The sequence below is a fragment of the Paenibacillus taichungensis genome (genome assembly GCF_050994985.1).
Taxonomy (GTDB): Bacteria; Bacillota; Bacilli; order Paenibacillales; family Paenibacillaceae; genus Paenibacillus; species Paenibacillus taichungensis.
Genome location: NZ_CP194720.1, coordinates 2,825,369 through 2,883,039, shown reverse-complemented (window position 1 = coordinate 2,883,039; position 57,671 = coordinate 2,825,369). Strand labels below are relative to the sequence as shown.

The window sequence follows — 57,671 nt, the reverse complement described above, 5'->3', positions numbered from 1 at the left end:
AGCTGCTTTCATCGACGGGGCAAATGCATTGCAGGTCCTGTTCAAAGTGTATGTGCCCGTGTCAATTCCTGCACTGGCGACCGTATCCCTGTTCAGTATCGTGGGCACGTGGAATGATTTCTTTAGTGGATTGATCTATATGACCAAAGTGAGCAATTATCCGCTGATGACCTATATTCAGTCGCTGAATGTGAATATCGCCGAGCTTCTTCAATCCGGCACAAACTCGGCACAGCTCAGCAATCTGACTGAGATTTCGAACAAAAATCTGAATGCAGCCAAAATCGTCGTGGCTGTCATTCCGCTGCTGCTGATCTACCCGCTGCTGCAAAAATACTTTGTAACCGGAATTGTGGTGGGGTCGGTAAAAGAATAATGGTGGATGGAACGGAGTTCGGATGAGCAGAATCCGGTTCAAGAGAAGGGTGATGCGTTATGGAAAATAAAAATTGGTGGAAAGAAATGGTCGTATATCAAATTTATCCACGCAGCTTTCAAGACAGCAACGGTGATGGCATCGGGGATCTGAAAGGCATATTATCCCGACTCGATTATTTGAAGGATCTTGGCATCGGTGCGATCTGGCTGTCACCGGTGTGCAAGTCTCCGCAAGACGACAACGGGTATGACATTTCGGATTACCAGGATATTGATCCGATGTTTGGTTCGCTTGAAGATATGGAATTGCTGATTCAGGAGGCAGGCAAGCGGGACATCCGAATTATCATGGATCTGGTGCTTAACCACTCATCCGACGAGCACCCCTGGTTCAAGGAAGCGCGGAAAAGCAAGGATAATCCGTACCACGATTATTATGTGTGGAGAGATGGTGTGGAGGGAACGTCGCCCAACGATTTAGGTTCAACGTTTGGTGGATCAGCCTGGGAATGGGTTCCCGAGCTGGGACAGTATTATTTGCATCTTTTCTCTGTGAAACAACCGGATCTGAACTGGGAGAACCCCAAGGTACGGCAGGAGATATACGATATGATTCAATGGTGGATGGATAAAGGCGTAGGTGGTTTCCGTCTGGATGTTATCGATCTGATTGGCAAGCAGCCTGACCTCAAAATTACAGGCAATGGGCCGAAACTGCACCAATATATGCGTGAACTCAGTAAAGAGACATTCCAAAAGGGTGACCTGCTAACCGTCGGAGAAACCTGGGGAGCAACGCCTGAGAGTGCCAAGCTTTACAGCAACCCGGATGGCAGTGAGCTGTCCATGGTCTTCCAATTTGAACATATTAGTCTGGATGAGCAGGAGGGGAAAGGCAAGTGGGATCTCCAGCCGCTGGATCTGCTTCAATTAAAGAAAGTGTTGTCCAAATGGCAGACCGAGCTGAAGGGCGAAGCCTGGAACAGTTTGTTCTGGAATAACCATGATCTTCCGCGGATCGTGTCCCGTTGGGGAAATGACGGGGAATATCGTGTGCAGTCTGCCAAAATGCTGGCTACTCTTCTCCATGGCATGCAAGGTACACCGTATGTGTACCAGGGGGAAGAGTTGGGCATGACGAATGTACGTTACCCTATTGAGGAATACCGTGATATTGAGCTGCTGAATCTGTATAAGGAACGGGTCGAGAATGGGTATCCTGAGGTAGAAGTGATGGAATCCATTTATGCCAAAGGTCGTGATAACGCACGTACACCGATGCAATGGGATGCTTCCGAAAATGCGGGTTTTACAGATGGAAAACCATGGATTTTGGTGAATCCGAACTACACGGAGATTAATGCGGAAGAATCTATCAATGATCCGCATTCCATTTACCATTACTATAAAACTCTGATTCAGCTGCGAAAAGAGCATGAAGTGATCATCTATGGGGATTATGAACTGTTGTATCCGGAAGACACCAACCTCTTCGCTTACACACGAACACTTGGTGATACCAAATTGTTAGTCCTGTGCAACTTCTATGGCAATACAGTTACGTTTGATATTCCTGAGCAGTTTAGAGAGGATAAAACATTATTAATTAGTAACTATGCGGACGTCCACTCAGAGAATGAACTGAGGCCTTATGAAGCAAGAATGTATCTGCTTGTGTAGTTGGAAAGAGGGTTGAAGGCAAATAGCCTTCAACCCTCTTTTTTGACGAAAAGAAGCTTTTGCAAGAAAACGTCAAGCGCCATGGAATGTGAATGCTCGATGAGACGAATGATGGAGAAGCTGCGTTCCAGATGCAGTTGTCTGATTCGCAGTTCTTCAACTTCCCCGATTGCCAGCTCCTTATGAACAATCCATCTGGATACCATTGCAATTCCGAGTCCCGCAGCAACAGCTTCCTTCACACCCTGACTGCTAGTGAAGACATAAGACCGCTTAGGGCGAATCGTAGTCTGTTCCATAAAATGATCACTAAACGCGCGTGTTCCCGAACCCAACTCACGAAGAACCCAGACCTGATCCTGAAGCAAGTTCTGCTCTACCACGACGGAACCGGAAAGGGGGTGACCGGAAGGAGCTACTACGATCATCTCATCCTTCATGTAAGGGATAACGTCAAGGTCTGCCGAGGCTTGCGCTTCACCCTCCACAAATCCGATATCCAGCTGATTTCCCCTAACCGCAGACAGAATCTCCTGGGTATTGCCAATCGTAACCTGAATGTTGACCTGAGGATACTGTGATGCGAATTCTGCCAGCTTCTTAGGCAAAATATATTCACCGATGGTGAAGCTTGCCCCGATCTGAATGCTTCCAGTCACTTCATCCCGCAGCATCTGAATCTCCTGCCGCGCTTCATCGTAGCGGGACTGAATGACTTTGGCATGTCTGTAGAGGATTGCCCCCGCTTCAGTCAGGGACACTTGCTTTGGAGAACGATGCAGCAGCTTGGCTCCCAGCTCATTCTCCAAATTTTTGATATGCAGGCTCACCCCCGGTTGGGACAGGTTCAGCAGTTCTGCAGCCTTGGAGAAATGGCTTTGTTCTACAACGGTAACGAAGACTTTTAAGGCATCAGTTATCATTAGAATTCCTCATTTGAATAGTGTTTTTTTATAGTTATAAGCCTATTGAGCTCATTTTAGCATAAGATACCTAACTAATCATAAGTTTTTATAATGATTAGGATCGCAGATTCATATTTCACTTCCTTCCTGTCTGCTTCTATAGTGAGGATATACTTTATCCCATAAGGAAGTGTAGAGCTATGATTTTACAGACACAATTGAGATTCGTTAAAAACATAAAAGGTGTTAGGAACAGGGGATTTCTGCAGGGGATCGGACTGACTTTACTGCTCTCGTTTATCGCCAAGCTGCTGGGTTATCTGCCGCTTTTAAATATCATGGGTCAACTCGTTATTGCAATTCTGCTTGGCATCTTGTACCGGGCGGTGCGTGGCGTTCCGCTGACCGCGCAATCAGGGATATCCTTTTCGGGAAAACGATTGCTGCGGTTTGGCATCATCCTGCTGGGCTTGAAGCTGAACCTTATGGATATTGTCCATGCAGGATACAAAGTCGTTGCGCTAGCGGCAATCAATGTTGTTGTCACGATTTTTGTTGTCTACGGACTGAGCAAGTGGTTAAAGATCGACAAACGAATAGGGCTGCTGACTGCTTGTGGAACAGCCATCTGCGGTGCAGCGGCAGTGGTCGCGATTGCGCCACAGATCAAGGCCAAAGATGAAGAAACGGCAGTAGGTGCGGCCACAGTGGCGATACTCGGCACAATTTTCACTTTAGCCTATACATTGCTATACCCGGTGTTGGGTTTAAGTGTGAATGGATATGGCCTATTCACAGGCGCTACACTGCATGAAGTGGCACACGTCATCGCTGGGGCTGCACCTGGAGGGCAAACAGCACTGGATATGGCAGTCATCGTGAAGCTAACTAGGGTCGCTATGTTGGTGCCCATTGCCCTGATCATTGGCTTGTGGAGTGGACGACAAGCGCGCGGGGGAGAGCAAAAATCATCTAAAGGAATCCGGTGGCGTGAATTGCCAGTACCCTGGTTCATTTTCGGTTTTCTGGCTATGAGTGGGTTAAACACGTTGGGTATTATTCCGCAAGAGATGATCTCGGGACTTCTGGTTCTGTCCTATATGCTGCTCGCGATGGCGATGGCTGGATTGGGGTTGGGTGTGGATATTGCAACCTTCCGTCGTCTGGGCAAGAAACCTTTTTTGGCAGGATTGCTGGGCTCTATTGTGTTGTCCATTCTAGGCTTTATGCTCGTTTGTGGCTTTGGCCTGAACTAGGTCGTGTGTCCAAAATTAAGTATTCCACTGCATGAATTTAATAAAAAGCAAGCATTGACCCTAAGTGGATCAATCCGTGCTTTTTGTTGTTTGAAAGAAGCTGGTCATCAGATCCAGAACAAACACGAAAGGATTAGTATAAATCCATCTCTTGAAAAAATATAAATATTTCCCTCTTTTGGTTCAAAAGTCCGAAATGCACATATGAAAGTCTGGATAACGATGTATTTTCTGTTCGCAAGCCTTAAGGCTGCTCGTAAACATCCAAAAAGGAACATCAGAAGTCCGAATACCGTCTCTAGGGGTCCGATAAGGAGAATTGGAAGCGGTTTATACTTAATCTGTTCCAGAGATGACAAATCCAAGCAGAAAATCAAATCAGTTTATCCAAGAAACTCCTCAAGTTAAGTAGCGACCACGCAATACTGTCGTGTAACATGTTGTTGTATGAGTTTTCTATTTTTTTGTTTTGTACTTTGATAAGGGGGTGATGATCGGCGCAGCGAAAGAATTAGGCAGATCAACCGTCCATTTTCTTTGAAAATCCATTTTGCTAATAACCTGAGGAGGAATTGAATTTGCGCAACAAGTACATTGTGTGGTCACTCGTATTAACGATGCTGATCTCGAACGTATTCCTGACTGTCGGATTTCCATCTCCTGTATCAGCAGCCGAAAGACCGGATCTGGCACAGGGCAAACAGGTTACCGCGAGCGGGTACAACCAAACATACAGCCCGACCAATGTGATTGACAATAACCAAGCAACTTATTGGGAAAGTACCAATAGTGAGTTCCCCCAATGGATTCAAGTGGATCTTGACGCCAACACCAACATTGACCAAATTGTATTGAAGATTCCGACATTGTGGGAAAAGAGAACCCAAACGATAACCGTGCAAGGCAGCACGAACGGTTCATCGTTCACAGATATCGTAGGTTCTGCGGATTATGTATTTAATCCATCAGTTGGGGAGAACTCGGTGACCATCGATTTTCCTGCTGTCGAGACAAGGTTCGTTCGCTTAAGCGTAACGGGCAATTCCGAGTGGCCGGCAGCTCAACTGTCGACATTTGAAATTTACGGCCCAGGCAGTGAGGGACCAACGCTACCTGGCCCCGATCCTGTGGATCCCCCAATCATCCCTACAGAGGGAAGCAACATCGCCATCGGCAAGTCGATTACTGCATCGTCCAGCACTTTATCCTTTGTAGCTGCAAATGCTAACGATAACAATATCAATTCGTACTGGGAAGGAGGCAGCAATCCAAGCTCACTGACGTTGGATCTCGGCTCCAATCATAAGATTACATCCATTGTACTTAAACTGAACCCGGATCCGGTCTGGAGCACCCGAACACAGACCATTCAAGTACTTGGACATAACCAGGATACAACCACCTTCAGCAATCTGGTTTCCGCCCAATCATATACATTCAACCCGGCTTCCGGTAACACGGTGACCATTCCCGTTACAGCAACGGTTAAACGTCTGCAACTGAACATTACCACGAACTCGGGCGCTCCTGCCGGGCAAATTGCTGAATTTCAGGTATTCGGTACACCTGCACCCAATCCTGATCTGACGATTACAGGTATGTCCTGGTCTCCATCGTCTCCAGTGGAGAACAATGCCATCACCCTTAATGCCATCGTCAAAAACATTGGTTCTGCCGCTTCTCCAGCTTCTAGCGTCAACTTCTATCTTAACAATGAACTGGCGGGTTCCTCACCAGTAGCTGCTTTGCAAGCAGGGGCTTCGACTACGGTCTCGCTTAATGCTGGCAATAAAGCAGCTGCATCATATACGCTCAGTGCCAAGGTAGATGAGAATAACCAGATTATCGAAGAGAATGAAGGAAACAACAGTTACACACACTCCTCTTCTTTGGTGGTTGCACCGATTACAAGTTCTGATCTGGTAGGCACGGTCTCTTGGAGTCCTGGAACCCCTACAGCAAACAGTACAGTAACATTTACAGTTAATCTGAAAAATCAAGGCAACATGGCCTCCGCAGGTGGTGCACACGGAGTTACAGTGGTTCTCAAGAACGCTGCCGGAGCAACGCTTCAGACGTATAGTGGTTCCTATACCGGTACATTAGCACCTGGAGCTTCGGTCAATGTCAATGTAGGTACCTGGACTGCTGCAACTGGTAACTACAATGTGACAACTACCGTAGCAGTGGACAATAATGAAGCTCCGGTCAAACAAACGAATAACGTCGTTACAACAGGTTTGAACGTATATTCAGCCCGTGGTGCAAGCATGCCTTATACCCGGTATGATACGGATGATGCTACGCGGGGTGGCAGTGCCACACTGAAATCCGCACCGACCTTTGATCAGGCTCTGACGGCTTCGGAAGCCTCTGGACAGCGCTATATCGCTCTTCCTTCCAACGGTTCCTATGCACAATGGACGGTTAGACAAGGGGAGGGAGGCGCAGGTGTAACCATGCGATTCACGATGCCGGATTCCACAGATGGCATGGGTCTTAACGGCGCACTTGACGTCTATGTTAACGGGACCAAGGCCAAAACGGTTCCTTTGACCTCCTACTACAATTGGCAGTACTTCTCCAGTGATCATCCGGGGGATACACCAAGTGCAGGACGTCCGTTGTTCCGTTTTGATGAAGTGCACTGGAAACTAGATACACCTCTAAAAGCTGGAGACACCATTCGTATTCAGAAAAACAATGGAGATAACCTGGAATACGGTGTGGATTTCCTCGAAATCGAACCCGTTCAAGCGGTAATCCCGCGCCCGGCTAACTCCGTCTCTGTAACCGATTTCGGTGCGATTGCAAATGATGGAAAAGATGACCTTGCCGCATTCGAAGCGGCGGTCCAATCCGCGGTATCTACAGGCAAGACTCTATATATCCCTGAGGGCACATTCCATCTGGGCAATATGTGGAAAATTGGTACGCCGACGAATATGATTAACAACCTCACCATTGTAGGTGCAGGCATCTGGCATACGAACATTCAGTTTACGAACCCTAATGCAGCCTCAGGCGGGATTTCTTTCCGTGTGCAGGGCAAGCTGGATTTCAGCAATATTTATATGAATTCCATGCTGCGTTCACGCTATAACGAGAATGCAGTGTACAAAGGATTTATGGACAATTTCGGTAAAAATTCAAAGGTTAGCAACGTATGGGTTGAGCACTTTGAATGTGGTTTCTGGGTAGGGGATTACGCCCACACACCTGCAATCATTGCCGATGGCCTAGTGATCGAGAACAGTCGTATTCGGAATAACCTTGCTGACGGTGTCAACTTTGCCCAAGGCACGAGCAATTCGACTGTACGGAACAGCAGTGTCCGCAACAATGGTGATGATGGTCTTGCCGTATGGACCAGCAACGTGAATGGTGCTCCTGCTGGTGTGAACAATACATTCTCGTTCAACACGATTGAGAATAACTGGCGCGCAGCAGGCATTGCATTTTTTGGTGGCAGCGGACATAAGGCAACCAACAACCTGATTGTTGATACGGTTGGTGGTTCGGCGATCCGGATGAACACGGTTTTCCCTGGATACCATTTCCAAAATAACACAGGTATTCTGTTCTCCGATACAACGATCATTAACAGTGGCACAAGTAAAGATCTGTACAATGGTGAACGCGGAGCTATTGATCTGGAAGCTTCCAATGATTCCATCAAGAACGTAACGTTTACCAATATTGACATCCTCAATACGCAGCGCAGTGCTGTTCAATTCGGGTACGGCGGCGGTTTCCAGAACATTGTATTTAATAACATCAACATTAATGGTACTGGTCTGGACGGCATTGAGACATCTAGGTTCACAACCCCGCATAAAGGTGCAGCAATTTACACCTATACGGGTAACGGTTCTGCCACCTTCAATAATCTGACAACAAGCAACATTGCCAACCCTAATGTGAATCAGATTCAAAATGGCTTTAATTTGATCATTCAATAAAATTTATATCAAACAAAAGCAGGGAGCTCAACGAGCTTCCTGCTTTTTTGTGTGAAGTAGGAGTAGGTAAGGGTGAACATTGATCCGGATCTGAAATATCGAAAAATAGCCGCGCAAGTAAGTTTTTAACATGCCCCATATTTGCTTCTGTAGTGACTTAATGTGACAAGAGGCCAAATATATGTATAGCTGTGATAATGGGAATAAAAATTCCCGGGCAGACCAGCTCCTGTTGGATAAGTGGTTCTCCAATCGTTCTCATGTATTGATGCAATAAGCCTTAGAATGCCTTTATTTATTTCGGGTGTGGGTTTGGGTTGGACTGCAATTAGTGCGTCAAGTGCCCAAGCGGTCTGAGAAGGGGTGCTTTCCCCTAATGGCACATAGTGCAGGAGTCGGTCACTCTGGCAGGATTCTCCCCAGCCACCGTCAGAGTTCTGGATGCTTAAGAGCCATTTGGCTCCTTTTTGCACGGTATCATGGCTTGCAGGTAGCCCAACTGCCGTAAGACCGGTTAATGCTGCCCAGGTACCATAGATATAACATACGCCCCATCTTCCGTACCATGAGCCATCTTTCTCCTGGTTTCGAATGAGCCATTTCGTTCCACGATTGATCCATTCATGCTTGGTGTCAAGCCCGGCAAAGTTACCGAGGTACTCCAAGGTACGTCCCGTCAGGTCAGCTTCGGAAGGGTCTGTAGCCGCAGATTTGGCACCGTCGATGGCAAGCCAGGTGAGCATCTCCTTGTTTGTATTTTTTTCGAATGCCGGCCAGCCGCCATCTTTATTTTGCATGGACAGAACCCAATTCAGTCCGCGATTCCAGGATTCCTGAAACGTTGGAAGAGTAGTGGACAAGCTTCGGATAGCCCGTAAAGCTGCTGTTGTATCATCCACGTCTGGATTGATTGTATTCGACTCCGAAAATCCCCATCCTCCAGGGGCTGTATTCGGATTATGGATGCTCCAGTCGGCTGTTTTATCTTGCTGACGGGAGAGCAAATAGGAGGCCGCGAGCTGAATAGACTTATGGTCATCGGTGACAGAAGCCTCCTGCAATACGTAGGTGATTAATGCCGTATCCCATACGGTAGATGGGGAGTTTTGAATCGTTGTTTTACCTCCTGAAGAACGGCACTGCATTGCCGTGAGTCCGGTTATGGCTTTTGTAATCAGAGGGTGCTGCTTATCGTATTTTAGGGCCAATAGGGCAAAGATCATGAGAATTGTACTACTGGCGTAGCTGTATAATGTGCCATCAGATTCAACCCGCTCTATCATGAACTGTTCCGCCTTCATTCGTGCAGTGTCGTGGATGTGGCGTGGGTTACCGAGCAGTCGGCTTCTCCCGCTTAGAATGTCGTCCTGCATTTCCTGATATCCCTGAGCAGTTGGCTCATTTTCCACATTTCGTAAGTCGGTCAGATCAGACAGATCGGGGGCATGGGGGGCTGTAAGAGCGAAACGTAAGTCTGCCATAATGAGCATGGGAGTGAGGTGAACTCTGGAATATCCGGAAAATTCAAAATAGTTGATGGGAAAATAGGTAGGGAACATCAGTATCTCCAGGGGGATCATAGAGATGGATAAAGGCCATTTCATTTGTCCAGTAGCGGCAAGTATCGCTTTGGTCAAAATGCTGGTAACTTTCCCGATACCTCCTTTGGACTGAATATACTGTTTGGCCCGCTGGATTGGCTCGTCCGTACTCTGGCTGTACCCGGAGTATAGCAGGGCGTAGTAGGCTTCAACTGATGCGGATAAATTTCCACCCTCTTCATCGGCGTACAATCTCCAGCATCCATCGTGTTGCTGTTCGTTAAGGATACGGTCATGTAACTCCCGGATCAGCAATTCATTTGGGACTTCCAATATCCGAAAGAGAATGATGACATAAGCATCAATTACCGTCCCGTTCTCAAAACAGAAATGCCAGGAACCGTCTTGTCGCTGCTGTTGAAGCAAGGAAGTCGTCATCCGACTTATTTCATCATCAATCGTGTTCAGTACATGGCTCATTCCGCGGATACCTCCAGAGTACGTCATTTATGTATTATATGATGGCAGACTGGGGGAAATGAGGAGCAGAATGAGCGTAGAATCCAGTCCATTTCAGGGTTTTCTAAAATTTTAAATAAAAAAATAAAATTTAGTGTTGAAATTTTTTCCAATAAAGTGTATAAATATCTTTGTTAACGCTTACAAGATTTTGATCTATATCTTTCTCCGATACCCTTCAAAAAGGAGGTGTAAGTACTACGACATGCAATAACTGAAAAACAGACTTTATGCTTTTGAAAATGAAATCGATTTCATTTTGTAGTATTCAATATTTGGCAGTCCAAATTATAATAAATCAAAGGAGATATGTTGATGAAGATATGGAAAAAGAGTGCGTTAGTGTTGCTGTCCACTTTCCTGGTAACGGTAGGTTCATATGGTTCATATATGCCCAAGACTGCGCATGCCGCGGGTGAACAGGTGGAGGTATGGATTTCAACTTCAGACCCCAATTCCGAACCTGCAGTGGGACTTAGAACAGATGCGAGACTCACCAAGATTGCATCCAAAAACTTCAGCAGCAACTCAGGCAATGCCGATGTTACCATTACGGTAAATGAGAACAAAACGTATCAGCAAATGGATGGTTTTGGAGTGTCGTTAACGGATGCTTCCGCATGGCTCATGAACTACAAGCTGGATAACAATAAGCGCGCGGAAGTGATGGAGAAGTTGTTTGGCACCACAGGTATTGGGCTTAGTTTATTGAGACAGCCGATTGGAAGTTCTGATTTTGCCTGGGCCGCCTACACTTATGCCGATACGCCAAATGATACTTCACTCAACCAATTTACGATCGACCGGGACAAGGCTTACATACTGCCCATGGTCAAAGCGGCAATCGCTAAGAATCCTAATATCAAAGTAATGGGTTCCCCATGGAGTGCGCCTGCCTGGATGAAATATTCCAACAATCTGAATGGCGGCAAACTGAAAGCAGAACATTACGGAACATATGCGAACTATTTCAAAAAATACATTGAAGCCTACCAGGCTGAAGGTGTACCCATCTATGCTGTTACGTTGCAAAATGAGCCAATGTACGAGCCATCCCATTATCCTTCCATGGGTATGAATGTACAGGATCAGACGGGCTTTATCGGCGATTATCTTGGACCAACACTCCGCAATGCCGGAATTAACACCAAGATTATTGCATTCGACCATAACTTTTTGGACTGGAACTTCCCGAACCAAGTCATTACGAATCTGAAGAACGCAGGTAAGGGCAGCTACGTTTCCGGCAGCGCATTCCACCATTATGACAGTGGGGACGGATCGACCATGACCTCCATGAATAACAGTCATCCGGACAAGGAAGTTTGGTTCACAGAGGGTGGTTTCGGCAACTGGAATGATCCGCAGAATGGTACCTCTTCAGGTTTCGATAATATGATGAACGAGTTCATTAATATTACGAGAAACTGGTCCAAATCGATCATTCTCTGGAACGCTGCCCTGGATCAAAAAGACGGTCCAGCATTGCTTTCACCGAACAACACGAACAAAGGCATGATTACAATCCGTAACTCGGACAACCGTAATGATGCTCCTGAGAATAATGTCACATATCACAAACAATATTATTTGCTGGGTCACTTTAGTAAATTTGTAGTACCCAATGCATACCGCATTGACAGCAACACCGGATCTGAAGTCAAAAATGTGGCTTTCCGCAATCCGGACGGTTCCAAAGTGGTAGTTGCCTACAACTCTTCCAGCTCGTCGAAAAATGTGAAGATCCAATGGGGCAGCCAAAGCTTCGTTGTCACCATTCCAGGCAAGTCCGCCATGACGTATAAATGGAATGGAAATGTTTCTTAAGGGGTAGGGGGAATTCAGATTCCCGCATTCAGCAAGCTAAGGGCCGCGATCAGTCGCGGCTCTTTTATTTGCTTTTATTTAAAGATCATCCACGGTATACATTTGTTGTGATTTTTACGTATTCAAGGATTTTACAATTTTAATATTATGATTTTTTAGTTTAACTGTCCTCTTACATTGGGTTGATATACTAGCCTGAGCTTTTATATGGGAGAGGGGTTAGACAACTTGAAAGACATCAATCAACGCTGGGTAGCGACGATTCTTGTGGCAGTAATGGTTATCCAATCATTCTGGACATTTGCAGGAATCGGACAGGCTGCAGCATCAGAAAACCTTAATACCAGCAATTTAGCAAAAAACGTGGTGATCAGCCATTTTTATGGAGGCAAAAAAGACGACGTACTCGACGTGTACGGCAACGACTTTGTAGAACTATATAATCCGACAGCAGAACCTGTTTCGCTGAACGACTGGTCCATACAATTTGCGGATACCCAAAAAAATAATTGGAAAGCAGCTCAGCTAGGTATAACGACTGCCCAGATTCCGGCATTTGGTTATTATCTGATTGCGCTTGGCAGCAATGGTAATGTCGGGGAGCAGCTTCCACAGCCAGATGCGACTGAAGCTTCATTCAAATTAGGCAACAACAGCGGAAAGCTGGTTTTGTTAAATACGACACAACTGTTGACTGCTAATGATCCAACGGCAGATGTTTTACAGGAACATGTAATTGATTTTGTTGGATATAGTGCTGACGCTTATTGGGGAAGTCCGGCGCCGGAAGCGGGCAAGCAGAGCACCATGCAGCGTTTGGTATATGATCCGCTGAATCCAGAGAATAGCACGACTGCAGCTGCGTTTCCGAATCGTGGAAACAACTGGGACACTCGGAATAACGGAAATGACTTTGAGAAGGTAAAAGGGGCGAAGGCTCGCAATTCAAGCACAGCTTCCGCCTATGTCATTCTGGAAAGTAATCAAAGGTTAGAGATGCAATCGGCTTCGAGCGTAGATCCTGTACATAACAAGATTACGTTAAATGCATTTGGAGGCTTGGTTAAGCAGGGACCATGGTCATCCGATGACTTCAGTGTACTAGGCCTCCCGGCAGGATTCACTGCTGAAGCCAATGCGAACGGTGATCAGATCGAAGTGACCATATCTGGAGACGGTACTGGGAATGTAGCTTCAGACAGCATTCTGACATTTGAGATTCATCCTGGTGCGTGGGATCAAGCACACAGACCAGTCTCATCCTCAACGGTGTATCAAGGAAGCAATACCGTAACTTTGGCTCAATTCACGCCATCCAATAAGATTGTAGCAACATTGGACTCCTCATCGTCCAACATCCGTATGAACAGTGCGAAGGACTTGAATACCATGATCCAACTCAATCTTAGCGCTGGCGTTCCCGTGAATGGAGTATTGGACTCGAATGCTTACAGTGTGACAGGCCTTCCTGAGGGAGACTGGAGCATCAAGGCTGAGGGCCGAAGCAGTGATCGTACAATTACGCTATCCATTTCCGGTACATCCACTTCTGCTGTCATGAACTCCGTCATGCTGAATGTGACGTTAATGGCTAAGGCTGTGCAGGATCGGGATTGGCTGGCTTCGGAAGTGATCAGCGTCCCGCTGATTCGGTACAGTCAACCACTTCTTGCTGATGAGAATCGCAAACGTGTCGTTGAAGACAGCATCATAGCGGACAATACAGGTTTTAATGACCCTGCCACCAAAGAATATAAATATGGAAGTGATGCCATGGGAGCGAACGAATATACCTTCCTGCGCGGCACACATTCCTTATTCAAAGCTGATCTGGCAGCGGGTATTATTCCTTCTCCGAGTTTGGTCATTCCAGGCTGGAATGAGAAGGACGTCCTTACTTACACGCAAGGCGACGCCCATATTCAGAATGTGGGGACTTTTAACGATAGTACTAATCAAATGGTGTTCAGCTTAAACGATGTGGATTCTTCCGGCATCGGCAGCTTTTATGACGACCTGATTCGCTTTGTTACAAGTATTTATGTAGTCAAATACGAAAAAGACAGCTCTGCGATTACCACTCTGCAGGACGCCGATTTCCGGGATGTATCTCGTACCTTTCTAAATACCTATAAGGATACTCTGATAGAGATTAATAGCGAGATAAACCCAAAAAACACCAAGTTGACCAAAAGCAATGTAACGGCTTATACGAAAGAGGTCATGGACAAAGTCTCCAAAGTGTCTTATGAGGAGGCATTGCAAAAATTGCTCGGCAAGCGGGCACTTGATGGAAAATTAAACATTGCCGGCAACTCCGATAAGTTTGAATCCGCGACAGATGCAGAGAAATCTTCCCTGCAAGCCGCTTGGGAAGCATACAAATTACAAGTCAGAAGCAATTACCCGAACCTGAGTGATGATGAATTCGATGCCTATTTTAAGATAAAGGATATTGTACGCCGTATTCATCAGGGAATTGGCAGCATTGGGGTTGAACGCTACAATGTGTTAATCGAAGGAGCAAGTGAGGCCAATACGGATGATATTCTGCTCGACGTGAAAGAGCAGACTCGGGACGCCAATGTATCGAAAGATGCTTATCTTAAAACTTCAGTCGATCCCGATTCTTATCTGGGTGTACTTGAAGCAATGAATCGCTCGTATCTGATTAAGGAAGTATCACCTTTTAAAGGGGATTACACAGATAAGCCATTCAAGAACAAGGAAGAGCTGGAGCAGTATTTGGTCGATGCGGCCAAGGCTTACGCTTATGCAAGCTCGCGCTTGGACAAGGTATCCGATGAGTTGAACTATCGTTTTGAGGAACGTTTTGTATCGAATATCGTACCCATCTGGGATGATTTGCAGAACTTTATTCTTAATGCAGCGGAGGATTACTCCCACCAGGTCGCAGCGGATTTTGCGCTTGTAAAGGAAGATATGCGAACCGGGAAGCTGATTGACGTTTCCACATTGGATGATTTATCTGTTGATAAAGGCTCTTTAACTCCAGCATTCAATCCTACAATCACGGCGTATACTCTGAATGTTGAACAAGCAACAGACTCCATCGGCGTTACGGCGAAGGCTACGGATAGCCGGGCTACCTTGTCTGCTAAAGGTGAACCTTATGCAAACGGAATAAATCAATCTTTCGGTTTGTCTGTTGGAAAAAATGTAATTACAATTACGGTACAAGCACGTAATGGATCAAGCAAGACTTACAGTATAACTGTCGTCAGAGCCGGAGAATCCACCTCCGTTTCACCAACGCCTTCGAATCCTTCAAATCCTTCAACTTCAACTGGAGGAACGAATGGGGATCAAACGGGTACCACTGCCAACAGTGGAACGATTACTGTGAATGGTGGATTGTTGAGCCTGGGCGGGGTCAAAATCAATGTGCCAGCTGGAGCGACGGATAGCAGCATCGTCATTTCCGTAAATAAAGTAAGCCAAACGGCGAATCTGTTCACCGATTCCACATTGAAACTGCTCGGGGATGTCTATGAGATTACTGCAAACAAGAGCGGGAATTTCAGCAAACCGGTAACTGTTACCTTGCCATTCGACAAGAACAAGGTGGACTTTGACAAATCAATAGTGGGATTGTATTGGTTCAACGAGCAAGCCCAAAAGTGGGTTTTACTCGATAATTTGAAAGTGGATCAAATGAATAGAACGGTATCGGGAACCATTCATCATTTTACTAAGCTTGCTGTTCTGGTATCCGATAAGACCGTAACGCCAACTCCAGAAGGAACCAAGAAGTTCACGGATCTCGTAGGGCATTGGGCTTCCGGCAGTATTATGGATTTGGTTGAACTTGGTGTGATTCAGGGTTACCCGGACAACAGCTTCAGACCGGATAAAAAAATTACCAGAGCCGAATTTGTTACTCTTATCATTAAGTCTTTACATCTGCAAGGCTCTGCTGACAAAGGATTTGCGGATACTACGACGCATTGGGCGCAAGACGCAATTTCCACTGCGGCAGGTCTGGGCATTGTGAATGGATATAGTGATAACACTTTTGGTCCAGACGAATTGGTGACCCGCGAGCAAATTGCGACAATGGTCGTTCGTGCAGCGCAGATCGCAGATTCAGATAGTAATATCAACTTCTCCGATGGCGATGAAATATCTGGTTGGGCACGTTCAGCACTTGCTGCGGCCATTACTAATGGGCTCGTTAACGGCTATCCAGACGGAACATTGAAACCAAAAGGGAATACAACTCGCGCAGAAGCTGCTACACTCATTGAAAGAACTATTCAATTCACAAAATAATTCACAAAATAAATTCAAAATTACAGAAAGGCTGCTCTCCAGCAAGTTTAACTTGTTGGGAAGCAGCCTTTCTGTATTCTTTGTACCTTTTTGTATCTGGTTCATTCGTTTTATTACAACGATATCCCATTTTCGATAATGACACGATTGAGTTTGGTATTTACCGGATTGGAAATCGTATCACCCACAGGACATTTACTTTCTAGAAATTGTACAAATGATTCAACTTTTTCTTCAGATGAGCTGGTTTTAATATAGAAGGTGTAGCGAATATCGGAATAACCAGGACGTACATCAGATCGGTTAAAAAATCCGTCAAGATCAAGATCACCTTCAACTTCAACTCTGAAATCATCAAGGACTACATCGAATTTGGAAGCATAGACCCGGGCCACAATGGATTGACATGCGCCAAGGGAGGCAAGTAAAGCTTCTACAGGATTCATTCCCGTGTCCGTACCACCGAGATTTGTTGGCTCATCGATGATCAGTTCGAATTGTCTTGCTTTGGTGATCACTTTAACCCCATCTTGTAGATGGGCAGTAGCTTTGAAAGTCTGAACATTAGCCATCCGATATCTCTCCTTTATAAAACATTGTATGTAACTTGGTTTAGTAAGGATTATAGTTCCATATATCACAAGCTGTCAATATAAGGATGGGAATAGATTTAGATATTCATTCTTTAAATTAAGAAATGGATAGCTTATTGGCTATCCATTTCTCTAACATTTCAATTTCTCAGCCGATGTACTTATTCACTCATAACATGATCATATTTTTCCTTCAAACGTTTGATATCTGCCCTCGGCGGTGCGCCGAACATACGGGAGTACTCCCGGCTGAATTGGGACGCACTCTCGTAACCAACCCGGAAGGCTACATCCGCAGCATCAGCTGACTCAGCCATGAGGAGTCGACGTGCTTCCTGAAGCCTAAGCTGCTTCTGAAACTGAAGTGGGCTCATGGCGGTAATTTCTTTGAAATGTCGATGGAATGAGGACACACTCATGTTGGCTGTCTCTGCAAGATCTTCGATTCGAAATGGTTGCTCCCAATGTCGAATAATATGCTCAATGGCTTCCCGAATCCGGTAGCTGCTGCTGCCTTCCACTGCAATCTGGGCGAGTTCAGTTCCATAAGGTCCCTGCAAAAGCCGATACAGTATTTCTCGCGTATAGAGTGGGGCAAGGAACGGGATTTCTCCCGGCGTATCCAGTAGCCGAATCAATCGAAGTACAGCATCTTGAATGGAGGGCTCCATCTGTCCAACAAACAGCGCACGTCTGGCGTTTTCTTTAGAGGTGACCTTAATATTACAATCATTCAGTACTTCAAGAATCTGGTTCTGTGTAAACTCAAGCTTCAGACTTAAGTATGGCGTATCAGTGGATGCTTTTATAATCTGACCAATCACTGGAAGGTTCATGGAAGCAATTAGATAATCGGATGGTCCGTATTCGAATCTTTCCTGTGCCAGCAAGATTTCTTTCAAGCCTTGAACGATCACACAAAAGGAAGGCTTGTAAACCCGGTAAGCAGGCTCACTTATGCTGGAATGCTGATAGACATACAGGGAAGGGATTGCCGTTTCCTTAGAGCTGTTATGAATGGAGTGACGTTTGATTAGTTCGGTGAGTTCCTGTTTCTGCTGCACTGTGTTATCGGACATACATATCCTCCTTGCGAGTTGTTCTTGCTTCATTATAAGGCTTAACGACTTTAGACAAAAGTGGGCCTGAGAGAATCAGGCAATCAATTAAGACAAATGATATACCGCTTCGCTCCTTCAGTTCGGCATAATAATATTAGGCTCGCAGAATTAAGCAAGGGGACGCAATAAGGAAATCAGACAGCATAGCTGAAGTACCTCTACAAAAATAGCAACTATATCCTGAACAAAAGGAGGTATGGGAATGAGTCATGTATTAGTTTTGGGTGCAAACGGTCAAATCGCCCGTGAAGCGATAGACTTGTTTCTCAAAGAAACCGATGTCAGGCTAACACTCTATTTGCGAAAATCCAGCAGGCTTGGAAATATCGATTCGAATCGTGCACGTGTGATCGACGGTGACGTGATGGATCAAGTCAAATTGAAAGATGCCATGAACGGCGTGGATGTTGTCTATGTCAACCTTGCAGGTGACCTGGAACAGTATGCCAGAACTATCGTGGAAACGATGAAATCTGTAGGAGTGAAACGTCTGATTTTTATCAGTTCCATGGGGATCTACGATGAAGTACCCGGACAGAAGTACAGCAGTATATTGGACCCTTATCGTAAAGCAGCTTCCATCGTTGAAGCTTCAGATCTAGACTATACAATCTTACGGCCAGCGTGGTTTACCAGATCAAACGAGATTGATTATGAAATAACCCAGAAAGGCGAGCCATTCAAAGGAAGGGAAGTATCCTGCAAAAGCGTGGCCGCTCTGGTGGTTAAGCTGGCAGAGTCACCAGAACTGGAAATACGTCGCAGTCTTGGTGTGAGTAAACCCCATTAATTCAGTGTACTCCTAAATGGAGATAATAAATTCATGTACGTTAGTTCACATTCACATCATTTGAATGAAGAAAGGAAGTTATATGATGCAAAAACGGACACTGGGAAATAGCGGCTTGGAAGTTTCGGCAATTGGGCTTGGCTGTATGGGAATGAGTTACGGGTATGGTCCAGCTTCGGATAAAACGGAGATGATCGCGGTCATACGGGAAGCTGTTGAGCGCGATGTAACTTTCTTTGATACCGCTGAAGTCTATGGTCCATATATCAATGAAGAACTCGTCGGCGAAGCACTTTCCCCTGTACGCGATCAGGTTGTCATAGCGACAAAGTTCGGATTTGACATTCAAGGTGGCAAACAGAGCGGGATGAATAGCCGTCCTGAGCAGATCAGGAAAGTTGCCGAAGAGTCTCTTAAACGACTTAAGATCGATGCAATTGATTTGTTTTATCAGCACCGTGTTGATCCGGATGTACCGATTGAAGAGGTTGCCGGAGCCGTGCAGGATCTGATTCGCGAAGGTAAAGTGAAGCATTGGGGGCTGTCGGAAGCCGGCGTGAACACGATTCGACGTGCGCATGCCGTTCAGCCGGTCGCTGCTGTTCAGAGCGAATATTCCTTATGGTGGAGACGTCCGGAAGAAGAACTGATTCCAGCGCTTGAGGAGCTAGGTATTGGTTTTGTCCCTTTTAGTCCTTTGGGTAAAGGATATCTCACGGGAAGTTTTAATGCGAAAACAACGTTTGATCAGGGGGATTTGCGTAATATTCTGCCACGCTTTACGCCACAGGCGCTCGAGGCCAATCAAGTGTTGGTTGATCTGTTGAAAGAGAAGGCGGAGAAGATCCAAGCCACCCCTGCACAGATCGCTCTTGCTTGGCTGCTGGCCCAAAAACCGTGGATTGTACCGATCCCGGGAACACGCAAGTCAAGTCGTCTCAAAGAAAATATGGATGCGGCGGACATTAAACTTACAAACGAAGATGTACAGAGCATTAATGATGCAGCTGCAAAAATCACCCTGATGGGTTCTAGATATACGGAAGAATTGGAGAGAAGAACAGGTCTGTGATCCATTTTAGTATGCCAGAGAGATGGGTGGAAAGGTTGAGTAAACGTTTATCGAACCAAGTGAAGCAAATTGTAATCGAGAGATTGGAGTCCCAGATCAAATGGGAAGAGAATCCGATTTTCAAAGAATTGTATCTCAGTTATTGGATAAAATTAACTTCATAAAGGAGGGTTTGATTATGGAATATGTAAAACTGGGTCGTACCGGACTGGACGTTTCGAGATTATGTCTTGGTTGCATGAGTTATGGAGTCCCTGAACGCGGAATCGCTCCATGGTCGTTGAATGAGGAAGAGAGTCGTCCTTTTATCCAAAAAGCGCTGGACTTGGGTATTAACTTCTTTGATACAGCCAACGTCTATTCGGATGGTACAAGCGAAGAAATCGTGGGTCGTGCATTGAAGGATTTTGCTCGTCGTGATGAGGTTGTTATTGCAACAAAGGTTTACTTCCGCATGAAGCCGGGGCCAAACGGTGCAGGTTTGTCGAGAAAAGCCATTATGAATGAGATTGATAACAGCTTGAAGCGCCTAGGCACCGATTATGTGGATCTGTATCAGATCCATCGATGGGACAGCAGTACTCCAATTGAAGAAACGATGGAGGCCCTTCATGATGTCGTTAAGGCTGGGAAAGTCCGATATATAGGAGCTTCTTCCATGTACGCCTGGCAGTTTATGAAGGCTCAGCATACGGCGGAACGCAACGGCTGGACCCCATTTGTCTCCATGCAGAATCTGTTGAATCTGATGTACCGGGAAGAAGAGCGGGAAATGCTGCCTCTCTGTCGTGAAGAGGGAGTGGGTGTAATTCCATGGAGTCCTCTTGCCAAAGGGCGTCTTACTCGGGATTGGGATGAAAAGACAGCCCGTTCATCGAACGACGAAGCTGGAGACCGACTTGCTGCGGGAATGGTTGATGCCGATCGTAAAATAGTGGAGACTGTCGCTGATATTGCGAACAAACGTGGTGTTTCCAGAGCAACCGTTGCACTGGCATGGGTGTTGCAAAAAGAAGGTGTTACCGCACCAATTGTGGGTGCAACGAAAGAACATCACTTGGAGGATGCCGTTGCAGCCTTGTCCGTCAAGCTAGATGCCCAGGAGGTTGCAAGCTTGGAGGAATACTACGTACCACACAAAATATACGGCATGTAAGTTCCTTCTAGCCTAGTAGCGAAAAAGGGTTGCCAATCAAAAAGAATTGTGTATAATTGGAGTCACATCAAAATATTCAAATGTTTTCTAGGGTTCCGCGACAGTTATGTCGGTCTGGTCCGAGAGAAAACTCACAGCCTATTGGTTGTGTCACGGAGGGACAAAAGCCTGGGAGATGAACTGCTTAATGCAGTTTGTTTCCTGGGCTTTTTTATTTTGGCTTCATGTAACTAATAATACACGTAGCAAAAATTGATAAGGAGTGTGTAGAAATGAACAAAACCTGGTTGTCCGTCGTTATTGCAGCTTTATTTGAAGTCGGTTGGGTCATTGGATTGAAACATGCCAGTGGTTTTCTGGAGTGGGGGGCTACACTGATCGCTATTATTGTCAGTTTCACCTTGATGATCGCGGCTTCCCGCTCACTTGATGTAGGGACTGTATATGCGGTATTCGTTGGACTGGGTACAGCAGGGACTGTACTGGCAGAGATTATATTGTTTGATGCGGCCATTCAATCTGGGAAAATGCTGCTCATTGGGGTTCTTTTATTGGGCGTAATCGGTCTTAAAATGCTCAGCAAAGGAAAAACAAAGGAGGTACATGAATCATGAACTGGGTATATCTTATTTTGGCAGGTGTCTTTGAAATGATTGGGGTTCTGATGATTAATAAATTGCACAAAGATCGTAACCTGATGTCTATCATACTGCTGGTCGCGGGATTTGGACTAAGCTTTCTGTTCCTATCGCTGGCGATGAAGACTCTTCCGATGGGGACGGCATACGCTGTATGGACGGGAATCGGCGCTTCCGGGGGAGCTATTCTCGGCATGATATTTTATGGAGAACCTCGAAATGCATTAAGGATTCTGTTTATTGCCATGGTGCTTGGATCAGCAGTAGGGTTGAAACTGGTGAGTTAATGGATATTCGGGACTTGATTTTCAAAATATAATATACAGAAGTGCTTTTTAATGTTATCCTTATGTGTTACGTTTTGAAATGAGATATACGTCAAATGAATATTTGTTGCGTAAATTAAGGAGACCTAATGACATTTAAAGACTTGAATATTATACCCGCAATTTTGGAAGGCTTGAACAAAGCAAACTATACTGCCCCTACACCTATACAGGAACAGGCGATTCCAGCAGTATTGGCAGGCAGAGATTTGCTTGGCTGTGCGCAAACAGGTACAGGCAAGACGGCAGCATTTTCTGTGCCTATCATTCAGTTATTAAGCGAAAAGTCGAATGGACCCAAAGCCGCACGTCATATTCGCTCATTGATTTTAACACCAACAAGAGAACTTGCGATTCAGATTTCAGATAATATTAAGGCATATAGCCGTTTTACCGATATTCGTTGTGCAGCAATCGTGGGAGGCGTTTCACAAAAAGTCCAGGAGCGTGCCCTCAATCAAGGTGCAGATATTATTATTGCAACGCCCGGTAGACTGATTGACTTGGTTAATCAAAAGCGTATTGACCTGAAACATGTGCAAATACTGGTTCTTGATGAAGCAGACCGTATGCTGGATATGGGCTTTATTCATGATGTTAAACGGATTATCGCCAAGATGCCGAGCAAGAAACAGACGTTGTTCTTCTCAGCTACAATGCCTCCGGAAATTACAAAAATGGTAAAAACGCTGCTTGTTGATCCGGTAAAAGTAGAAATTACGCCCGTATCCTCCACAGTGGATCGAATTGAACAGTCTGTGTATTTATTGGAAAATGGCAAAAAACAGAGTCTGTTGAATCATATCTTGCAGGATAAATCTATTGTTTCGGCACTGGTATTCACTCGTACCAAGCGTGGAGCTGACCGTGTAACTCGCGATTTGTCCAAAGTGAATATTACGGCGCAGGCCATTCATGGCAACAAATCTCAAAATGAGCGTCAAAGAGCTCTAAATAATTTCAAAAGCGGAGTTACACGAGTGCTGGTGGCGACGGATATAGCGGCAAGGGGCATTGATGTTGAAGAGCTGTCACATGTAATCAACTTCAACCTTCCTAATATTCCAGAAACGTATGTCCACCGAATTGGCCGTACAGGCAGAGCAGGGCATAGCGGAATGGCCATTTCCTTTTGTGAAAAGGAAGAGCTTCCGTTCCTGAAGGATATCGAGAAAGTAATTAAGAAGACCATTCCTGAAGTGAAAAATCATCCTTATCCGATGACAAGTGTGCCTGCTTTTGTAAAGTCGAATCAAACATCAAAGTCTGCTCCCCATAAATCTGCAGCTGATAAACCAGCGAAGTCAAAAGCGAATCCGGCTCGCAAACCTAAATCCGAGTGGTTTAAAAAGAGCGGTAAAGTTAATCACAGTAAGCCAAACGGTAGTAAACCAAACGGTAGTAAGCCAAATAGCGGTAAACCAAACCATAATAGTACAAGTCACAGTAAACCAAAGAGCAGCAAAGTGAATAAAGCACTTTAAAATAACGAGTAAATTGCCTTCTCCATTTCGTGGAGGAGGTTTTTTTATAATCACAAAATCGATACGATATTGATAATCATTTTCAATAAGAATAGAATAATAGAGTGGAAGTTAAAAAAATGCCTAAAGGCCATTGTATAAATGCAGTGACTTGAGGCATCAGGAGGCGTATTTCATGTTCATTCAAACTCGCGTTATGGTAGTCGAAAAGGGCCATAGTCATAAACTGGTGGAACGTTTCAGTGCCCCTAGCCCTGTAGAAGAAATGCCGGGACTGATTGATTTCAGTGTAATGGTTAATAAAAAGAGTAAAGAACACGAAGAAGTAATGGTGTTAATTCGTTGGGAATCAGAAGAAGCATGGAAGAATTGGGAGAAGAGTGATGTGCATATTAAAGGTCATCGGGAGAAAAGAGGACAGGAGAAACCCGAGTATCTGATTAGCACTACGGTAAATATGTACGAAGTGCAGAAAGTGAAGACAGCTAGAGTATCGAATGCATAATTCGAATGATGAAAACCGATCTCATGAATTATTTCATGAGATCGGTTTTTTTTGTTTGTATGTCCATAGAAGCTTTGTCGCATCATTATGTAGAGGTTCATTATAAATACTATAATACGGAGTTAAGAACGCAAGTTGACAGGTTTTAAACATTGAAGTTATTATAGATATCTAAGATCTATAAAGGAGGTTGAGCCATGTCTGGTGAACCATTCAAAAACAAGCACAATTCAGTACCCTACATTAATTCAATGGATTTCTTATCTAATCTGGGAGTGGATATCCTGTCCTTATTGCAGCCGCAAACTGGGGAACGTATTCTGGATATCGGTAGTGGCAACGGAGATTTGACAGCCAAGATCGCAGCTGCCGGAGCAATACCGACAGGTATCGATCTATCGGAGAGAATGGTGACACTTGCCCAACAGAAGTACCCTGACCTGAATGTTCAGGTGAAAGACGCTTCTCAATATCGTACAGATGAACCCTTTGACGCTGTATTCTCACATGCAGCTTTACATTGGATCAATAACCCTGCGGCAACAACCCGATCCATCTGGTTGGCCCTGCGCGAAGGTGGCCGATTCGTAGCTGAATTTGCCGGAAGCGGAAATATCGCCATCTTGATCACTGCGATGAAGCAGGCTCTGGAGGAGCATGGTTATACGTGGGCAGGACGGAATCCCTGGTATCATCCCACTCTTGGTGAATACGCCAACCTGCTGGAGCAGAACGGTTTCCGCGTCACATTCGCTCAGCATTTTGACAAGCCTGCTCCGCTCAAAGGAGAAGAAGGACTTCGGAATTGGCTAAACAGTTTCGCTGATTATTTCTTTAAGGACGTTTCCTCCGCAGACCTGGAATCAATTTATCAAGCCATCTTGACTGAGGTTAAGCCCCACTTGGAGCGGGAAGGTCAATGGTTTCTCGACACAACTCGATTACGTATCGTAGCGATTAAGGAAGCTGTCTGAGAAGATAATTCCTGTTCTACTGAAAGAATAGTTGAAATGAAATGCTTGATATTTACATGCAAACGTACATTCGGTATCATTAGATTGGGTAGGGAAAGTTGTTGTCTTCTGCGTAAAGGAGAGATACGGAATTGAAGAATAAGATTATAGAGTACTGTTTGAAGAAAAAAGGTGCAACGAAGGATTATCCCTTCGGAGCTGATCCTGTTGCTATGAAAATTGCAGGCAAAATGTTTGCGCTTATTTTTGAGGACAAGGCGGATAACGTTCGCTTGAACTTAAAATGTGATCCGATCATTGCGGAAAACCTCAGAGAGCAGCATGAAGCTGTTCAACCGGGGTATCATATGAACAAAAAGCATTGGAATACCATTGTTCTAGATGGTTCCTTGTCGGAGCAGGATATCTTTGTCATGATTGACCATTCATACGATTTGGTTGTCAAAACGCTGTCCAAGAGTCTTTTGGAATCCATATCGTAATTAGGCCACATGCAATAACAATTCAGACAGCAGATGTTCGGCGCCAATTGCAGAAAAATCAGCTTTTTTCCAAAGGTAATAGCGGTAGTCTCAGGATGTTAACTTCATATCCTGAGACTACCGCTATTTTAGTTACGTGCACATTGCACGTTACCCCAAATTCATTTTGATTAGTTCTCCTAATTGTTCAGACATGACCTCGGGTGGATGGGGCATTTCGTTCTTGATCCACCACTCAACGACCCCTACATAAGACATGACCACATATTGGAGAAGGATATCCTCACTTAATCCGGACTTTCTTGCCTGAGATAAGTGTACTTCCTCTTTAAAATCCTCATTAAGAAACTCAACCAAGCGGTTGCGGAATTGTACCGCTCCCTTACTGGCCATCATCGTCGAGAAGAACAAGTAATTCTTTTCCAAATAGGTAAACCAGGGAACGATGGATTCTTTCCATTCCAGGTCGGCAACCGAATGACAAATTTCACTTAATTCTTGGATATGCCCGTCAATGAGCTTGTCCAACAGATCATACTTATCTACGTAATGAAGATAAATGGTACCTCTGCTAACGTCTGCCCTATCGGAAATATCCTGTAGAGTAATATCATCGAAATTTTTTTCTGACATCAATTCAATCACTGCTGCTTTGATGGCTTCTTGTGATTTTCGAATTCTTCGATCCACTTTGGTCATGTGATTCTCACCAAACTTTCTAAAGATAATAAACAAATTTATGTTTAATGTTCACTAATTAACGAAATGCGTCCAATTAACAATGGTAACCTTACTCATTCTGTTTATAATTATTAACAGATGTTCATTAATATATCAATATTTGTTTTTGTACAAGATCAGATCGCATCATAGATATCATAACAACAGTTGGGGGGATGAATGATGCAACGTTTATGGACAAAGTCATTTATTCTAATGACGCTGGGTTTGCTTTTTTTATTTACTGCATTTTATATGCTGTATCCCACACTGCCGCTCTTCATTAAAGAGATGGGTGGCAATGAAAAACAGGTGGGCTTGGCCATGGGAGCTTTAATGTTATCTTCCGTCGTCCTTCGTCCTTTTGTTGGTGGACTACTGGATCGGTTTGGCAGACGTCCGTTTATGATCGGTGGTTTGCTTTTATTTATATTGGCGATGTACATGTACAACTGGGTTGGTGGAATTATCATGTTGATTGGACTTCGTATCGTGCATGGAATGAGCTGGGCTGTATCCACAACGTCCATGATGACAGCTGTGACTGACATGATTCCCTCCGCTCGGCGCGGGGAAGGTATGGGGTGGTTTAGCACCTCCATGACGCTGGCAATGGCGGTTGGCCCCATGATTGGTCTGGGGATTATGCAAGGCACATCCTATCAGACGATGTTTCTCTTTGCTGTTGGTTTGTCCGTCGTGGCCCTGCTTTTGACGCTGGGAGCTAAAATGCCATTTCAACCACATACGGACAGAAAGAAAATCCAAATCTTCGAAAAATCAGTTTTGCCTGTGATGGCGCCAATCTTTTTTCTTTTCATTGCATATGGGGGAATTACTACATTTGTACCCTTGTTTGCGGAGCAGATCAAAGTCAATTCTGGCACATTCTTTCTGGTTTATGCTGCGACACTTGCGCTATCCCGGCCCATTGCGGGAAAGCTGTCCGATAAGAAAGGAGAGACAGCAGTCATTCTCCCGGCGCTTATCATTACGATCATTGCTTTGATTGTGCTTAGCTTTGCAACCACCTTACTTGGCGTGCTCGCTTCAGCAGTTCTGTACGGGATCGGCTTTGGTTCCGCTCAGCCAGCTCTTCAGGCCATAACGCTTCGCCTCGCTCCCGAGGATCGGAAAGGGGCGGCCAATGCTTTCTTTTCAACGGCGACTGATCTCGGTATCGGACTGGGTGCCATGGCCCTGGGTCTGGTATCCGAATACATGAGCTATCACATATTGTTTATGGTTAGTGCTTTGTCGGTCCTGGTTTCTTTTCTGCTTTTCATGATCTACGTAAGACGGTTGTTGAAAATCAAGCAGACGTTGCCTGCCAAAACGAGTGATTCCGTTTCACTGTAGTTGAATGGTAGTGTGTTAAATCAGATTTGTAGTATAATTTGTGCAGTTAAAAGCAGCAATTATTTCATGATGCGGAGGCTTACTGCATGTTCATTAGAGAGATAGAGGAAAAAGATAATCAAGAAGTAGAGTCTTTAATTCGAAGTTGTTTGATCGAATTCGGGGCCAATAAGTCAGGAACAGCGTGGGCTGACCCGAATCTGGGCGATTTTTATCATCTTTATCAGCGCGAGGGCTCCAGGTATTGGGTGGTTGAGCATAACTCCACCGTTGTAGCTGGCTGCGGTATCGGACCCGTGGAGGGATTTTCACATATTTGTGAATTGCAGAAGATGTATGCCTTAAAAGAAGCACGAGGCACCGGAATCTCATATGAATTGCTTCAGATTTCCCTTGATTTTGCCAAAGAACACTATGAACAATGTTATCTTGAGACGCTTAACAACATGGTCGCAGCCAACAAGTTCTATATCAAGAACGGTTTTATTCCATTAGATGAACCGTTAAATGCAACAGAGCATTTCGCTTGTGATGCATGGTATATCAAAACATTATAAAATTCACACCTCACGATGCACCAAAAGCCTAGTTCTAGTGGCAGATTGCCGACGTTGAATAGGCTTTTTTGCATTTTTTATATCCATATACGTTAAAGAAACGTCAAACAGAGCTGCTCCACAATGCGGTCGGGAGAGTTGCCGCGCACGTTTTTTTGAAACAGATATGAATCATTACTCATGGCGGTCAGGAGCATATCCGTTTTGAACAAACTGATGGCTTGCGATTCGTCATTCCCTGTTGCCATCTCTTCGAATAATCCGAATAGCTGTTGATGCAATTGCTCATAAAGAGGACTTGAGGTTCTGGACTCTGATCCTTGATATACCTCATTCTCGATACCCGAGAGCAGCTCCGCATTTTTTTCTCTAAACTGGATAAACAACGTCAGAAGACCCCGCAATCGCTCAGATGGTGGATGCAGTGCATTCTCCTGCAAGTATATTTCTACTTCCTCGAAGAACAGCGTTGCGTTATCTTTGATCAAGTCCATACATAACTCACTTTTATTGCGGTATCGGCGGTATAAGGTACCCGCTCCAATCTGCGCTTCGGAAGCGATCTGATTCATGCTGACCCGCTCCACGCCGTGCAGCTCGAATAATTTGCTAGCTACATCCAAGATACGTTGGCGATTCTCGGCAGCATCCCGTCGCTCCGAACGAGAGGTTGTATTGGTTTTATTCACTATCTGTCACTTCCTATCCTTAGACGTCCAAAATTTGACAAGGGGAGAACCCTCCGTTTAATATCAAGAAGAGGTTAAGCGGAGAGTTCTCCCTTTAATCTTAATCAAAACGAGAGGGATGTGCAACCCATGGAGAGTCATCATAACCAAGCTGCACTTCTGGTCATGGATATGCAGAACATCATTGTATCGCATTATGCGAAGCACGAGAATGAACTGCTCCCATTTCAGAAAGCGATAGAAGCAGCTCGCAGACATAACGTACCTGTGATTTTTGTGAAGGTTGGTCATCGCCAGGATTCCCCTCCAATCAGTGAGCGTAACAAATTGTTTGGAAAAAAGTCGAGCCGTGGTGGAGAGAACGCAGCCAATCCGGCAATGAAAGTGGCAATGGACATTCACGAATCGGTACAGCCACTCCCAGGAGAGCTCATTGTGGACAAGTTCCGCGTCAGTGGATTCTCGGGAAGCAACCTGGAGACCCTTCTTCAATCCCATGGCATTAATACACTTATTCTTAGCGGTATCGCAACAAGCGGAGTAGTGCTGTCTACCTTATGTGAGGCAGCGGATAAGGATTATGCGTTGACTGTACTTTCTGATGCTTGTCTGGATAGGGACCCGGAAGTTCATCGAGTTCTCGTAGAGAGCGTATTCCGCCAACAAGCTGATGTGCTGGCTGTAGATGATTGGATAAATGCATTAATGTAAACCAATAAAATGGTCGAAGCGAAAGGATGGTTATGATGAGTGAGCCAGATCTTAATGTTTCACAAAAAGCAGCGCTGAGCCTGTTTAGTGGAGATAGTGGTAAAGACCCGTTTTCACTGATCAAGCAGTTGCGTGACACAGGCCCTGTTATTCCAGTATCTTTGCCAATGGGGGGTACAGATCGCGGGCAGTGGTTGGTCACACGAATGGAAGAAGCGTCACAAGTACTCAAAGATCATGCCCACTTCACGGTAGACCCACTCTCCATCGACGGAAATGAGAATATCCTGAAAGCCTATGTGGAAAACATAGATCCAGATGCTCCTCGAACGTTCTTTACCGGAAAATCCATGCTCTCTGTAGATGATCCTGATCATCGGAGATTACGTCGACTGGTCTCCAAAGCCTTTACCCCAAAATATATGGAAAGTCTTCGCCCACGTGTGCAGCAGATCGCTGATGAATTACTGGATCAGGTTCAAGCCCAGGGCGAGATGGATTTGGTCAAGGACTACGCCTATCCCTTACCGATTCATGTGATATCCGATATGCTGGGAGTACCTAAAGCGGATCGCCCGCAGATCCAGACTTGGTCCTCCGCGATTGCACACGGTCTGGGTCTCGGAGTGCGCGAACCGGGAGTGGAGGAGCATCTCAAAGCTTTCGGTGACTATACAGCACAACTGGTAGCTGAGAAACGCAAACATCCTGCAGATGATTTGATCAGCCAATTGATTGCTATAGAAGAAGAGGGCGATCGACTCAGTGAGCCAGAACTGCTATCCATGATTACGTTATTGATTTTTGCTGGCCATGAGACGACATCCAATCTGATTGCTACGGGTGCAATGATGTTGTTGGATCATCCTGAACAATTGGAGAAGCTCAAGGCTGATCTTAGTCTGGCACCTTCTGCTGTAGAGGAATTACTGCGTTTTAACGGGCCTGCAACCATTGCCGGACCTCGTTTTGCAACTCAGGATTTAGAGCTGGCAGGGCAACAGATCAAAAGGGAGATATGGTCATCCCCGTGCTGAAATCAGCCAATCGGGATGAACATCAATTTGAACAGTCAGAGGAGCTGGATGTTGCCCGTCATATTAATCGTCATTTGGCTTTTGGCCATGGCATTCATTCCTGCTTGGGAGCTCCACTTGCTCGTGTGGAGGGAGATATCGCCTTTACAACCTTGTTAAAACGCATGCCTAATCTGCGACTTAATATTCCTCGGGAAAACATTGAGTGGCATTTGGCGTTAAGTTCACAGAGCTTGGCTGCCTTGCCTGTCGCATTTTAGCAGCAAGAGTTAGAGCTAAGCCTGTATTGGCAAGAAAAAAAAATATATACTCCAAAAAATCCGCCATGTTTGGCGGATTTCTTGTGTTAAGCTATTAGTTTCATTACGATTAGGTAAAATCAACAATTTCAGTATCTGTTTGCAGGATCTGATTGGGGAAAACACGAAATAAATCCCTCACATCATCTCGATCTTGTTGCTATAAGTTTTTTCATCGAAGGAGGTAAATGATGAAAACATTTTCCAAGATAAGCATTGGCATCGTACTACTGATCTATGCTGCGCTCATCAGTATTTGTATTTATCAAGGAAACTTAAGTATGACAACATTAGTGTGGATTACGGCCATTTCTGCGGGGATTATTGGCATTTTAGTTGGTTTACCGATATGGTTTGCGCACATTAACCGGAAATTGTATGAAAAACTAAGAAGAATGATGAAGTAAAAAGCAATTTGATACAAAATAAATGATTTGTTACAATATTATCGACTGAATTAAACTTTACGTTTAAATTTTCTGTTTCATAATACATAAGAGGTGGTGAACGAATGCTTGAGCTGAGTTTTGATAATCCAGATGAGCTGGTCACGGTCACGCATGCGTTATCGACTCGATCCAGAGTGGATATTCTCCGACTACTGATCTCCCAAAACCTGAATATCGTTGAAATCGCGGAAGCTCTCAAACTTCCCGTATCCACGGTAGCTAGCAACATCAAGGTTTTGGAAGCAGCAAGGTTGATTAATACAGAACTGCTGCCTGCTTCTCGCGGGGCGATGAAAGTATGCAGCCGCAATTACGATGATATTCATATTGCTCTTAATCAGGAGAAAGCAATTCCCAAAGGCGACATCCAGGTTTACGAAGTCGATATGCCTATCGGTCATTATAGTGATTGTGAAGTGTCACCCACTTGCGGTATGGCGAATGGCGAGGGCATGATCATTCGAGAGGATGAACCTGCAAGCTTTTATCATCCGAAGCATGTCGGAGCGCAGATTATGTGGTTTCGTAAGGGATATGTCGAATATTTAATGCCACTGGAGATTCCGGCTGAAGCGGTCATCGAATCGCTGGAACTGTCCATGGAGATATGTTCTGAAGCACCAAACTATGATCATAATTGGCCTTCCGATATCTCCGTATGGATTAACGGTGTGGAAATTGGCATGTGGACATGTCCTGGTGACTTTGGAGATCGGCGCGGCAAGCTCAACCCGGCATGGTGGTTTGAATGGTCAACACAGTATGGTTTATTAAAGACATGGCGGGTGGACAAAAATAAGACGACGCTGGATATGGAGAAAATTTCAGCAGTTGATCTGGCTCAGCTTAACCTTCAAAACAGCCATAAGTTAAGGGTGCGAATAGGTATTAAACCGGATGCAGTTCATCAAGGAGGCGTAAATCTCTTTGGGCGACAATTTGGAGATTATGACCAAAATATTAAGATGACTGTACATTATGCCATTCATTAGAATGAGATGAGGAAGATAGGCCTTGGTTGCAGATATTATGTAACTAAGGTCTTTTTTTATTTAATAATTACATTAAATATGTTTGAAAGCGTTGACAAGAGATAAACTCCCTTATATAATCCCCTATAGATACAGTAATAATGTAATAAAACAATTATATCGTTTGTATCTACAAATTAGAGTAAAGGGGATACTCGCATGAAAAAGAAGATCGGCAGGTTAGCACTGACATTATTGCTCTCATTCTCAACCGTTTTAAGTGCATGTAGCGGAGGCAGTAATGAGGCGGGTGAGAGTGGCTCTGGTGATGGAAAAGTGACATTGTCCTTCTGGACATTGTTCGATGGTGGTGATGGCGCAAACATGCAGACATTGGTCGATGAGTTTAACAAAACCCATCCGGACATTGAAGTGAAGAATACCAAATTGGCCTGGGGCGAGTATTATACGAAGCTCGTAACTGCTGTGGGTAACGGCAATGGACCCGATATTGGGATTTCCCATTCCTCCAGACTGCCCGATCTGATCAATCAGGGGGTTGTCACAGAGCTTGATACTCCGGCTACGGATGCAGGTGTGGACTGGAGCACTTATAACCAGAATCTCTTGGATGCGGTTACTGTAGAAGGTCAACATTATGCAGTCCCCATTGACACGCATCCCTTTATCATGTTCTACAACAAAAAATTGTTAAAAGATGCAGGCTTGCTTGGTGAAGACGGAAAACCGATTCTGGAGCAATCGGCTGACGGGTTTGTGAGTTTCCTTCAAACTTTAAAGGAGAAGTTGCCTGCCAAAACGACCCCGTTTGCATTGTCCAATAATAATGATGACCCTTACCGCCTGTGGTGGTCGCTGTACTCCCAGTTGGGTGGTAACGACGTGGTGTCGGACGATCTGAAGTCCGCAGCCATTGATAAAGAGAAAGGCATCAAAGCCGCTGACTACATCCAGAAGCTTTATACCGAAGGTTATATCAAGAAAAATGATCCGGACTTCTATAAAAATTTTCAAAGTGGAACAGCCGCTATTATCATGACAGGGGTTTGGACGACAGGAACGTGGGAATCCACCAAAGGACTTGAGTTTGGAGCTATGCCAATTCCGAAATTCTACGACCAGGAAGCAACATGGGGAGATTCCCATACTATTGTTTTACCACTGACTAAGGATGAGGACCCAGCTAAGCGCAAAGCGGCGATGGTTTTTGCCGACTGGGTTGCTGACAATGGTCAGGTCTGGGCGAAAGCCGGACATATTCCATCCAAGCCATCCGTGCTGGAGAAACAGGAATTCAAGGATCTGCCATACCGCAGTGATTATTCCGAAGTGGCAAGTGTAGTTAAATTCAGCAAACATTCCACCAAAAATGCACAAATCCGCGATGAAGCTGCCTTTAAATTTCTGAATGAAGTATGGATGAACAAAATGACGCCAGCAGATGCAATGAACAACATGGAGACAGCCATTCAGAAAATAGTGAGCGAATAGAAGGAAGACGGGTCACGCAAGCCTGCGTAATCACCATCTCTAGACAAGAAATCGCCGGCTTGCGTGCCAATCAAAGGGGAGACGCATATGAAGATCAAAAAAATGAGAGCGGATATGCAAGCGTTGGTATTTCTGCTTCCATTCTTAATTATTTATGGTTTATTTACGATCTGGCCCATGATTAAAGGTGTGGAGATGACCTTCTACAAATGGACGCTGATCAAGAAAATGGATTTTGTTGGCCTGGATAACTTCCGTAAAGTTTTTCAGGACAGAGAGGTTTGGGAAGCGATCTGGCATTCAACCTTCTTTGTTTTCTTGAGTACACCGACCATGATTATACTCGCGATTCTGCTGGCTTTGATTGCCAACCGAAAATCGTCTTTACAAAAGTTCTACCGCATCATCTTCTTTATACCAAGCGTACTCTCCGTTGCCGTCGCAGCTTATCTGGGTTTATTCGTATTTCAGCCTTATACGGGATTCGTCAATTCCGTCCTGCATCTTGTTAGGTTATTGCCTCAAAATTCCGAAATATTCTGGCTGACGGAAACGGGGCTCGCCTGGGTCGTTATTACCGTAATTACCTTGTGGTGGACAGTCGGATTTAACTTTATTTTGTATCTTTCCGCCATGCAGGAAATACCGGATGAAATTTATGAAGCAGCAAGGCTGGATGGTGCAAGTGATACACAAATATTTTGGAGGATTACTCTTCCTTATCTGAAGCCACTGACCAAAACCATTACCATGTTGCAAATTATCGCTTCCTACAAGGTCTTTATGCAGATTTATGTCATTACAGGCGGGGGACCGCTGGATCAGACACGTCCGATTATCCAGTTAATCTATCAGACCGGATTCAAGAACAACAACCTGGGCTATGCCGCAACGATGTCCTACATTTTATTCGTGATCCTGCTGGTGCTGTCGGCGCTGCAATACTGGATGACTAACCGGAAAGGGGCGGAATACTGATGAAATGGTTATATCGCACAGGTTCTGCGTTGATGGCGGTTATGTTTGCGGCCCCACTTGTGTGGATGCTGATGGTCTCCATCAAAGAAGAAGGCATGAAGATTATTACGGTCCTGGACTGGTTTAAACCGCCATACTCACTTGCCGTCTATAACGAAATTCTGACAACGACAAAGCTATCACAGTGGGTGGTTAACAGTTTGTTCGTCGCTGTAGTTGTAACAGTACTAACTGTGATTTTCGCGGCGATGGCTGGATTTGCTCTGTCCAAAGTACCGTTTCGTTTCCGTACATTTGTTTTTTTCTTCATTCTTGGCGGGCTGCTGATTCCGGGTGAAGCAACCATTATTCCACTTTATCAGGTAGCCAAGGATTTGCATTTGCTGAACTCATACAGTGGATTGATTATTCCTGCTTTGGCTTCACCTGTAGCTGTCATCGTGCTCAAAAGCTTCTTCGATGGGGTTCCGAATGATCTGCTGGAGAGTGTGCAAATTGACGGTGGAGGCTTTTGGCGAATCTTTACCAGCATCATGCTGCCTTTGACTCGTCCGGCCATGGCATCGATGGCGATTCTGACATTTATCGGTTCGTGGAACAATTTCCTTTGGCCATTCCTTTCCATAACCGATGATAATCTGTTTACGCTGCCAATGGGTATCCCAACGCTAATGGGTCAGTATTCAGAAGATTACGTTAAACCAATGGTTATCAATGCAGTGGCTTCTGTTCCCATCATTATATTGTTTATCATTTTTGAGAAACAGATTGTTAAAGGCATCAGCATGTCCGGTATTAAGGGTTAACACTTTTTCAGGCCTATGAGCCAAATACAGAGGAGATCGGAGAGAACAAGATGACAACTAAATTTTACTACAAGGATTATCCAAGACCGCAATTTGTACGCAATGAGTGGTTGGATTTGAATGGAGAATGGGATTTTAGTTTTGATGACAATCAGGTGGGTGAAAGCGAGCAGTGGTACGACCACAATCAGTTTCCGGAAGGGACGAAAATCAAGGTTCCCTTCACGTATGAGACCCAAGCGAGCGGTATCGGAATCGAGACATTTCATCCTCTGGTCTGGTACCGCAGAAGTGTTCAGATTCCCCAGGAAGCAAAAGGGAAACGGAGCATTCTGCATTTTCAGGGAGTGGATTATCACGCAAAATGTTGGGTGAACGGAACGGTTGTTGGTGAACATGAAGGAGGGTACGCAGCGTTTTCATTCGACATTACCCCTTATGTCACTTACGGTTCGGAGAATAACATTGTGCTTGAAGTAGAAGACAGTCAGAGCGCGATGCAGCCTCGGGGGAAACAACGCTGGGTGGATGACAATTTTGAATGTTTTTATGTGCAAAGTACCGGGATATGGAAAAGTGTCTGGCTGGAGCATGTGAGTGAAGCAAGGGTTGAAGCAGTTAAGATGACACCGGATATCGATCGTCATATGATTCGTGTGGACTTTCAATTGAATGGGATTGAAGGCAAGAACAACTTGCGTTTGGAGACACGGATTGAGCTGAAGGGTCAGCATGTGCAAACTATTAGCCTATCTCCAGACAGACCCTGGATGACCGTGGAAGCTAGTGTCAAACATGAAGCAGGCGGTCCGTGGAAACAGTCGTTATGGTCACCGGGCTCACCGAACCTGTACGATATCGAGTTTGTGATGTATGAAGATGAGAAAGAAATTGATCGGGTTCATTCCTATTTTGGTATGCGAAAAATATCGATTGAAAATGGGCAGATTCTACTGAACAATGCTCCGTTGTACCAAAGAATGATTCTGGATCAGGGCTATTGGACAGAGAGCCATTTGACCCCACCTTCAGTGGAAGCGCTGGTTGAGGATATCGATAAAATTGCCGAGATGGGATATAACGGAATCCGTAAACATATGAAACTGGAAGATCCACGCTTTTTGTATTGGTGTGATGTAAAAGGCATGTTGGTCTGGTCTGAGATGGCAGCAACCTTCGAGTTTAATGATGAGGCAGTGAGCCGATTCACCAAAGAATGGCTTGAAATTGTACCTCAGCAATACAATCATCCCAGCATCATTACCTGGGTGCCATTTAATGAATCGTGGGGAATACCGACGATTGGTCACGAGGTAAGGCAGCAGCAATTCACGCAATCCATTTACCATCTCACCAAAGCCATTGATCCGTATCGTCCGGTCATTACCAACGACGGATGGGAGCATACGGTATCGGATATTTTGACAATCCATGATTATGTGGAGACGGGAGAAGCCTTTCTGGAACGGTATCAGGATAAGGACTTGATCGTAAATAACAAGATTGCTTCCAATCGATGGAAGTTTGCATTTGCTGAAGGTTACCACTATAAAGGACAACCCATTATCATCAGTGAATTCGGCGGTATTGCTTTCCAATCGGATAAAGGCTGGGGTTATGGCAATCAGGTGGACTCGGTTGAAGCCTTTATTGAACGTTTCCGTTCCATCACCGAAGCGATCAAAGCCATTCCCTATATCTCGGGCTATTGTTATACACAGGTCACCGATGTGCAGCAGGAGATTAATGGTCTGTTGACGGAAGACCGTAAACCGAAAGTGCCACTGGAAGTGATTCGTAAAATTAATCTGGGGTGACAGGAGAGCTGAACATCATGCTGCGACAGGATTATCCAAGGCCTCAATTTGTACGTAAAGATTGGCTGAGTTTGAATGGGGAATGGGAATTTGAATTCGATGATGATAACAAGGGACGTTCGGAAAAATGGAGTGAGGGCAAGCAAGCATTCAGCCGCCGAATCCAAGTGCCATTTGCTTTTCAAAGTCAACTTAGTGGCATTGCAGATCCGGAATTCCACGATAATGTATGGTACAAACGAACCTTTGACATTCCGGAGAGCTTCACTGGCAAACGTCTGCTGCTGCACTTCGGAGCCGTGGACTATGAAGCCTCTGTCTGGGTCAATGGACAGCTTGTGGTTCGGCATGAAGGGGGACACACCCCTTTTCATGCCGACATTACGGATGCTCTGCTGGAAGGAAACAATACGCTAACCGTACAAGCGATAGATTATAGCAGGGATGTAACATTACCGCGCGGGAAGCAGTTCTGGCAGGAGCAATCTGCCCAAATCTTCTATACCCGAACAACTGGAATATGGCAATCGGTGTGGCTCGAAGCTGTCGCACCCTTTCATCTGCAGAAGGTGCGCCTGACTCCCGATGTTGATCGCAACGAGATCGAAGTTACTGCTCATCTTCAGTGGGAGCAAACAGAACCAAGGGATTGGCACGCACAGGATGTCAGGCTCCGTGTACAAATTGCCTATCAAGGAGAGCAGCTGTCTGAGGATGAATATCGGATTAGCGGCAGGACACAGACCCGTACCATCGGGCTTCACACCTTTAACGAGCATGGCCTTGGCAGGCTGTGGTCACCAGAGCAGCCCAATCTGTATGACATTCATTTCACTGTATTGGTGGATGGTGTGCCTGTCGATGAGGTAGATAGCTATTTCGGCATGCGCAAAATCTCTATTGAACAAGGTAAGCTGTTTCTGAATAACCGACCTTATTATATGAAGCTTGTTCTGGATCAAGGGTATTTCCCGGATGGAAATCTGACTCCACCGAGTGACGAGGCCATCCGGCGTGATGTGGAATTAACGAAGGAACTGGGGTTTAACGGCGCCAGAAAACACCAGAAGATTGAAGATCCGAGATATCTGTACTGGTGTGATAAGCTGGGACTGCTGGTGTGGGGAGAGATGGCGAATGCGTACGATTTCTCGGATCAATACGTCGCCCAGATAACAAGGGAATGGCAGGAGGCGCTGGAAAGGGACTACAACCATCCATGTGTTGTGGTCTGGGTACCTCTTAATGAAAGCTGGGGTGTTCCGAACATCCTGACCAGCAAGGAACAGCAGTATCATGCCTTGTCGATGTATTATTTGACCAAGTCACTGGATTCTACCCGTCCGGTCATTTCCAATGATGGCTGGGAGATGGTTCAGACCGACTTGTATAACATCCATGATTATGAATGGAGAAGAGAGGTTCTGGAGGAACGCTACCGCACTCGTGAAAATGCGGTAAAAGCCCTTCCGGGCAGTCGAAAGCTTAGCGTGGGTAACTATCGTTATGAAGGACAGCCCATTTTAATTACCGAATTCGGTGGAATCGGGTATAAGAAAAGTGACTGGGAAGGCTGGGGCTACTCCGGAGCGGAAAATGACGAAGATTTTGCACAGCGATTGCATGCCGTAGTACAGCCACTATTGGATTCTCCAGTGGTAGAAGGATTTTGTTACACCCAGCTGACGGACGTGGAACAGGAAATTAACGGTCTGCTGACGTATGACCGACAGCCCAAGATGCCGATGGAACAGATTCGGGCGATTATTGAAGGACATTATCCATCGTCGGCCGGCGAATAAGGAGGGGAATACGTGTTGAATACAAAGGAGACAAGTAGATCCTGGGAAGGCGATTTTCAAGGGGAAAAGGCCATTTACCTTCGCTTTGGTTCCAGTGAGGCTGTTATGCTGCCGGAGATCGGTGGTAATCTTGTCGCTTATCGTGATCTTGAGCGGGGGCTTCGCTTCCTTCATGAACCGTCACCAGAAGAGATGGATTCATTCAAGGCAAGACCCATGATTCACGGGATCCCCGTTCTGTTTCCGCCAAATCGCTATGAGGACGGGCGGTTTGCCTGGAACGGGCAGACGCTTCAGTTTCCGGTCAATGAGGAAACCACAGGCAATCATTTGCATGGATTTTTGTATAATACGCCCTGGGTTGTGGATGAGTATGGAAATACCGAGAATGAAAGCCATGTCTCGGTGTCCATAACTGTTGATGAAACTCATCCGATATACGTATGCTTTCCTTTTCAATTCAGTATTACATTACGTTACTCGCTGAGCAGTGATGGACTCATGCAGCATGTCCGCATTCGCAATCATGGAAGCTCGAGCATGCCGTGCCTGATCGCTTTTCATACCTCAATTAACGCTCCCTTTAATCCGGGAGGATCGGCTCGTGATTACAAGCTCAAGTTGACCATTGGAGACAGATGGGAATTGAATCAACGTATGCTGCCAACGACCTGTTTTCAGCCCTTGATTCAGGAGGAAGAGCAGATGCGTGACTCCGGGGTATATCCGTTCTTTGCAGAAATGGATAATCACTACACTGCTGTACCGCAAAACGGGAGAAACCGGATGGAGCTTCAGGATACGAAGGTTGGAATGACATTGGTTTACGATGTGGGAACTTCATATAAACAATGGATGATCTGGAACAATAATGCGGAAGAAGGTTTTTTCTGTCCCGAACCGCAGATCAATCTTGTGAATGCACCAAATCTGGATATGCAGGCCGAGGAAGCTGGATTATTTAGTCTGCATCCGGGAGAAATCTGGGAGGAAACGAGTAGGTTGTATCTGCGTCATTCGTAAAAATAAAGATGAAGGGGAGCAGCCAGGACAGCTAATGCTGTGATCGCTGCTCCTTTTAAAAACCAATGAATGCAGTGAATTCAGCCTGTCGTCGCCACACTGAATTTAAAATAAGATAATGCCTGCTGCTCCAGCCACACTGAGAATCAGAAGGGGATGAAGCTTGTACTTGAGCAGGAGAAACAAACAAACTCCGCTAATAAGTAGTGTCGTGATCCATACCCAGCTTATACCTGCCTCTTCAGTTGGATATCCAAAATGAATGGCAGCATAGATAATGAGTCCCGTCGTTACAGGGCGCAAGCCATATAAAGAGGACTTTACCCATGAGTTGTCGTGCATCCGATAAAATAAGGCGGAGAGTAGCACAATTACGACGAGTGAAGGCAAAATCATACCTGCAGTAGAGACAGCGGCTCCGATATAACCTGCCGTCCGATAGCCAATCAACGTTGCGGCATTGGTTGCAATCGAGCCGGGCGCCATACCGGCCAGTGCTACAGTTTGTTGGAATTCAGCGCTTGTGAGCCATCCTTTTTCCGTTACCTCGTGTTGAATGATCGGAATAACGGCGTAACCGCCACCAAATGAAACGAGGCCTACACGTATAAACATCATGAACAGGTCCCAGTACATCTCAATCGCTCCGATTCGTCTTACTTAAATGTAATATTCCAGTTCCGGATAGCTGCCTGTTACAGACTTCTTCTCCATTTTCACTTGAAGGCCCAGTCGTTTTTTGATCCGAATCACGGCCATGCCGCATATCAATCCCGAAATAATAAGATAGAGGGGATGGATTCCTGCAAACAACAGCACGGCTACGGTCACAATGGCAGCTATTGCTGTTGTTGTATCTAAGATGGAATATCTGGCCGTCCGATAAGCTGCCATGCTAATTAATGCAATAATGCCACCGTTCATTCCTTTTAAAGCAGCTTCAACTTTGGGTTGGTTACGAAATAGGATGGCGAACACGCTGATCAGGATCACAATCAAAAACGTGGGACATGTCACGCCGATGACGGCAGATACAGCTCCCGCAATTCCTGCCTGGCGATGTCCGATCATCGCAGCGGCATTGACGCCAACTCCTCCGGGAGCCGAGCCGGCAAGCGATATAAGCTCACCGATCTCGTCCTCTTGCATCCATTTTTTCTTGTTCACCACTTCGCGTTCAATAATTGGCAGCATCGCATATCCGCCTCCAAAGGTGGAAGGACCGATGCAAAAGAAAGTCCAAAAAAGCTGGATCAGTAACATAAATTGTTCGTTCAGGTTCTTAATGCTACCCTTATCCTTTCCATCACGCATGATGAATTCGAGGCATCGGCATGGACTCCTTGCCAAGCTCAGCCCAGATATATTTGAGCAGAAGCTCAGACTTGAGCTCGGTGTACTCAGGTTCATTCCACAAGTTAAAACGTTCATCAGGATCCTGTTCAAGATCGAAAAGTTCACCATAGGTTTGATTGTAATAGACGGTGATTTTATACCGCTGTTCGATATATGTTTTTTGATGAATCGTCGTGGGTTCGTGTCGAAATTCGCAGAGAGCATGATTACGAACGGCTTCCTTGGCGCCCATCCACACTTTCTTCTGATCGATGCCCGTCATGGCATGCGGAATTGCAATGTTGCAAAGAGACAAGAAGGTAGGAGCCAGATCGACCAGCGATTGTATGGCATTTGATTTTTTCGCAGCAGGCACCTCACCAGGATATCTTACGATAAATGGGATTTTGATAAGATCTTCGTAATGGAATCCACCCTTGGCCTGAAGACCATGCTGTCCGAAGAAATGACCATGATCGGTTGTGAAAACGACGATCGTATCGTCTGCAATACCCAACTCATCCAGCTTATCGAGAATTTTGCCAATATATTTATCCATCATGCTGATCATTCCGTAATACACGCCGACCAGTTTTTTCTTGTCATACTTCGTTAGCCGGGATTTGTCGCCATATTCATAATAATGATGCGAACGGTAACCGTGAATGCCGAAGCCGGTTTCAACCAGATGCTCAAAATTCGGATTCTCCTCCTGGGTCAGTTGAAAATGTGGTGGGTTACGATCATGCTCTCCAGGTGTTATAGAGGGAATCGTCAGATCATCGGGGTCATACATGGAATCCCAAGGTTCCGGTACCAGATATTCCGGATGCGGGTCGAAAAAGCTGGCCCACAGAAAAAATGGATCATCATCATGGGTGTATTGCTCCAAAAGTGAATTGGTTCGTTCGGCGATCCAGGTGTTGTAGTGATATTGCTCAGGGATGGGCCACGTATACGTTACGGAAGGGTCCATCGTCCCAGTTGGGGGAAGGAAGTAATCCCTCCAGTTCGTACATCCCTGTTCTTCCAGCCATAGCGCGTAATGCTGACCGACATGCGCTTCATTCGTATGATTACGTGTTAACTCTACATGGTCAAAGCCGTAAAATGGACCGTGGAAATGTCTCCAGTACTCCAAATCCTGCAGAATGGGATACGCTTCAGACGACGGGTATTCCTCTGTAGATTTTAAAGGCTGAAAATGTGCTTTACCTACTAGGGCAGTGCGGTAACCTGCCTCCTGGAAACTTTCCCCGACGGTATGACGATCTTCAAGCAGTTTTGTGCCTAACGTCCAGGCTCCATGCTGACTGGGGTACATGCCTGTAATAATAGAAGCACGGCTAGGGGTGCAGGTAGGGTTTGGGCAATAAGCCCGATCAAACGTTGTTCCTTGCCGGGCAAGCCGGTCCAGATTGGGCGTGGAAATCTCAGACTGAAAAGCCCCGATTGTGTTCCAGTGCTGCTGGTCACTAGTGATTAGCAAAATGTTAGGTGTTCTCGACAAGTGTAATCGCCTCCTAGTAAGATGATATTGAAAAAAACGAGTTATCAAAATAGCCCGGTGTTATATTTTTATTGTCATTTTGTTATGATCGAACAAAATAGGAGAAGGAGGGAACTCTCTACGATGCAGGAATATGAGTATGAGTATGCAGAATTCATCTACTATAAGCCAGGATATTTGGATAAAGAGGAACATATCTGGCCAGTGCGAGCAGGGCGAAGTATAGCCAAATCCAATTACCGGGTTGGCCCCAAACGTATCGAGTGTTACAGTCTTCATTTTGTGCGTGAAGGTATGATTAGGCTTGAGTTTGATGGCAAGCGAGTGGACCTGCAGAAGAATGATCTGTTTTGTCTGTTTCCCGGCAGAACCTATTACTATCACATGCTTGCCTCGGAATCTCCATTGCAAATGAACTGGCTAGCATTGGATGGGCCTAAAGTCAAACCTTTATTGGAGCTGGCCGGCTTGACTCCGGAAAGTCCGTTTGGCAAACAGATGTGTTCTCCACAGGTCCAGGAAACGTCGGAACGTCTGATTCATGCATTAGCATGTGTGGAACGGTGGAAGCCAGCAGTATCGCTGGAGTTGCATGGGTTGGTATATGGATTGTTAGCCAGTATTGTTCCAGACACCAACTATGCACAGCCTACAGAATTGGCTGGCTGGATTCATGAATGCATGGATTACATGGAATTGCATGCAACAGAGGGCATTTCCGTGCAGCAGGTTGCCGACTTTGCAGGGGTTCATCGTTCATATTTCTCCAACATGTTCACCACTCAGGTTGGACTGCCTCCGTTAAAATTCATGCAGAGAATACGAATGGATAAGGCCAAACAGCTTCTAAAGGATACGGATGCTACTGTTACGGAGATTGCTTTGTCGCTGGGTTATCCGAATTTATATTCATTTACCAGAGCATTCAAAATCTATTATAAAGTACCTCCAATCATGATGCGGAAAACCTCAAGCTGATCCTGAATATACCGATGTCCAGTATGGAGAACGCTTACTTTTTTTAATGGATCATGAAAAAGGAGACTCCCACAATGAAGCTCTCTACATTGCAGAGATGGATTTCACCGAAACGCAGCATTCAAGGGAAAATTTTTATCGCTTTTATTGTCGTTACGCTAGTATCCATTATTTTGATTACGGTCATTGTTTATATGAGCATGCGTGAGACGATTACGCAAAATGCCATTACGTCGGTTTCGGACAGCATCAGGCAGGCAGATGAATCATTGAATATAATGCTGGAAGAGATCGATCGGCTGAATACGGTCGTGGTGACTAACAAAAACACGGTCATTGACACTTTGCTCAGTCCGAATGAAGAGATCAGCTATGAGTGGTTTCAGGAGCAGAAGCGGATGGATGAATTTCTATCGTCGCTGATCGATTATAAAGCTTACATTTCACGGATAGCCGTTGTGGGCCTGAGCGGGAAAGTTTTTTTCTCAGGTGGACCTTGGCTGGACAGGACCATCTTGGGTACCCCAATGATGAATTACATGCTGCAAAATGGATCAAAGCACGCATATTTCAAGCAGACAGGGGTGTCAAATGCCGTCACCATCGGTCGGGAAATCCGTTATAACCGTGCGACTATTGGGTTTGTCATGGTGGATCTTAATTATGAGTTTATCCAGAAAACATATGACGTGAGACCAACTACAGATAGCATGATCTATGTACTCGACAAGGGAAATCAATTCATCTATGAAACCCGAAATGATTCACCTCTTACTCCATCTTATCAGCAAATTAAGGAGATCAATCAGCAATTTAAAACGGATGGTGAAGCAGTCAGGCGGTACATTGATGGAAAAGAATTTATCGTTGTTTGCCGTCAATCCGACTATACTGGGTGGAGTACTATTTCTTTGGTTCCGATGGATTCTCTGCTGACCGAATCGGTGAAGCTGCGCAACCTGCTGGCAGAGGTGTCCATTATTGTGTTTGTCGTTGTTCTGATCGTTTCTCTTCAAGTCTCTTCCCGAATTACCCTGAATATCCGGAAACTAAAATCACTAATGATGTTGGTTAAGGATGGGAACCTGACACTTCCCAAAAACGAGATTAACAGTGAAGATGAGACAGGACAACTGTACCATGTCTTTAACGGCATGGTGGAAGAATTGAAAGATCTGCTCGAAGGAATCCGCGTCAGCGAGAAAGAGAAGCGGGAAGCTGAGCTAACTGCGCTCCAAGCACAAATCCATCCTCATTTTTTATACAATTCGCTCAATACGATCAAGTATCTGGCCAGGATGAACGGAGTGCCAAACATTGAAGCGGTCTCGGGATCGTTGATTGAGCTCATGCGAAGTGTCCTCGGTAATTCAAGCGAATTCATTACGGTTCGTGAAGAATTGGCATATGTTGAGCACTACATCTCCATCATGAAGTACAGATATATGAAGCCAATTCGGATGATTACCGAAATTGAAGATGACGATTTGCTGGATTGTCGGGTGTTGAAGCTGATGCTGCAGCCCATGGTTGAAAATGCAATTATTCATGGAATCGGACCACTCGAACAGGATGGATTCATATTGATACGGGTGTATGAAGAAGGAAACAATCTCCATATTGATGTGGTGGACAACGGAAAGGGGATCACGGAGGAGCAGCGGGAGTATTTACTGAAAGGTACGGGTACAAACGGAGAAACCTCACGTTTTAGTGGAATGGGTGTACGTAATGTACACGAACGAATCGTTCGCACGTACGGCGACTCGTATGGCGTCCATTTGTGCAGTGAACCGGGGGTGTACACTAAAGCTGAAATTCGGCTCCCCAAACTGGAGGAAAGTGTGGAAAATAACAAACGAGAGGTGATATAAGCCATGTTTCAGGTGCTACTCGTCGATGATGAACCGTTAGTACGCCATAATCTATGGACCTTATTGGACTGGGCTGACTATGGATTTGAATTATGCGGTCAGGCGCATAATGGGTTAATTGCTTTAACGATGATTGAGCAGTCGCCACCGCATATTGTCATTATTGATGTAGATATGCCTGAAATGAGCGGTGTAGAGCTCAATCGGACAATCAAGGAACGTTTTCCAGGGGTTAAGACGATTATGCTTAGCAGCTATGACGATTATGATTATGTGCGGGATTGCCTGAACAATGGCTCCATTGATTATTTGCTTAAACATCGATTGGACGAGTCAACACTGCTCAACATCCTGAATAAAGCCGTATCGGAATTGCAGCAGGAGAATCGGTTGCGGGAGAAACAGGTCGCCGAGAGCATCATAGCCGAGAAAGTGAGTCCCGAGGATATGCGCGATTATTTGTTGTATTTGCTCAAAAGACAGACGAAGACAACGTACGGGTTTGAAGACGTTTCCCAGAAAGACAATCTATATCCGCATGCGTCCAGATATACAACAGCAGCTTTACAGATTGTTCCGTTCCTGTTGCTGACAGAGTCTTACAGTGACGTGCAGACCAATGGCCTGGTTCAGCAGGTCGTCGATATGATGCAGCAGAGCCTGGGTGATATCCATGAGCGGACAGCGGTGTACGTTGAGGAAGGGCGATTTGTTATCGTGTTTTCTTTCAGGGAACGAAGCGAGCACATCATGCAGCGTGAGGTAGACGGACAACTGCGGAAGATTCAGCATGCATTGGAACTGTTCCTGAATTTACAAAGTGTAACCGCAGTAGGACCTATATGCACCAGTCTGTCACAGCTGGCATCCAGTTACTGTTCAGCCGAATACGAACTCGATGGATCTTCGTCTGTGAAAACGTTCAGAAGTCATACCCTCCAAAATGAAACTCCATGTTCGGACAAGCATTCATCGGATAAGAATTCAGATGAATTCCATCAACGCCAGCGCGTTTCCTTGACAATCGAGGAGCACAAGCAGCTTTTATTATCCATAGAAAGGTTTGATAAGCAAGGCGTGCATCAATTGATTTCCTCCATTTTTGCTTCGATAGACGACCTACCTATCCATTCACATACGGTTCAGATGGTTGTCAGCGAGCTCATGCAAACGGGTGATAAAGCATGGAGGACCTGCTTGCCTTCTACAGATCCAGAGGTAGCTAATCTGCCTTCAAGAAGCGAGCTTGGGCGCATGAAAACGATAAGAGAGCTGGAGCAAGGCCTGCAATCCTTTTTCTCCAGCTTGTTTCATTTGCTGAATCAACATCGTGTGATCGGTTCCTATTCTCGCCATGTCACGCAGACGATCCAATTCATTCTGGAGAGGTATTCCGGTTATGTCACATTGGAGCTTGCGGCAAGCGTAATTGGCCTGAATGCCTCCTATTTAAGCAGAATATTCAAGGAGGAGACGCAGCGGACTTTTTCAGAATATGTGAATCAGGTTCGAATTGATGCAGGGTGCAAGCTGTTGGACAGCGGCCGATACTCGATTAAAGAAATAAGCATGCAAGTGGGATTTACGACACACAACTACTTTTTCAAAGTATTCAAAGAAATAACGGGTTTAACACCACAAGCGTATTTGAGCAATCCAGGAAAAAGGAAGAACGAAACTCCCGACTTTGCACATGGGAAACTAGGCAGATAAGAGCAGAACTCTAAACTCGTAAAATATGTGGAGTAAAGGGTCATATTATTGTAATTACCTTCCATGCCCGGTGAATTATAATGAGCACACACCAACCGTGAACGCTTACAAATTACGTTGGTGATAAAGAATTGTGGGGGGCACAACTTTATGCGCAAACGCTGGGGAAGAAATATGATCATGATGATGATCACTTCCAGTTTGATGTTGGCTGGATGCAATTCCGGTGGAACCAATAACGAAGCTTCACCAGAGGTTTCGAAGAACGACGTTCATACGACCGGGTTTCCGATTGTGGACGAACCGGTGAATCTCAAGATGTTTACCCGAATTGCACCCGTAAATGGCCCTTTCAAGGAGATGCCGGTTTTCCAGGATTACGAGAAATTAAGCCATGTGAAGGTGGAATTCATTGAAGCGCAGACAGATGGTTTTCAGGAGAAAAAAAACCTGTTGTTCGCTTCGAATGAACTGCCGGATGCCCTGTTCCGTTCAGGTATTTCCCCGCTTGAAGCCATCCGCTATGGCTCTGCCGGCCAATTGATCCCACTAGAAGGTCTTATCGATGAATATGCTCCGAATTTGAAGAAATTAATGGAACAATATCCCGAAATTCGCTCGGGTATTACTACACCAGAGGGCCACATTTATACGATCCCGGGTATTGTTACGCTAAGTGCGGCGCGTACGGATAAGAAATGGATCAATCAGATGTGGCTGGACAAGCTGAATCTGAAAGTGCCGGAGACCACCGAAGAACTGTACAATGTGTTGCTTGCCTTCCGTGATGGTGATCCGAATGGAAACGGCAAACAGGATGAACTTCCGATGACAGCCCGTGTAGGATTGGCTGTGGTTAACGCGATGAGCGGATCATTTGGATTGGATTCACAGCTTGGCTATAACATCAATATTGAAAACGACAAAGTAAGTATCTGGATGGGCAGTGACCAGAATAAAGAAATGCTGATGTACTTAAACAAGTTGTATAAGGAAAAGCTGCTGGACCAGGAAATATTCTCACACACAGAAGCGCAATACCTGGCCAAGCAGGGATCGGGAAATACAGGTTTCTTCTTTGACCAGACGAACAATAACTTCTTGTCGATCAAAGACCAATATACCGGTATCGCCCCACTGGAAGGTCCGCAAGGTGACCGATTGCAAAGTCAGGCTCTGCCAATCGCCAGAGATTTTGGAGCCTTTGCAATTACATCTGTCAATAAATATCCGGAAGTCACAATGCGTTGGATTGATTATTTCTACAGTGACGAGGGTTCTACCCTGCTCCGATTCGGAAGAGAAGGCGAGCATTACGAGATGAAGGACGGTATTCCTTACTATAAAGAGGACTTCTTGAAAGAAATCAGTAACCAGGCCAAAATTACGCCTTATGCCGGCGGAGGCGCGCCACATCTGATCAGTGAACAGGTGGCTTCCTTTATCAATCCACCTCAGGTGCAGGAGGCGCAGCAAAAGCTCGATCCGTTTATGCCAAAAGTCCGCTATGCAGCTCCGATGTTTGATGAGCAAACTGCCCAGGAAGTCAATATTCTGCGAAATGATATTGATAAATATTACGAAGAACAGAGTACAAAATTTATTGTGGGTGCAATCGGTTTTGACAAGTGGGAGCAATTCCAGACCACGCTCAAAAAGATGAGAGTTGAGGAACTGGAGAAGTTGTATCAGGATGCCTTTGACAAGATGCAGAAATAATGCTGAAACATCATGGATGAGGAGCAATTGCCTATGAAAAGCGTCAACACCGATACAACGATGACGATGCCACGAAGCCATCCAAAAAAGAGTTCAGGCGTGTTAAGGCAAATGGGTAAAAGATTGGACCTGTACCTTATGCTGCTTCTGCCAGTCACTTGGTATGTGGTATTCCATTATGCCCCGTTGTATGGACTGCAAATTGCGTTCAAAAACTTCAATCCGGCTAAAGGGATTCTTGGCAGCAGCTGGGAAGGCTTTGGCCACTTCGAACGATTCTTTGATTCCTATTATTTCTGGAGACTTCTATGGAATACATTATCGATTAACTTGTTCTCCTTATTAATTGCTTTTCCGATTCCGATTCTGCTAGCACTAATTATTAACGAAATTCGCAATAAAACCTTCAGCAAGTGGCTGCAAAATATTACGTATATTCCCCACTTTATTTCAGTGGTCGTTATCGTTGGCATACTGAATGTGTTTCTCTCGCCTCATACGGGTCCAGTCAATCTGTTGATTGAGGCTTTCGGAGGTACACCGATCCGTTTTCTTGAGGAAGCAGGTTGGTTTAAAACCATTTTTATCAGTTCGAATATATGGCAGAACATGGGCTGGCAATCCATCATCTATATTGCAGCTTTGAGCGGGGTGAATCCGCATCTGTATGAAGCTGCCAAGATGGACGGAGCATCAAGGCTGCGGCGCGTTTGGCATATTTCGCTGCCCGGCATCGCTCCAGTCGTCATCATTTTGCTCATATTGGATATCGGTCATTTCATGAACATCGGGTTTGAGAAAATTTTGTTGATGCAAAACAATCTCAATCTGGAATCGAGCGACGTCATTTCCACGTTTGTCTATACGACAGGTATTCTCAAGGGAGAATACAGTTATACAGCTGCTATCGGGCTTTTTAATTCAATCATTAATCTGCTGTTACTTTTACTGGTCAATCGGATTGCGCGCAAGACGTCTGAGACGAGCTTATGGTAAAGGAGGGCAAGATCCCATGTCCAAGCAGGCGACAATACAAACCAGTTCCAATGAACGGATTTTCGATGTAATCATCTACATCATAGCCTCAATCATTATCATCGCTGTGCTGTACCCACTGATTTTTATCGTGAGTGCTTCGTTCAGTGATCCTACAAAAGTATTAAACGGAGAAGTCTGGTTACTACCCAAAGGACTGACGCTGGATGCTTACACGAATATTCTACACAACGAGAAGATTTGGCTGGGGTATCGTAATACGATATTTTATACGGTTGTGGGCACTGTGATTAACATTATCATGACCGTATTGGCCGCATATCCTCTTTCCAGACCTGACCTTCCTGAACGTAATGTAATCATGGTTTTCATCACGCTAACAATGTTCTTCAGTGGCGGATTAATTCCAACGTATCTATTGGTCAAAAATCTGGGCATGGTGGATACGATGTGGGCTCTGATCATTCCCGGCGCAATCGCCACGTACAATCTGATCGTGATGAGAACATATTTTCAGTCGAGTATTCCTTGGGAGCTGCAAGAAGCTGCCCATATGGATGGGTGCTCCAATTGGCGGTTGCTTGTGAGCATTATCCTGCCCCTGTCCAAGCCGATTCTGGCCGTTATGGTGCTGTTCTATGCCGTAGGCCACTGGAATTCGTTTTTTAACGCGCTCATCTATATTCGTAACGAAAATCTGCATCCACTTCAGTTGGTACTGCGCGAAATTCTGCTGATCAGCCAATCCGATGCCGTAGATGGTAGCCTTGGATTGGAGGACAAAATCCTGCTCGCGGAGAGCATCAAATATGCGGTAATTATCGTCTCCAGTTTACCTGTACTGTTGATGTATCCTTTTGTGCAGCGCCATTTTGTTAAAGGGGTCATGATTGGATCGATTAAAGGTTAATCCAGATCAACCACAATGATGGAGGACTTATGTTGAAATCAAACGCCAAAATTAGTATAGATTATAGTCGCGTAAGCGAGCACACGGTCAACCCTTATTTGTTTGGGCATTTTGTGGAAGACATCCGGGACCATATGGAAGCGATGCTTGCCTTTCCATTGAAGGATATGGACTTTGAAAGCGAGGCTGAATTAAGGACTTCTGTATCAGGAAGCTGGTACGCTTATACCAACGGGAGAAATACGCAATATGCGATGGAAGCTCCAGCCCCCAGACATTCGGGCCGCGCTCAGCGTATTCGTATCTATAGTGATGATGAAGCATACTCGGGGATTGCACAAAAATCCGCCTTGAAAGGCCCCATGGATTACACCGTACGTGTAGTTGCGCGTGCCTCCATTGAACTCCAGTATTTGATGGTGGAGGCGGTCGATAGACGTACGGAAGAAGTGCTCGGTCAGTTGAAAATCGAATTGCACAGCCATAACTGGCAGGATTATGAAGGACGGATGACGATCCTACGTGCTTGTACTGATGCAGAAATTCGGGTGTATGTTCCGGAGGAGCATCCTAGATGGATCGACCATGTCTCCACGGGAATGCTCTGGCTGGACCATGTGTCTTTATTACCTGTGGATCATATTGCCCTGGTAAAACGCGAAATAGTAGAGATGACCAGAGCTCTAAACGCAGGCATGATGAGACTCGCAGGGAACTACATTAGTGCCTATCACTGGGAGCATGGCATCGGGCCGGTTCTGGAGAGACCAGTCATGTACAACGAGGCATGGGGAGGCTGGACCAGCAAGTATTTTGGAACGGATGAATTTATCCGCTTTTGCCACGAACTGCAAGTAGAACCTTTGATTTGTGTGAACGATGGATCGGGTACACCTGAAGAGGCCGCCCAATGGATTGAATATTGTAATGGAAGCGTAGATACCCCAATGGGAGCCCTTCGGGCGAAGAATGGATCGCCGGAACCATATCATGTCAAGTATTGGGAGATTGGCAACGAGGTGTGGGGGCAATGGCAGGTGGGTGCCTGCTCAGCGGAGCAATTTGCGGAGAGGACTGTACAGTTTGCCAAAAGAATGAAGGAAACAGATGCTTCCATTGTGTTGCTGGCTTGTGGACATTATGAACAGGGTTGGAATAAAAGCTTGCTTGCTCTGGCAGGGGAGCATATCGATTATCTAACGTTACATTTGTATCATGGTTACGGTCCCTTTGGCATGAATCGGGATACGCCGGCTGAGGATCGATATAAAGCAATGGCCAGTTACCCCGAGTGGACCCGGCACTATATACGTCAGACAATGGAGGCTATCCATTCCGACATCAAACATCAGCATGTGAAGCTGGCCATCACCGAATATAACACGATGTATTATCCAAACACTGTGCGAAAAGGACTGCCAGACGAGCATACCCTTGGAGCAGCCGTGGCGAATGCCGCCAATCTGAATGAAATGATTCGTTGCAGCGATAGCGTACACATCGGCAGTTTCTCTGATCTGGTCAACGGTTGGCTCGGGGGATGCATCCGTGTCGGTGATTTCTATGCCGATCAATATCGGGGCAAGCAGGCTGGATGGAGTGGACACCCGCTCACGATCTATGGAACACCAACCTATGAAGTATTAAAGCTTTACGCGAATCGGGATATACGTCATATCCTACACGTAGAAGCTGAATGTGGGACATTCTCGGTGACTTCAAACCAAAAAACGCCTGTAGAGCTGGACGCACTCCCCGATCTGGATGTTGTAGCCGGAACGAATGATGATCGGAGCAGGATCACTTTGTTTATTGTGAACCGAAGCTTGGAAGAGGTAAGGGTTGAGCTGGATTTACGATCTTTCGACGCGAGCGAAGAGGGGACCTTATATGAGATTACCAGCGATTCGCACAATAACATTAACTCCGTCTTTCAACCTGATCATATCAAGTGCACAGAACGGAGTGTTTTGACCGAGAATTGGCAGCATGGTTACGTATTACGTCCTTCATCCATCTATGTGATGGAGTTTGGAAAGGCAGACTAATTGAATTGAAATCCTGGGTGTAGACAAATAGGGTTTCAGAACTTATACCTAAGTTCTGAAACCCTATTCCTGATGAAAGCAGGCGTTTTAAATCGTTACTTGCGTTCGCTTATACAATACAGGTATTGCCGCTGCTATAAGGATCACACCCATAATGGCGGGTGCAGCATGACCAAGTGATACATAGATTTGACCTCCAATAATAGGACCAATCATTCTTGCTAAAGCCTGAATAGATTGGCTACCTCCTTGAATCCTGCCTTGTTCACTAGAATCGACAGATTTGGAGAGCATACCATTGAAGGAAGGCCCAAAGATCGAATCACCAAAACCAAAGATAAACATACCAACGATAAACAGTGGATAGAATGAGAACAAAGTAGACAGTGCAATGAGACTGTAGCCTATAATCTCTGAAACCATTCCAAGAATGGCGATCTGTTTATCACTCAGTCTTTTCAAAAGCTTAGGCATGATGAGACCTTGTGAGATGATATCCTGGACACCCATAATCGAGAACATAAGTCCGATGATTGCAGGCTTCCAATTGAAAGTATCCATTGAAAATTGTGAGAAAACGGCCTGTAAAGATCCGTTGGGTATCCAAAGTAAGAAGGCTGAGATCAGTAATCTGTTTAAGTTTTTCATGGAAAGCAGGTTCGCAAGTTGTATGAAAGGATTAAGTCTCACCAAAGTAATTTCTTTCAGTCTATTTTTCTTGTCAAGACTCTCAGGCATAAAAAAGAATCCATATATAACATTCACCAAAGTTATGATTGCTCCAAAATACATGGGGGCAGAATAATCAATCTTGGCGAGCAATCCGCCTACAGTGGGGCCAATGACGGTGCCTACACCTACAACCGCACTCACCCATCCAAAGTATTTGGTTCTCTGTTCGGGTGGGATGATGTCCGCAAAATACGCGAAAATTGTGCCTATACTTCCGCCTGTTATACCTTCAATTATACGCCCCGCAAAGAGTATCCATAGAGCTCCACCAATGCCGAAAACAAAGTATCCGATTGCGGAACCCAAAAGGCATACCAGGAGCAATGGACGACGACCATATTTGTCGCTCAGAGCTCCAAGTACGGGGGAAGCAAAAAATACGCAAAAGGCATAAACAGAGGTCAGCAGCGTAACAACGATAGCTTGTTGTCCTGGACTGCTTATATAAGGCTGTACTAAGAATGGGACGACTGGTGCAATGATACTGAATCCTATTCCGCAAAGGAACACAGAGATCAGACCAAATAATAAAGCGTGTCTGTCTATGGTTTGTTCGGTGTTCTGTGTATGTTGTGATCGGGATTTAAACATTCAATTCTCTCCTCAAATATTGTGGTTTTATTTCCTTGGAAACATTAATATCGTACAATCACTTTGTTTCCTTGTCAACAAAATAATAACAACAAAAAAGCAGCCTGTCCTCAAATAGAGTCCGGCTGCTTTTAGTTTAATTTCAATTATTCAGATTTATTCTGACTTCAGATCTGTACCCAGCTTCTTTATTTCTGCATCCAGATGTCGGTTATACTTGTCCACGAATTGAAGCATACTGTCGAATTGATCATCGGTTACCTGTTCAAATACCGCTTTATCTCGCTCGTGAAACTCGTTGTGCAGGTCCTCATGGATTTGATAAATGACTTTCCCTTGCTCCGTAAGCCTAAAATAGATTTCTTTTTTGTTATCCGACTTCTGATAGCTTTCGATCAGGCTTTTTTCCATGAGCTTCTTCGTTAATTTACTTATCGCACCGCGAGTCATATAAAAAGCCTCCGCAAGTTTTGTCACATTGGAATCTGCATTCTTTTCAATATATTCGATGCAATGTACCTCAGAAGGCTTATAACCCTTAAGACTTTCTTCCATCTTATCTTTATTAAGCCAAACCAGCTTATTATATAAGTCCCTGAAACCCAATAGGACCTGTTCTTCTTTGTTCATGACCTATCCTCCCACCCGTTGGTGCATTACCATATTATATTCAATTTTGGTTTCCAGTTCAAAAATATTAACATAATTTATTTGATAATGGATCAATTTCAATCCGCTATTAAGGTCAATAGAGGCGCAGGAAATCAAGGTGATTACCTGAATAAACTTTTTTCTTAACGACATACTACTTCAGAAGAGGTGGTAAATTTTGCAGCGAATCCATGAACAAGATCTTCACGAGTTAGAGAAGCAACTGAATGATCATTTCAAAAAGAGCTCGGATTTCTTAAGCAAGAATGTGGTTATCGCGGATCAGGAATTCAGAGCGTATTACATGGAGACCCTTGTCGATCTTCCAACAACATTGTCTACAATTAACCAGGCGGCGAGTGGCGATGAGAACGGATCATTTCAAAATATGTTCAGGCCATTTGAAGAAGAGGCCTCCATGTCAATGGACGAGATACGCAATCATATTTTGCATGGAAAGCTTGTTCTGTTCAGCACAGAAGGGATGGCAGCTGTTATGGAACCGGAGCATACTGATATTTCACGATCTGTCAGTGCACCGGAGAGTGAGAATCCCCTTCAATCCGCGTACGATGCTTTTACAGAAGATATTAATAAAAACATCGGTTTGCTGCGGAAAAAGATGATTTCCGATGATTTGGTTATTGAACGACGAGAAACGGGGACACGATCTACCAAGAAAATTGCTATGGTGTATTTGGAGGGAGTTGCTCAAGCCAAAGTCATCGAGTCTATTCGCGAGAAACTGGAACAAAATAAGGACGAGGAATTGACTACGGTAAGGGACCTGATACGTATACTGGGGCATCCAAAATTCTCAATAACACCAACGTATATTTCTTCGGAACTACCTGGGGAGATGGTACAGAATCTGATGAACGGAAAAGTGGTTATTCTAATTGATCAATTTTCGTTTGCTTTTGCTTTTCCAGCCATCATCACGGATCTATGGTCAACAACACTGGATGTTAACTACCCTTATTTGTTTCAAGTGTTTTTACGAACCGTACGGGCCATTGGGGCACTTTTGGCCATTACGCTCCCAGGTCTGTATATCGTGCTAAATTCGGTGAATCCGGAACTGTTGCGAATCCAGTTAGCCATCACGGTTGCCAAGAGCAGAGAAGGGGTTCCTTATCCTTCGTTGATCGAAATGCTTTTAGTTATGCTGCTTTTGGAGATGATTATCGAAGCTACCATTCGACTACCAAAGAATATCGGACCCACTATTACTATGATTGGCGGTATTCTGTTGGGACAAGCCATTGTTCAGGCCAAACTCGTCAGTAATTTATTAATTATTATTCTGGTTGCCTCGGCAATTGCCAACTTTGTATTGGCAGGCTATATGAACACAACGGGCATACGAATGTATAAATACGTTGTCATGCTCATCAGTTCCTTTTTCGGGATATGGGGTCTTGAGGCTGCGATGATTTGGATCATACTGTATTTTGCCACGTTGAATACTTTCTCCGTTCCCTACTTAAGTTTAAGTGTGAAAGGAAAGGCTTCGGATGAATAAAGCCCAGATTCTAACCATGTTTGTGCTGCTTCACTTCGCTTCGATCTTTGCCATCTTCCCTGAACGTATCATATCTGCGACTTCCAAAGGACACTGGGAACCCATAACGATTCTCTTTTTGGCAGAGCTACTGGTTCTATGGATGTACTTAAAAGCGTTGTCGCAGTTTCCAGGGAAAACAGTGGTGGACATCTGTAATGAATCACTAGGCAAATGGGTAACTAGACTGATCGTTCTGCCGATGTTGATCTTCCTATATATCGAGCTTCTATTACTTATGTATTTTCAGTCTGTTGAAATCAAAGCTGTATTACTACAGAGAACACCGCCAGCGGCTACATCCGCTCTCTTTATCGTTCTGTGTTTCTATGCTGTTTGGAAGGGACTGGAGGTAATGATCCGGGCCAGCATCGGATTATGCATTCTCTTGATGCCATTCATTTTTTTCTCCATGATGATCAGCATCCAGAATTTCAGAATCAGCTATATTTTTCCGATTTGGGATAGTGGAATGTCGTTTTTCTCCAATTCGGATTTCTATGTATGTACGGTCATTTCAGCCGGTTTTTTATTCCTTGGCATGATTCCTTCCAAACAGCGACTTAGTTTTGGCAAAGCTGCTACTGCGGTGGCCATCATATTTGTGTTTGCTTTGGGATCTGTATATGTTCCGCTTCTTGTATTCGGTCAGGAAACGGTAATCCATCTGCAATATCCCATGCTCATGGCGTCGGATACCATTGATCTGGAGTGGGTTGTATTTGACTGGCTTCCAAGCTTCTACGTGGTGGCCTCCAGTGCTCTCGGCGTGTTGAAGGTTTCTGTGCTACTCTGGATTCTGGTGGCGCTGTTGCATC

Annotated in this window: 47 protein-coding genes, 1 pseudogene and 1 riboswitch (2 of these 49 running past the window's edge); of the genes and pseudogenes, 37 read left to right on the top strand and 11 right to left on the bottom strand. The window is 45.1% G+C overall.

All coding sequences use genetic code 11. The annotated features are described in order from the left end of the window. Together ACR1R9_RS12875 and ACR1R9_RS12870 are read left to right on the top strand one after the other, a co-directional pair. A protein-coding gene (locus ACR1R9_RS12875) for a carbohydrate ABC transporter permease (RefSeq protein ID WP_113054902.1) crosses the window boundary here: on the top strand, window positions 1-376 show its 3' portion. Its footprint begins 518 nt before the window's first position; 376 of the gene's 894 nt are visible here — the last part of the coding sequence; its start codon lies beyond the left edge, outside the window; its stop codon occupies window positions 374-376. A gap of 59 nt (window positions 377-435) precedes the next feature. Then, window positions 436-2,058: a glycoside hydrolase family 13 protein gene (locus tag ACR1R9_RS12870; protein WP_433923513.1), complete on the top strand. Its 1,623-nt coding sequence runs from the start codon at window positions 436-438 to the stop codon at window positions 2,056-2,058. Window positions 2,059-2,087: 29 nt separating this feature from the next. On the opposite strand, the gene ACR1R9_RS12865 is transcribed toward ACR1R9_RS12870, so the two are convergent. Continuing rightward, the gene (locus ACR1R9_RS12865) at window positions 2,088-2,981 is read right to left on the bottom strand and encodes a LysR substrate-binding domain-containing protein (protein ID WP_433923514.1); all 894 of its coding nucleotides are present in this window, start codon (window positions 2,979-2,981) and stop codon (window positions 2,088-2,090) included. A 182-nt stretch (window positions 2,982-3,163) separates the two neighbouring features. On the opposite strand from ACR1R9_RS12865, the gene ACR1R9_RS12860 reads away from it, so the two are divergent. Both ACR1R9_RS12860 and ACR1R9_RS12855 read left to right on the top strand, forming a co-directional pair. Next, window positions 3,164-4,219, top strand: a complete 1,056-nt coding sequence (locus tag ACR1R9_RS12860) for a YeiH family protein (RefSeq protein WP_400344627.1) — start codon at window positions 3,164-3,166, stop codon at window positions 4,217-4,219. Window positions 4,220-4,797: 578 nt separating this feature from the next. Beyond that, window positions 4,798-8,181 (top strand): discoidin domain-containing protein, encoded by a 3,384-nt coding sequence (locus ACR1R9_RS12855; RefSeq protein WP_433923515.1) that lies wholly within the window; start codon window positions 4,798-4,800, stop codon window positions 8,179-8,181. Between the two features lie 125 nt (window positions 8,182-8,306). Here ACR1R9_RS12855 and shc read toward each other — a convergent pair whose 3' ends face one another. Then, window positions 8,307-10,202 (bottom strand): squalene--hopene cyclase, encoded by a 1,896-nt coding sequence (gene shc, locus ACR1R9_RS12850; RefSeq protein WP_433923516.1) that lies wholly within the window; start codon window positions 10,200-10,202, stop codon window positions 8,307-8,309. Window positions 10,203-10,556: 354 nt separating this feature from the next. Between shc and ACR1R9_RS12845 the strand changes: the two genes are divergently transcribed. Both ACR1R9_RS12845 and ACR1R9_RS12840 read left to right on the top strand, forming a co-directional pair. After that, window positions 10,557-12,068, top strand: a complete 1,512-nt coding sequence (locus ACR1R9_RS12845) for a glycoside hydrolase family 30 protein (RefSeq protein ID WP_433923517.1) — start codon at window positions 10,557-10,559, stop codon at window positions 12,066-12,068. A gap of 228 nt (window positions 12,069-12,296) precedes the next feature. Next, entirely contained in the window at window positions 12,297-16,361 is a 4,065-nt protein-coding gene (locus ACR1R9_RS12840) for an S-layer homology domain-containing protein (RefSeq protein WP_433923518.1), read from the top strand. A 113-nt stretch (window positions 16,362-16,474) separates the two neighbouring features. Here the strand turns inward: ACR1R9_RS12840 and ACR1R9_RS12835 are convergent, their stop codons facing one another. Together ACR1R9_RS12835 and ACR1R9_RS12830 are read right to left on the bottom strand one after the other, a co-directional pair. Next, window positions 16,475-16,933: an OsmC family protein gene (locus tag ACR1R9_RS12835; protein WP_163754719.1), complete on the bottom strand. Its 459-nt coding sequence runs from the start codon at window positions 16,931-16,933 to the stop codon at window positions 16,475-16,477. Between the two features lie 182 nt (window positions 16,934-17,115). Then, on the bottom strand, window positions 17,116-18,033 hold the full coding sequence (locus ACR1R9_RS12830) for an AraC family transcriptional regulator N-terminal domain-containing protein (protein WP_433923519.1): 918 nt from the start codon (window positions 18,031-18,033) through the stop codon (window positions 17,116-17,118). A gap of 244 nt (window positions 18,034-18,277) precedes the next feature. Between ACR1R9_RS12830 and ACR1R9_RS12825 the strand changes: the two genes are divergently transcribed. The 10 genes from ACR1R9_RS12825 (at window position 18,278) to ACR1R9_RS12780 (ending at window position 25,502) form a co-directional block, all read left to right on the top strand. Then, window positions 18,278-18,865 carry an NAD(P)H-binding protein gene (locus ACR1R9_RS12825; RefSeq protein WP_175382749.1) on the top strand — a complete coding sequence of 196 codons (588 nt, stop codon included), beginning with the start codon at window positions 18,278-18,280 and terminating at the stop codon, window positions 18,863-18,865. 85 nt (window positions 18,866-18,950) lie between these two features. Beyond that, window positions 18,951-19,937 carry an aldo/keto reductase gene (locus ACR1R9_RS12820; protein ID WP_180287039.1) on the top strand — a complete coding sequence of 329 codons (987 nt, stop codon included), beginning with the start codon at window positions 18,951-18,953 and terminating at the stop codon, window positions 19,935-19,937. A gap of 11 nt (window positions 19,938-19,948) precedes the next feature. Further along, window positions 19,949-20,101, top strand: a complete 153-nt coding sequence (locus ACR1R9_RS12815; RefSeq protein WP_433956448.1) for a hypothetical protein — start codon at window positions 19,949-19,951, stop codon at window positions 20,099-20,101. A 14-nt stretch (window positions 20,102-20,115) separates the two neighbouring features. After that, window positions 20,116-21,093 (top strand): aldo/keto reductase, encoded by a 978-nt coding sequence (locus tag ACR1R9_RS12810; RefSeq protein ID WP_076288441.1) that lies wholly within the window; start codon window positions 20,116-20,118, stop codon window positions 21,091-21,093. Between the two features lie 76 nt (window positions 21,094-21,169). Continuing rightward, window positions 21,170-21,270: riboswitch (guanidine-I (ykkC/yxkD leader) on the top strand. A gap of 95 nt (window positions 21,271-21,365) precedes the next feature. Continuing rightward, window positions 21,366-21,707 carry a DMT family transporter gene (locus ACR1R9_RS12805; protein WP_063565132.1) on the top strand — a complete coding sequence of 114 codons (342 nt, stop codon included), beginning with the start codon at window positions 21,366-21,368 and terminating at the stop codon, window positions 21,705-21,707. Continuing rightward, the gene (locus ACR1R9_RS12800) at window positions 21,704-22,018 is read left to right on the top strand and encodes a DMT family transporter (RefSeq protein WP_113054889.1); all 315 of its coding nucleotides are present in this window, start codon (window positions 21,704-21,706) and stop codon (window positions 22,016-22,018) included. Before ACR1R9_RS12805 ends, ACR1R9_RS12800 begins: the two co-directional genes overlap by 4 nt. 128 nt (window positions 22,019-22,146) lie before the next feature. Beyond that, a complete protein-coding gene (locus ACR1R9_RS12795; protein ID WP_433923520.1) occupies window positions 22,147-23,541 on the top strand; it encodes a DEAD/DEAH box helicase in 1,395 nt (464 codons plus the stop codon). A 175-nt stretch (window positions 23,542-23,716) separates the two neighbouring features. Further along, entirely contained in the window at window positions 23,717-24,046 is a 330-nt protein-coding gene (locus ACR1R9_RS12790) for an antibiotic biosynthesis monooxygenase (protein WP_053782285.1), read from the top strand. 197 nt (window positions 24,047-24,243) lie between these two features. After that, a complete protein-coding gene (locus tag ACR1R9_RS12785; RefSeq protein ID WP_433923521.1) occupies window positions 24,244-25,020 on the top strand; it encodes a class I SAM-dependent methyltransferase in 777 nt (258 codons plus the stop codon). A 131-nt stretch (window positions 25,021-25,151) separates the two neighbouring features. Next, the gene (locus ACR1R9_RS12780) at window positions 25,152-25,502 is read left to right on the top strand and encodes an MmcQ/YjbR family DNA-binding protein (RefSeq protein ID WP_076288445.1); all 351 of its coding nucleotides are present in this window, start codon (window positions 25,152-25,154) and stop codon (window positions 25,500-25,502) included. 150 nt (window positions 25,503-25,652) lie between these two features. On the opposite strand, the gene ACR1R9_RS12775 is transcribed toward ACR1R9_RS12780, so the two are convergent. Continuing rightward, window positions 25,653-26,201: a TetR/AcrR family transcriptional regulator gene (locus tag ACR1R9_RS12775; protein WP_076288446.1), complete on the bottom strand. Its 549-nt coding sequence runs from the start codon at window positions 26,199-26,201 to the stop codon at window positions 25,653-25,655. A 204-nt stretch (window positions 26,202-26,405) separates the two neighbouring features. On the opposite strand from ACR1R9_RS12775, the gene ACR1R9_RS12770 reads away from it, so the two are divergent. Together ACR1R9_RS12770 and ACR1R9_RS12765 are read left to right on the top strand one after the other, a co-directional pair. Next, complete coding sequence (locus ACR1R9_RS12770; RefSeq protein ID WP_076288447.1) at window positions 26,406-27,581, top strand: MFS transporter; 1,176 nt, start codon at window positions 26,406-26,408, stop codon at window positions 27,579-27,581. Window positions 27,582-27,667: 86 nt separating this feature from the next. Further along, complete coding sequence (locus ACR1R9_RS12765; protein WP_076288448.1) at window positions 27,668-28,138, top strand: GNAT family N-acetyltransferase; 471 nt, start codon at window positions 27,668-27,670, stop codon at window positions 28,136-28,138. Between the two features lie 92 nt (window positions 28,139-28,230). On the opposite strand, the gene ACR1R9_RS12760 is transcribed toward ACR1R9_RS12765, so the two are convergent. Further along, window positions 28,231-28,827: a TetR/AcrR family transcriptional regulator gene (locus ACR1R9_RS12760; RefSeq protein WP_433923522.1), complete on the bottom strand. Its 597-nt coding sequence runs from the start codon at window positions 28,825-28,827 to the stop codon at window positions 28,231-28,233. 129 nt (window positions 28,828-28,956) lie between these two features. Between ACR1R9_RS12760 and ACR1R9_RS12755 the strand changes: the two genes are divergently transcribed. The 10 genes and pseudogenes from ACR1R9_RS12755 (at window position 28,957) to ACR1R9_RS12710 (ending at window position 40,232) form a co-directional block, all read left to right on the top strand. After that, on the top strand, window positions 28,957-29,538 hold the full coding sequence (locus tag ACR1R9_RS12755; RefSeq protein ID WP_433923523.1) for a cysteine hydrolase family protein: 582 nt from the start codon (window positions 28,957-28,959) through the stop codon (window positions 29,536-29,538). 26 nt (window positions 29,539-29,564) lie between these two features. Then, window positions 29,565-30,835, top strand: a pseudogene (locus ACR1R9_RS12750) (cytochrome P450 family protein). A 227-nt stretch (window positions 30,836-31,062) separates the two neighbouring features. Then, a complete protein-coding gene (locus ACR1R9_RS12745; protein ID WP_326065609.1) occupies window positions 31,063-31,281 on the top strand; it encodes a hypothetical protein in 219 nt (72 codons plus the stop codon). A gap of 104 nt (window positions 31,282-31,385) precedes the next feature. After that, window positions 31,386-32,315: an ArsR/SmtB family transcription factor gene (locus tag ACR1R9_RS12740; RefSeq protein WP_326065608.1), complete on the top strand. Its 930-nt coding sequence runs from the start codon at window positions 31,386-31,388 to the stop codon at window positions 32,313-32,315. Window positions 32,316-32,513: 198 nt separating this feature from the next. Next, entirely contained in the window at window positions 32,514-33,806 is a 1,293-nt protein-coding gene (locus ACR1R9_RS12735; protein ID WP_099854261.1) for an ABC transporter substrate-binding protein, read from the top strand. 87 nt (window positions 33,807-33,893) lie between these two features. Beyond that, on the top strand, window positions 33,894-34,784 hold the full coding sequence (locus tag ACR1R9_RS12730) for a carbohydrate ABC transporter permease (protein ID WP_076288454.1): 891 nt from the start codon (window positions 33,894-33,896) through the stop codon (window positions 34,782-34,784). Beyond that, complete coding sequence (locus ACR1R9_RS12725) at window positions 34,784-35,590, top strand: carbohydrate ABC transporter permease (protein WP_062318999.1); 807 nt, start codon at window positions 34,784-34,786, stop codon at window positions 35,588-35,590. Before ACR1R9_RS12730 ends, ACR1R9_RS12725 begins: the two co-directional genes overlap by 1 nt. Window positions 35,591-35,640: 50 nt before the next feature. Then, window positions 35,641-37,407: a glycoside hydrolase family 2 protein gene (locus tag ACR1R9_RS12720; protein WP_433923524.1), complete on the top strand. Its 1,767-nt coding sequence runs from the start codon at window positions 35,641-35,643 to the stop codon at window positions 37,405-37,407. Between the two features lie 17 nt (window positions 37,408-37,424). Beyond that, window positions 37,425-39,209, top strand: a complete 1,785-nt coding sequence (locus tag ACR1R9_RS12715; protein WP_433923525.1) for a glycoside hydrolase family 2 protein — start codon at window positions 37,425-37,427, stop codon at window positions 39,207-39,209. Window positions 39,210-39,221: 12 nt separating this feature from the next. Further along, window positions 39,222-40,232 (top strand): aldose 1-epimerase, encoded by a 1,011-nt coding sequence (locus tag ACR1R9_RS12710; RefSeq protein WP_433923526.1) that lies wholly within the window; start codon window positions 39,222-39,224, stop codon window positions 40,230-40,232. 105 nt (window positions 40,233-40,337) lie between these two features. On the opposite strand, the gene ACR1R9_RS12705 is transcribed toward ACR1R9_RS12710, so the two are convergent. Genes ACR1R9_RS12705 through ACR1R9_RS12695 form a run of 3 tightly spaced genes read right to left on the bottom strand, consistent with a single transcriptional unit; the run spans window position 40,338 to window position 43,077 of the window. Next, window positions 40,338-40,868, bottom strand: a complete 531-nt coding sequence (locus ACR1R9_RS12705) for a chromate transporter (protein WP_099854255.1) — start codon at window positions 40,866-40,868, stop codon at window positions 40,338-40,340. A gap of 24 nt (window positions 40,869-40,892) precedes the next feature. Next, the gene (locus ACR1R9_RS12700; RefSeq protein ID WP_076288458.1) at window positions 40,893-41,546 is read right to left on the bottom strand and encodes a chromate transporter; all 654 of its coding nucleotides are present in this window, start codon (window positions 41,544-41,546) and stop codon (window positions 40,893-40,895) included. Next, on the bottom strand, window positions 41,539-43,077 hold the full coding sequence (locus ACR1R9_RS12695; RefSeq protein WP_433923527.1) for a sulfatase family protein: 1,539 nt from the start codon (window positions 43,075-43,077) through the stop codon (window positions 41,539-41,541). Before ACR1R9_RS12695 ends, ACR1R9_RS12700 begins: the two co-directional genes overlap by 8 nt. Before the next feature lie 123 nt (window positions 43,078-43,200). On the opposite strand from ACR1R9_RS12695, the gene ACR1R9_RS12690 reads away from it, so the two are divergent. From ACR1R9_RS12690 to ACR1R9_RS12660, 7 genes are all read left to right on the top strand, one after another. Then, on the top strand, window positions 43,201-44,055 hold the full coding sequence (locus tag ACR1R9_RS12690; RefSeq protein ID WP_433923528.1) for an AraC family transcriptional regulator: 855 nt from the start codon (window positions 43,201-43,203) through the stop codon (window positions 44,053-44,055). Window positions 44,056-44,129: 74 nt separating this feature from the next. Next, window positions 44,130-45,929 carry a sensor histidine kinase gene (locus ACR1R9_RS12685; RefSeq protein ID WP_433923529.1) on the top strand — a complete coding sequence of 600 codons (1,800 nt, stop codon included), beginning with the start codon at window positions 44,130-44,132 and terminating at the stop codon, window positions 45,927-45,929. A gap of 3 nt (window positions 45,930-45,932) precedes the next feature. Then, window positions 45,933-47,642: a response regulator gene (locus ACR1R9_RS12680; protein WP_433923530.1), complete on the top strand. Its 1,710-nt coding sequence runs from the start codon at window positions 45,933-45,935 to the stop codon at window positions 47,640-47,642. Between the two features lie 150 nt (window positions 47,643-47,792). Then, window positions 47,793-49,361, top strand: a complete 1,569-nt coding sequence (locus ACR1R9_RS12675; protein WP_433923531.1) for an extracellular solute-binding protein — start codon at window positions 47,793-47,795, stop codon at window positions 49,359-49,361. A gap of 33 nt (window positions 49,362-49,394) precedes the next feature. After that, entirely contained in the window at window positions 49,395-50,357 is a 963-nt protein-coding gene (locus ACR1R9_RS12670; RefSeq protein ID WP_433923532.1) for an ABC transporter permease, read from the top strand. Between the two features lie 16 nt (window positions 50,358-50,373). After that, window positions 50,374-51,267, top strand: a complete 894-nt coding sequence (locus ACR1R9_RS12665; protein ID WP_433923533.1) for a carbohydrate ABC transporter permease — start codon at window positions 50,374-50,376, stop codon at window positions 51,265-51,267. A 32-nt stretch (window positions 51,268-51,299) separates the two neighbouring features. Continuing rightward, window positions 51,300-53,315, top strand: coding sequence for an alpha-L-arabinofuranosidase C-terminal domain-containing protein (locus ACR1R9_RS12660; protein WP_433948965.1), 2,016 nt, complete (start codon window positions 51,300-51,302; stop codon window positions 53,313-53,315). Window positions 53,316-53,402: 87 nt separating this feature from the next. Here ACR1R9_RS12660 and ACR1R9_RS12655 read toward each other — a convergent pair whose 3' ends face one another. Together ACR1R9_RS12655 and ACR1R9_RS12650 are read right to left on the bottom strand one after the other, a co-directional pair. Further along, window positions 53,403-54,638, bottom strand: a complete 1,236-nt coding sequence (locus tag ACR1R9_RS12655; protein WP_076288465.1) for an MFS transporter — start codon at window positions 54,636-54,638, stop codon at window positions 53,403-53,405. A gap of 156 nt (window positions 54,639-54,794) precedes the next feature. After that, window positions 54,795-55,268: a MarR family transcriptional regulator gene (locus ACR1R9_RS12650; protein ID WP_310852946.1), complete on the bottom strand. Its 474-nt coding sequence runs from the start codon at window positions 55,266-55,268 to the stop codon at window positions 54,795-54,797. A gap of 199 nt (window positions 55,269-55,467) precedes the next feature. Here ACR1R9_RS12650 and ACR1R9_RS12645 point away from each other — a divergent pair, with 199 nt between their 5' ends. Together ACR1R9_RS12645 and ACR1R9_RS12640 are read left to right on the top strand one after the other, a co-directional pair. Further along, complete coding sequence (locus ACR1R9_RS12645) at window positions 55,468-56,814, top strand: spore germination protein (protein ID WP_433923536.1); 1,347 nt, start codon at window positions 55,468-55,470, stop codon at window positions 56,812-56,814. Next, window positions 56,807-57,671, top strand: partial view of a GerAB/ArcD/ProY family transporter gene (locus ACR1R9_RS12640; protein ID WP_326065604.1) — the 5' portion only. 206 nt of this gene lie beyond the right edge of the window; 865 of the gene's 1,071 nt are visible here — the first part of the coding sequence; its start codon is at window positions 56,807-56,809; its stop codon lies beyond the right edge, outside the window. Before ACR1R9_RS12645 ends, ACR1R9_RS12640 begins: the two co-directional genes overlap by 8 nt.

Coding starts and splice junctions, on each gene's coding strand:
- ACR1R9_RS12870 (WP_433923513.1), top strand. CDS start 436: ATGGAAAATAAAAATTGGTGGAAAGAAATGGTCGTATATCAAATTTAT.
- ACR1R9_RS12865 (WP_433923514.1), bottom strand. CDS start 2,981: ATGATAACTGATGCCTTAAAAGTCTTCGTTACCGTTGTAGAACAAAGC.
- ACR1R9_RS12860 (WP_400344627.1), top strand. CDS start 3,164: ATGATTTTACAGACACAATTGAGATTCGTTAAAAACATAAAAGGTGTT.
- shc (WP_433923516.1), bottom strand. CDS start 10,202: ATGAGCCATGTACTGAACACGATTGATGATGAAATAAGTCGGATGACG.
- ACR1R9_RS12845 (WP_433923517.1), top strand. CDS start 10,557: ATGAAGATATGGAAAAAGAGTGCGTTAGTGTTGCTGTCCACTTTCCTG.
- ACR1R9_RS12835 (WP_163754719.1), bottom strand. CDS start 16,933: ATGGCTAATGTTCAGACTTTCAAAGCTACTGCCCATCTACAAGATGGG.
- ACR1R9_RS12830 (WP_433923519.1), bottom strand. CDS start 18,033: ATGTCCGATAACACAGTGCAGCAGAAACAGGAACTCACCGAACTAATC.
- ACR1R9_RS12825 (WP_175382749.1), top strand. CDS start 18,278: ATGAGTCATGTATTAGTTTTGGGTGCAAACGGTCAAATCGCCCGTGAA.
- ACR1R9_RS12820 (WP_180287039.1), top strand. CDS start 18,951: ATGCAAAAACGGACACTGGGAAATAGCGGCTTGGAAGTTTCGGCAATT.
- ACR1R9_RS12815 (WP_433956448.1), top strand. CDS start 19,949: ATGCCAGAGAGATGGGTGGAAAGGTTGAGTAAACGTTTATCGAACCAA.
- ACR1R9_RS12810 (WP_076288441.1), top strand. CDS start 20,116: ATGGAATATGTAAAACTGGGTCGTACCGGACTGGACGTTTCGAGATTA.
- ACR1R9_RS12805 (WP_063565132.1), top strand. CDS start 21,366: ATGAACAAAACCTGGTTGTCCGTCGTTATTGCAGCTTTATTTGAAGTC.
- ACR1R9_RS12800 (WP_113054889.1), top strand. CDS start 21,704: ATGAACTGGGTATATCTTATTTTGGCAGGTGTCTTTGAAATGATTGGG.
- ACR1R9_RS12795 (WP_433923520.1), top strand. CDS start 22,147: ATGACATTTAAAGACTTGAATATTATACCCGCAATTTTGGAAGGCTTG.
- ACR1R9_RS12790 (WP_053782285.1), top strand. CDS start 23,717: ATGTTCATTCAAACTCGCGTTATGGTAGTCGAAAAGGGCCATAGTCAT.
- ACR1R9_RS12785 (WP_433923521.1), top strand. CDS start 24,244: ATGTCTGGTGAACCATTCAAAAACAAGCACAATTCAGTACCCTACATT.
- ACR1R9_RS12775 (WP_076288446.1), bottom strand. CDS start 26,201: ATGACCAAAGTGGATCGAAGAATTCGAAAATCACAAGAAGCCATCAAA.
- ACR1R9_RS12770 (WP_076288447.1), top strand. CDS start 26,406: ATGCAACGTTTATGGACAAAGTCATTTATTCTAATGACGCTGGGTTTG.
- ACR1R9_RS12765 (WP_076288448.1), top strand. CDS start 27,668: ATGTTCATTAGAGAGATAGAGGAAAAAGATAATCAAGAAGTAGAGTCT.
- ACR1R9_RS12755 (WP_433923523.1), top strand. CDS start 28,957: ATGGAGAGTCATCATAACCAAGCTGCACTTCTGGTCATGGATATGCAG.
- ACR1R9_RS12745 (WP_326065609.1), top strand. CDS start 31,063: ATGATGAAAACATTTTCCAAGATAAGCATTGGCATCGTACTACTGATC.
- ACR1R9_RS12740 (WP_326065608.1), top strand. CDS start 31,386: ATGCTTGAGCTGAGTTTTGATAATCCAGATGAGCTGGTCACGGTCACG.
- ACR1R9_RS12735 (WP_099854261.1), top strand. CDS start 32,514: ATGAAAAAGAAGATCGGCAGGTTAGCACTGACATTATTGCTCTCATTC.
- ACR1R9_RS12730 (WP_076288454.1), top strand. CDS start 33,894: ATGAAGATCAAAAAAATGAGAGCGGATATGCAAGCGTTGGTATTTCTG.
- ACR1R9_RS12725 (WP_062318999.1), top strand. CDS start 34,784: ATGAAATGGTTATATCGCACAGGTTCTGCGTTGATGGCGGTTATGTTT.
- ACR1R9_RS12720 (WP_433923524.1), top strand. CDS start 35,641: ATGACAACTAAATTTTACTACAAGGATTATCCAAGACCGCAATTTGTA.
- ACR1R9_RS12715 (WP_433923525.1), top strand. CDS start 37,425: ATGCTGCGACAGGATTATCCAAGGCCTCAATTTGTACGTAAAGATTGG.
- ACR1R9_RS12705 (WP_099854255.1), bottom strand. CDS start 40,868: ATGTACTGGGACCTGTTCATGATGTTTATACGTGTAGGCCTCGTTTCA.
- ACR1R9_RS12700 (WP_076288458.1), bottom strand. CDS start 41,546: ATGCGTGATGGAAAGGATAAGGGTAGCATTAAGAACCTGAACGAACAA.
- ACR1R9_RS12690 (WP_433923528.1), top strand. CDS start 43,201: ATGCAGGAATATGAGTATGAGTATGCAGAATTCATCTACTATAAGCCA.
- ACR1R9_RS12685 (WP_433923529.1), top strand. CDS start 44,130: ATGAAGCTCTCTACATTGCAGAGATGGATTTCACCGAAACGCAGCATT.
- ACR1R9_RS12680 (WP_433923530.1), top strand. CDS start 45,933: ATGTTTCAGGTGCTACTCGTCGATGATGAACCGTTAGTACGCCATAAT.
- ACR1R9_RS12675 (WP_433923531.1), top strand. CDS start 47,793: ATGCGCAAACGCTGGGGAAGAAATATGATCATGATGATGATCACTTCC.
- ACR1R9_RS12670 (WP_433923532.1), top strand. CDS start 49,395: ATGAAAAGCGTCAACACCGATACAACGATGACGATGCCACGAAGCCAT.
- ACR1R9_RS12665 (WP_433923533.1), top strand. CDS start 50,374: ATGTCCAAGCAGGCGACAATACAAACCAGTTCCAATGAACGGATTTTC.
- ACR1R9_RS12655 (WP_076288465.1), bottom strand. CDS start 54,638: ATGTTTAAATCCCGATCACAACATACACAGAACACCGAACAAACCATA.
- ACR1R9_RS12650 (WP_310852946.1), bottom strand. CDS start 55,268: ATGAACAAAGAAGAACAGGTCCTATTGGGTTTCAGGGACTTATATAAT.